This window comes from Microcoleus sp. Pol17C6, from assembly GCF_036701145.1.
Taxonomy (GTDB): Bacteria; Cyanobacteriota; Cyanobacteriia; order Cyanobacteriales; family Microcoleaceae; genus Microcoleus.
On sequence record NZ_JAUBQH010000006.1, the window covers coordinates 1 to 57,671 of the forward strand.

The window sequence follows — 57,671 nt, forward strand, 5'->3', positions numbered from 1 at the left end:
TGGACGAGTAGACAGAACCGAAATTAGCTCACCCAGTATCTGTCTCAATTGTGGTAGTAAAGAATTAAGTCAAGTAATTAACATCCACTCTCAGCAAGTAGCAAGTCTAGTAGCAAAACCAATCGAAGTCGTTGAATATCAGACACAATCGTGTAAATGCCTCGAATGTGGTGCAGTAGTTAGAGGAGAACCACCCCGCTTGAATAGTTCCAGGACAAGACTTAAGTGTTAATCTGCAAGCACTATTAGTCTGGCTAGGTAATTATGGGCATCTTTCCTACGAAAAGCTGACTGAATTGTTGTGGGAACTCGGCAGGATAGAAGTGGGAGTAGGAACACTCCAAAAAACAAATCAACGAGTAGCAGCAGCAGTCAAGCCAGCGATTAAAGCACTGTGGGAATGGGCACCTCTTCAATCAAACGTTCATGTAGATGAAACACCCCCGGTGTGTCATGGGAGTTAAAGAATGGTTATGGACAGCTAGTGGAGAGGGATTCTGTTTATTCCATGCCGCAGATACCAGGGGACGCGTGGAATTGGAAACAATGCTGGGTACAGAATTTGCTGGAGTCTTAAGCTCAGATGATTTCAGTGTTTATAATGGTGGCACAATCACAGCCCAACAGAAATGTCTCGCCCATTTACGACGGCATTTTAAGAAAGTGCTGGGACTTCCTGGCAATAATAATGCAGCAGTCGCTCAAATATTTCTGTCATTAATAGATGAAGCTTTTATCGCCCATGACTCCTGGCGAAAGACTAAGGATAAACTCACCTACGACTCGTGGGCAACTGATTTCAAAATACGATTGAATCTTGCTTTGGCGACTTGGTTGAACCAAGTTGGTTATGCCGCAGGTCTGTTACTAAAATCCTTACGGGATAAGGCAGAACAATGGTGGTATTTTCTCAATGACCCCTCGGTTCCTCCTGATAATAATAAAGCCGAACGTTCTCTACGGCTAGCTGTAACGAAACGGAAAGTGTCTGGTGGCTCTCGTTCGATGAAGCGATTTGAGGAAACGGCTGATCTACTTAGTGTGATTCAAACCTGTCGTTTTCAAGCTCGCTCAGTAATGACTTTTTTCCGTGAGGCTATTTCTGCCCATTCTTGTGACTTTCCTCGGCCTGAGCTTATTCCCCTTTTTTAGACCTGAATCCTTACGTAGCTCTACTAACGGAAAATCCGAGTTTTCCATAAAGTAAATAACGGAGTTCTTCAAGAGTTGCATCATTATTTTCTTCAATCAATTGGGCACTCGATGAGTAGTTGCTCCGCATTGAGTTTGCCTTTGACTCCACATCGGTCAGTTCTCGGAGTAATGTTTTTTGTTTCACGATATTGTTTAAGCAATTTTTGTACAAAACTCAGGGCTACAGAAAAACGCTTAGCTATTGCTTTTTGTGAAATGGGTTCAGCATGATAAGTATCAAGGATTTTTTGCCTAAAATCAATCGAATAAGCTTTCATTTTTAACAATGTATGAAGTTGGGTACAAGTAAACGTGTTGTTAATCAACCATCGCGTGCTGTCAAAAAAATGCTATTATGTGTGGTATGGCTTTCGCGTGGCTTTACTGAACCATGTAATTATAGTTCATTTGAGCTGATCTTCTCTGTTTGACCCTCACGAGTGAGTGTCAGTAACATGATACCTCATCTTTCTGAGAAAGGCTATAAATACTTTCACCAGTCGCTCTAACCTCACTTGTTTCTCGCTCTTGTATCAAGTTCAACAAGATTGTCCGTAAAAGAAACTGGGCTGGTGTCAGTAGTTTTTGTAAGTGAGTCTGATAAAATATTGATAACATTTATTTTGGGCATAAGCGACCGTGTAACGATTTGACTCCCTATCTTTTTTTACTATAATTCGGCTGCATTTTTACCCACTCTGGGTTTGGGGCGGCTTGTTACACCTCCAGATGTGGAACATCTAATGAAACACGCCCAAAAATAATGAAAAACCCGGTTTCTGTAAGAAGCCGGGTTTTTGCGTATTCTATTGTTTATTTAAGCTACTTAACTTCAGCCGATCGCCGACTGTTAGGTGATTCGTAGTAAACTCCAGAACCTGTATCCGAGACAAAATGACAATCCCAGTAAGAGCGAATAAAGCTCTTCCAAATTGGCTCGGTTGACTTGCGATAATAATCGCCCAACACTGGCTTGATGGCTTCCGTTGCTTCCTTCAAGTGATAGTGCGGCATGGTCGAGAAAATGTGGTGGGCTACGTGGGTGCCGATATCGTGATGGATGGAATTGATGATTCCGTAGTCGCGATCGATCGTAGACAATGCACCTTTCAAGAAAGACCAATCTTTACCGCGATACCAAGGAATATCGGCTTCTGTGTGGTGCAGGAATGTTACCAAATCCAGCCACATCACGAACACTACATAGGGAACTAAGTAGAACTTGAGTAAAAACAGCCAACCAAACTGATATGTTAGCGCGCCTAAAAAGCCTACCATCAGTACCAAGGATGCGGAACTCGTCAACACATCCCATTTTTCGGAGGGACGGAAAATCGGGCTACCGGGCATGAAGTGAGAACCTACCCGATCGGGCGATCGGCGAAATAGATAAATTGGATAGGCAAATAACAGCAAATAAAAGCGTCCCAGCTTTTCGTACCAAGGCATTTGATTGTATTTGCTCTCCGATACCGGATACCAGCTTTCATCGTTATCTAAGCTGCCTGTATTTGCGTGGTGGGTTCTGTGACTAATCCGCCAACCGTGGAAGGGCACGAGAATTGGAGCGTGGGAGAGGTGTCCGATCAGGTTGTTGAGCCATTTGCTCTTAGAAAATGAACCGTGTCCGCAGTCGTGGCCCACTACAAATAATGCCCAAAACATGGTTCCCTGCATCAACCAAAAGATTGGGTAAAAGAGCCAGGAATCTACGGTGTAGGCGATCGCATACAAACCTGCGATAATTCCAAGATCTAAAAAGAAATAAGCCAGAGATTTCCATGCCGAGGGCTCAAAACAGTGGGCTGGAATGGCTGCCTTGATATCTTGAAGAGTAAAAGGTAACTCTGTTGTACGAGAGAACGAGTCTTGATTGCTCGGGGGATTGAGAACAGTATTTGATTGCACGAAGTTTCCGATTTAAGCTGACTTGAGAAACCGCATTCCGCCTTGTAACAGTCAATCGATTTTAGATTTTAGATTTTAGATTTTAGATTCACTCCACAGATGAATCTGGGGGCTTAACTAAGATCTAAATTTTTTGGCTCTTCCCGACATTAGTCGGGGGGTTGTATCCCTATGCAGGTGAGGTAACATTCAACCTGCAAGGAGCCATATTTTTACTCTGCAAGGGTTTCTAAAGTTCTTTAGTTCGCAGGATTAGCCCGTCCGCGATTCTCAAGCAAGTTGGCTTGTGGAATACTTGTGTGGGAAAAATTAGTGCGATCGACCCTGTTATCTGAAAAAATCTCATGTGCCCGTTGTTGGTGCGAAATGCGACTTCCATCTGAGAGTGGACATCTGGAGGAACTACCTCCAGTCTGCAGGTAGCATACAGCCTTTCGAGCAGGAATTGTGAGCGAGAGTGTAGGGAAAAACCATCGATTTTAGATTGGCGATTTTAGATTCAAGCACAAATCTCAAATCTCCAATCTCCAATCCTCCAATCTTCAATCTCCAATTCGAGGGTTGGGTTTCACACAAGTTGTACCCAAGCGAATGTTCACTACAGTTCACAAATTCTGCAATAATTGCTAAAGCTAAGTTAATGTAACATTTCTACACACATTCTGGCAATGACTTACCAGAAAAACTTGAAAATCTCTAAATTGGGGAAAGTGACTGGCGATCGCTTTCCCACTTTTTGATTTTCTAGGTTCCAGCTTTTTCTAATATGAGCTTAGACCGTTTTACCACTTCTGGAACGTCGATCGGATAATCACCAGTGAAGCAGGCAGAACAAAAACTCATCGGGTCTTCGTTCGTCGCCTTCAGCATTCCATCCCAACTCAAGAAAGCCAAAGAATCTACCCCAATTTGGACGCCGATTTCTGCGACTGACTTAGTAGCAGCAATCAACTGATCTTGATTGTCGGTGTCGATCCCGTAGAAACAAGGATGTGTCACCGGCGGCGAAGAAATTCTCATGTGAACTGCCGTTGCGCCCGCATCCCGCAAGGCTTTGACTATTTTGCGACTGGTAGTGCCGCGCACGATCGAATCATCGATAATAATTACTCGCTTTCCTTCCAACACATCTTTGAGAGGGTTGAGTTTCATGCGAATTCCTGACTCCCGCATTGTCTGAGTCGGCTGAATAAAAGTGCGCCCGACGTAGCGGTTTTTAATCAATCCTTCGGCGTAAGGAATGCCGGAAGCTTGAGAAAAGCCGATCGCTGCCGGGATTCCAGAATCGGGAACGCCGATAACTATATCCGCATCAGCCGGAGATTCTGCTGCCAACAAACGCCCGATCCGCAGGCGGTAGCTGTATAAACTTTCACCTTCCATTTGGCTATCGGGGCGAGCAAAATAGATCATTTCAAAGATGCAAAGTTTGCGCTTTTGCTGCTGACTCCAGTGGAAGGAAGCCATACCTTCCTCTGTAATCCAAACTAATTCTCCCGGTTCTACGTCCCGCAAAAATTCAGCACCGATAATATCCAAGCCACAAGTTTCCGATGCTAAAACGTATCGTACCGGAGTTGTGGGGAGGATGCCAATTACCAAGGGGCGGACGCCCTGGGGGTCGCGGACTCCCATCACGCCTTTGGGGGTAGCGATCGTCAAACTAAAGGCTCCTTGGCACATAGCAAAGGCGCTGATCGCTGCTTCCAGCCAGTCTTTGCCCTTGTCTACCTCGGAACCGATCGCCACTGCGATCGCCTCTGAATCCGTCGTGCTGACAAATTCGCACTTCCGAGACAGCAATTCTTCCCGCAATTCTTTGGTATTGACAAGATTCCCGTTATGTGCCAATGCGAGACTTCCCAAACGGGTTTCGACGACAACAGGTTGAGCGTTGACAACCCGCGACGAGCCGGTAGTAGAGTAGCGAGTGTGGCCTACTGCTAAGTTACCGGGCAAGTGACCTAAACTCGATTCGTTAAAGACTTGGGAAACCAGTCCCATATCTTTGTGCAGGTGGACTTTTTCACCTTCAAAGGTGGCAATTCCTGCTGATTCCTGACCGCGGTGCTGCAAAGCATACAAACCGAAGTAGGTCAACTTGGCGACATCTTCACCCGGTGCGTAGATACCGAAAACGCCACAAGCTTCCTCGGGCTTGTCGGGTTTGCTAGAATGCTCGTCAGCCGCGAAGGAATGGTTGGGAATCATAGATGGGTGGGTTCCTAATGGGGAAGGTGGGTTAGGGGGACAGTTTCAGCGGGAAATCTTGTTTGCGAAAGCGTCGCATAACTTAACATTCCCTTAATCTTGCCACGGATCTGTCATTATTTCCAACTCGTGTAGCATTTCAGACAGAAGCGATGCGGCGTTTAATGGCATTGTAGTATCGATCGCCGCCAAATCCTATACTAACCTTGATTAACGGCAGGCGAGGGATTCGGTGATAGAAAAATACTGTTGGCGAATTCGCCAAGGGTGTTACCCCTCACATCTGGAATGCAGCATTTTGGTTCGATCTGGCTAGTTAATAGCTATATGGTTAATTAAATATTTAGTCCAGAGCCACTATTTTTAGGGGTGAGGGGTAAAACCATTTTTAAATTCGCCAACAGTCTCTTGAAATCGCTTAAGAGTCAAACTCTCGTCCCAGCAGAGGGGAACGAAGAAATAGGCGATCGTGCAATGGAAAATAAATTATAAACTTGCTTGACGGGCTTTTTCAAATATTAGGATTTAAGGGCGATCGAGCTTGACTTATTCATAAAATTGACCTACTATATCATCATGGGAATCTGTGCGGCCATGTAAAGTCTATTTTGGCGCGGCAAGTTATGGCAATAGCACGGAGCAGATAAGTTTTTCAGTTTAATTTGTAGGGTGCGTCGCTGCGAGATTCTCGATCGAACTTGCAGATTGTTTCGGGCGACGCACATTACTAATTTGTGGTGGGTCGCTGTGAAATTGTCGATCGAACTTGCAGATTGTTTCGGGCGACGCACATTACGGCTTCAACTCGCTACGCGGAAACCAAAGCCACGCGAAAACCGATGTCTGAGTAACGATCGCCCGCCAAATTGCTAAGACGATACGCACTGCGACAATTCACCGCAGAGTCTTTCCAGGAACCGCCACACCGCACCCGGCGATCGCTTTGATCGTTGTCGAGATGACTGCACCATTCCCAAACATTTCCGTGCATATCATAAAGTCCAAAAGCATTGGGTGAAAAACTTCCGACATCAGTTGTTTGTTTGCGGTAAACTCCCTTTGATGCCCCAGCGTAGGGATTATTGCCATTATAATTAACTAAATCCGGGGTAATTGTTTCACCAAAATAGAAAGGTGTTTTAGTTCCGGCGCGGCAAGCATATTCCCATTCTGCTTCTGAAGGTAAGCGATAAGTCTTGCCTGTTTTTTTAGAAAGCCGCTTGCAGAATTCCACAGCATCATTCCAGCTTACTTTTTCGATAGGAAGTTTCGCACCTTTGAACTCAGAAGGGTTATTTCCCATCACCGCTTGGTATTGTTCTTGAGTTATCTCATATTTACCCATAAAAAAAGCAGGGATATTCACGGTACGCTGCGGCCCTTCATAACTACTTCGTCCGGCTTCCGTATCGGGGGAACCCATCACGAAACTGCCGCCAGGAATTGCTACCATGTCTAGAGTAATACCATTCCCCATATTTTCTATAAAAGCCTGTACTTTTCCTTGACGGCGGTTGGCGATTTCCCCCGTTGAGTTGACGGTCACAGTTTCAAAAGTAAAGCTTTTTAAAGCATTAGAAGATGGTTTAGGTGTTTGAGTTTCTGGTGTGGGTTTTGGAGATGGTTTTGGCGATGGACTTTCTGCTACAGATTGTGGAGATGGTTTTGGCGATGAACTTGTGGCTGTAGTTTTTGGAGATGATTTTTGAGCTGATGATTTAGGAGATGGAGCCCCCTTGTTGGATGAAGGTGGAAGATTGGGTGAAGATGAAGAAGATTTGTTGTTCAACAAACTTTGACTCAGCACAGCTAATGCAAATCCTCCCCCAGCAAAACCAGCTAATTGCAATAAACCTCGCCTTGTTGTCTTAGTTGGTAACGGCAAAGAGTGCTGTGGAATCACAGGAATTGTGGGAGGTGGTATCGGTGCGGGAGTTTGTCTTGACTGACGTTGAAAATCTATTAAAACTTCCTCTGCTGATTGATAGCGCTGTTGGATATCTTTTGCCAACAACTTAGATAAAATCAATTCCAATTCCTTGTCTATGGGACTCTTCAAATGTTGCTGCCAATTTGCAGTCCAACTATAACCGTGTTCCGTCCACAAACCATAAGGATGTACCGCCGTCAGTAGATGAAAAGCCGTCGCCCCCAAGCTAAACAAATCGCTGGCTGCATAAGCTTCACCCCCTTGCATTTGTTCAAGCGGTGCATAACCATGCGAACCAATTTGCGTTCCCTGTCGCGATATCACTGTTCCCGACAACTGTTTGGAAACTCCGAAATCAATTAGCATTAACAAACCGTCGCTGCGACGGCGCATAATATTCTCAGGCTTGATATCTCGGTGAATAATTTTTTGTTCGTGAATAAACTTGAGAACAGGTAGAAGTTCGAGTAATAGTTGCTTAACTTGGCTTTCTTGCCAAATTCCCTGATTTTGGAAAAGCGTCAACAAATTATCCCCATCAACAAACTGCTGTACGAGATACAAATATTTGTTGTCTTCAAAGTAGGCATCTAGTGATGGAATTTGGGGATGTTGTCCTAGCTGTTGCAGTTGTCTAGCTTCTTGCTGAAATAATTCTACCGCTTTGCTTATCGCCCAAGTTCCCTGGACATCGGGTGCTAATTGTTTAACGACACAGGGTTGATTTAGTCTATCAATATCTTCTGCTAAATAGGTTCGACCGAAGCCACCTTGACCGAGGAGTTTGATCATGCGGAAACGATTTCGCAGGATGGGTACGAGTTCAAGGCCACAACTGATGCAATATGTTTGCCCGTCGGGGTTTTGAGGATTGGGGCAGTCGGGATTGATACAGCAAATCATTTATTTGAGGAATGATATTGTTTATATTGTATAGTGTCTCAGAACCCCGACTTCTGTTATAGGTTTTTCTAAGAATCGTGAATTTTGTAAGAAGTTGGGGCTCTAGGGTGTGTTTTAAACCCGGAGATCCCCCCTAGCCCCCCTTAAGAAGGGGGGGACAAGAGTATTCAAAGTCAGCCCCTACTCCCCTTTTTAAGGGGGATTTAGGAGGATCGAAACTTCATGTTGTCAAACAGATGCAATCCGACGCTCGATCGCATTATAGAATCGATCGCCCATATCACCCATCGAAACCTCAATTAACGCTTGATTGTCAGCAATCACAACCCGCAAAGGTGATTCAGCACAGCAAACTAAACCAATTTTCTGCCACATTTTTGTCAAATGTTCTTGCAGGTAAGACTCCCAAACTTCTTGATTTTTTGGTGCGACTGAAACTACAATGCAGTTGCCCATTTCACCAAACAAAATTTCATCCCAGCGACCGACATTTGCTGAATTACAACTGAGATGAATTTCCGCACCCATTTTAGCAGAGATACAGCATTCCGCGAGGGCGATCGCAATTCCACCTTCCGCACAATCATGGGCAGAACATACCCAACCTTGCCGAATTCCATCGCGACAAACCGATTGCACTTTTCTTTCTAACTCAAAATCTATCCTTGGCGGCTTCCCAGCTACAATTCCGTGAATTGCCGCTAAATATTCCGAACCTCCGAGAGTAGGAGAAGTTTCGATTTTTGAGCTTTCCGATGGAAGTTCTGGATTTGGAGATGATTCCCCCATTCCCAGCACATAAATTAAATCACCTTTCTTTAGCCAAGCTTGGCCGGAAATCTTCTTCAAATCGGGAATTAACCCCACCATTCCGATTACCGGAGTCGGATAAATTGGTTGAGGATTCCCCTCAGTATCAACCGTTTCATTGTAAAGAGAAACATTGCCTCCAGTCACAGGCGTTCCCAACTCCCGACAAGCATCAGCAATTCCGCGACAAGCTGAGGCTAACTGCCAATATCCGATCGGCTTTTCAGGACTGCCAAAATTCAAATTATCAGTAACTGCGAGAGGTTCAGCACCCACACAACTTAAATTTCTCGCTGCTTCCGCTACGACTGCTTTGGCACCTTCATAAGGATCGAGATAAACATAACGAGAATTGCAATCAACCGTTGCAGCAACTCCAGGAATCATCCCCAGGGGCGCTTCCTCCTTGCTAAGGGGGGGAGAAACTTTTGGAGTTTCCCTACCTTGTGCCTTTGTAAATAGAGGAATTACTTCTTCTTCCTGTTTGCTTTCAGAAGCTAGAGAAACAGCATTTTCTCTCAGTAAATCCCCCTTAGCAAGGGGGTGTACTTCTAGCCCGTTACCGAAAGAAGATTGGCAAGGTTCTAGCGGACGCAATCTGACAACCGCAGCATCAGCGCCTCCCGGTAAAACAACAGTATTGTTTTGCACTTGATGATCGTATTGGCGATAAACCCAGCGTTTAGAAGCGATGGTGGGAGTATCTAAAAGCGTCAGCAGAATCTGATTCCAAGTTTGGAAATTGCCGTTAATTTCGATACCTTTAACTGTGGATTGTGGCAGCGAATCCGCCGTCCATTCCCATGCTTTTTTAGCATATTCTGGCGGCTCTGTCAACAGTTCTCGGTGATAAATAGGCGTGTTATCTGCCAAAGCAGTTGCGGTAATTTCGGCAGCGATTTCGCCTTTAAATAGAATTCGGACGATCGGCTTTTCGATAACTGTCCCCGCTACAACCGCGTGCAATCCCCATCTGTGGAAAATATCGATTAATTCCTGTTCCCGTCCTTTTTGGGCCACAAACAACATCCGTTCTTGGGATTCCGAAAGCAGGTATTCGTAAGGAATCATGCCGCTTTCTCGAACGGGAACTTTGTCTAAATCGAATTCAATGCCGACCCCGCCTTTTGCTGCCATTTCTGATGTGGAACAGGTGATTCCGGCAGCGCCCATGTCTTGGGCGGCGACGACTGCACCTGTTTTGAATGCTTCTAAACAAGCTTCAATTAAGGATTTTTCTAAAAATGGATCTCCTACTTGGACTGCGGGGCGATCGTCCATTGATTTGTCTGTCAATTCGGCACTGGCAAAACTTGCTCCTCCCATGCCATCTCGCCCGGTAGTTGAACCGACGTAAAGCACTGGATTTCCGATACCGGATGCCCCGGATTTGACGATTTCTTGAGTTTCCATTAAACCCAAGGCCATGACGTTAACTAATGGGTTGCCGGAATAAGCAGGATCGAAGTAAACTTCCCCGCCAACTGTGGGAACGCCGATGCAATTTCCATAGTGGGAAATTCCCGATACTACGCCTTTGAACAATCTCTGAGTTTTAGCGTCGTCTAAGTTGCCGAAACGCAGGGAATTTAAAAGTGCGATCGGACGAGCTCCCATTGTGAAGATATCGCGGAGAATCCCCCCGACACCGGTTGCTGCACCTTGGAAAGGTTCGACTGCTGACGGGTGGTTGTGCGATTCAATTTTGAAGGCGAGTTGCAAGCCTTCTCCCAAGTCTACGACGCCGGCATTTTCTCCGGGCCCGACTAGAATTCGATCGCCCTCTGTGGGAAACTGTTTTAATAGCGGCCGCGAATTTTTGTAACAGCAGTGTTCGCTCCACATAACGCCGAACATTCCCAATTCAGCTTTATTAGGATGGCGACCTAGACGCTGAACGATTTCTTCATATTCTTCAGGTGTGAGTCTTTCACCGGCAATTTGTTCGGGGGAAAAAGGGGATTCGGAGATGGGAGACATGGAAACTCGTTATAAACCACAGGCTTTATTCTAAATGCCCTGTGCTTGGTTAATCTAAAATCTATAATCTAAAATCTATAATCCTAGGTCTTTGGGTTGCTAACCTAAAATCTAAAATCTAAAATCTAAAATCTAAAATCGAATGACTCAACCTCGAAATCTCAATTTTGCTAACCAAAACTTGCGGAACCGTTCTTTTAAAGGGCTTGACTTGTCAGGGGCGAATTTCAGCGGTTGCGACATTCGAGGCTGCAATTTCACCGGGGCGATTTTGAGGGGGGCAAATTTTCAGGGTGTCAGAACCGGACAAAGCCGCAGGCGGGTGAGAAATTTGATTGCTAGGGCTGGGGTAACGGCGGTGACAGTGACGGCGGCTGGGGCTTTGACTGGACTGATAGCCGGGGCGGATGCGGGGGCTGTGGCGGTGGCCGGAACGGCTGCTACGGCGATTGCTGCGACTCGGGGCGAGGCGGGAATTGTGGCGGGGGCTGTGGCTGGGGCTGCTGCTGCGATCGGGGCTAGCGGTATTGTGACATTTTTGGGCGGAGATACTATCAGGGGAATTGTCTTATTTTTGGTTTCTGGGGTAATTCTTGGGTTAACTGCGATCGGCTTTTTTATTGCTGTTGAAGAAATAGAAAAATTGTCGGTAACGTCGTTTAGAAAAGCTGATTTAACTGATGCTGTATTCGATCCGGGGGCGGTTCTAGATGCAGATTTTTCCGATGCGCGAGGAGTGCCGTGGTAGATTCTGCACAATTACTGATTGTTTACCCATTCCCGGAATTCTCGCACTGCGGTGGTTGCACCTGTAGTTTGACAGCGATCAATAAATTCGTCAACTTTTGCAGTCGGTAGCATCGGGAAAGCCCGGGAAAAATTGCACTCGGCATATTCGCCATTTTGCAATTGATAAAACTTGATGCTTCGTCCGTCGTACCGCCAAATTTCTGGTACGCCTAAATCTGCATATAAATCAAATTGATTTAAGGAACTGCTGGTAATATCAATTTCTAGTGCTAAATCTGGCGGCGGATCTTGAGCAAAGTCTAATTCTGTTCTCCCTCTGACCAGTGCTTCATTCTGGATATAATAACATGAATCGGGTTCTTTTCCGGCTGCTTTTTTGCGTTTCTTAATAGTCATCGATCCAAAGGGGTTGTACTCCAGATTGAGTTCTTCTATGAGAGTTACAATTAATCGATCGATCAGCCTGTTGCGATTTTCATGTTCCGGTAGCGGCACCATAATTTCTAATTGACCTTGATGATAAGCAATTCTGGTGGAACGTTTGTTGCCCAGTTCCGCTAGCAGGCTTTCATATAAATGCCAACTGATATTTGGCAGTAAAACTCGCTGTTCGGCGGGCGTTGATATTGTTAGCATTTTACTGGGATTTTATAGTTTGAGAATATTTTAGTTTATCCTTTTTTTTTGCGAACACCACAAAAAGTATCTGCCGACAGCTACGGTCATGCGCTACTCTAGTTAATAATAGACTGTGGTCATTAGTCCTTGTTGTATGAAGCTGCGATCGTTCTTTTCTTTCCTCATTGCTGGCGTCTTGGCACTCTTAGGCTTGAGTGCCGGTGGTTTTTACTGGCTGACAACTCAAACTCCCCTGAATTTGCTCGCTGGCGGGCCGACAACTACTCCGGCTGCGGCTGTGTTTGTCTCGAAACAAGCACCTTTGTTAGCATCAATGCTGGTAAATCCCGATCGCCTCGAAGCATTGCGACAAGTTTTTGCCACTCCCGAAGAAAGAAGTCGATCGCACGCAGAATTTGAGCAAATCAAAAATAGTTTCCTCGCCAATACGGGCCTGGATTACAGTCGAGATATCCAACCTTGGATAGGTGACGAAATTACCCTCGCCCTCACAAAGCCAGATTTCGATGGCGACAGCAGCAACGGCCAACAAGCCGGGTTTTTGCTGGCCGTTTCCTCCCAAAATGTCGATCGCAGCCAACAATTTCTCGACTCCTACTGGCGCCAACAATCTCGTGGCGATAAAACAGTGCAGTCGGAAATATATAAAGGCGTGAGAATTAATTATAAACAAGCACCAAGAACCCAGAAAAAATCTGCTTCACTTTCGCCTTTTAACCCGTTTTCTCTGCCGACTTCAAAGTTGCCATCCAGCTTCGCAACAGCAGCCATCGTCGGTAATTTAAATTCTGGGAATAACCAAAGTTTTGTTTTATTTTCCAATACCCCGATTGTGATTCGAGATGCAATTAATAACGTTGAATCAGCAAACCTAAATCTCAACACTACCCCGGAATATCAAAAAGCTTTGCAGCAGCTAACTAAAGGCAGAATCGCTTTAGCATTTGTCAATATCCCGCAATCAGCAACCGAGCAAAATCCCCAAGTTTCTCTTAATTCCCTCGCAGTTGCTGTCGGAGTCAACCGACGGGGATTGCTGGCTCAAACTGCTTTAGTGACATCGCGAGAAAACACAGCTTCTCCAACCCTCTCCGAACCTGTGCAAGCCTTGCAATACATTCCCTCAGCCAGTCCTTTCGCGGTCGCCAGCACCGATTTAAGGAATTTTTGGGCTGATTTGTCATCTGCGGTTTCCACTAATGCAGAAGTCTCAAATTTAGTCGATCGCACTCTCGCAGATATTCAGCAAGTTTGGGGCGTCAACCTGCCCCAGGATATATTTGACTGGGTACAAGGAGAATACGCTTTAGCAGTGCTTCCGAATTCGTCAAATAGTGCCGATTGGATTTTTGCCGCCGAAACATCTCCCGATTCCAAAAAGGCGATCGACAAACTCGATGAAATTGCCCGCAGCAAAGAATACAGCATCGGCAGCTTCACTCTCAGAAACCAGAAAATTACCGCTTGGACGCAGTTGACAACGAACCCAAATTATGGAATAGAAAATAAGAGAAAAAGTGCGATCGAAACTGAGGCAAAAGGAGTCCGAGCCACCGTCGGCAAATACGAAATTTTCACCACCTCAGTAGAAGCAATGGACGCAGCACTAGAGGCAGCAGAAACAGGCTCTTTAGTTGCCAATCAAGATTTTCAAACCAGCATTGAACCGCTACCGCCATCTAACGACGGCTATTTTTATTTAGACTGGCCCTCCAGCAGGGCAATTTGGGAAAAACAAATCCCGCTGTTGAGGTTAATTGAACTTTCGGCAAGACCATTGTTCGACCACTTGCGATCGCTCACTGTCACCAGTACGGGAGAAATAACAGGAATTCGCAAAGCTACTATATTTATGCGGCTGAATTAGTCAGAAGGAAGTTCGGCAACGAGCAATGTACGGGATGTAACGGATGTAAAGGATAGAAGGAAGAAGGAAGAAGGAAGAAGGAAGAAACTATCCCCAATTCCCCATTCCTCATGCCCAATGCCCAATAACTAAGGACTAATAACTACTGGCTCATTCACCTTTTTCGGTTTCCCAAAATAAGCTTGAAACACCTCTTTGGCGATCGGGGCTGCGGCAACAGAACCATAACCGCCATTTTCCACAACCACGGCGATCGCAATTTCCGGCTTGGAGGCAGGCCCGAACGCCACATACAAAGAGTGATCGTTCTGTCCGATGACCTCCGAAGTCCCTGTTTTGCCCGCCGTCAGCGGAATCGTACCGTCATTCATCCCCTGTCCCGTACCCTCGGCAACCACCGCGATCAGTCCTTCCTTAACCACCTGAATTGTTGAAGGTTTCATTCCCGTATGTACCCGTTGAGTCTCCGGCGTGCCGGTCATAGAAGTCAAAAGATGAGGCTTCACCCGATAGCCGCCGTTAGCGATCGAACTCACCATCACCGCCGCCTCCAAAGGAGTCACCAACACCAACCCCTGACCGATCGACATCGTTACCGTATCACCCGCATACCAAGGTTCTTTATAAAGTTTCTCCTTCTCCTCCGGCGTCGGGATTTGACCGTGATCGCCGCCGCCTAGCCCCAAAAGATTCAAATCCGTATCCTTGCCAATTCCCAAGCGGTGTCCCCACTTAGAAATTTGCTCCGGCCCGGTACTAATCCCCACTTGATAAAAAAATGTATTGCTGCTGAAAGCCAAAGCATCCCGAAAGCCGATGTCGCCGTAACCGCCACTGTGTTCGTTAAAATCAATTCCCCCTACAGTAATGTAAGACGAAGTACCGAGAATTGAGTCCGGCGAAAATTTGCCCGACTCCAGGCCCGCGACGGAAGTCACAATTTTAAAGGTGCTGCCGGGGGGATAGCCTTGCATGGCCCGATTCAAAAATGGATTTTCCGGATCTTGAAGAGTTTCCCACTCATCCTTAGTGATTTTTCGCGTAAACAGATTGGGATCAAAAGTCGGGTGGCTGGCCATAACTAATACCGCCCCGGTTTTGACATCCATCGCCACTACTGCTCCCCGGCGGTGCCCCAAGGCTTTTTCGGCTGCTTTTTGCATTTCCAAGTCTATGGTTAGCTGCACCGCCTCACCGGGTTTGGGCGGTGTCTCTCCCATCAGCCGCAATTCTTGATTTTGGGCATTTACCTCGATCAGCCGATCGCCCCAAACTCCGGCAATCTTCTTGTTAGAGCTCGCTTCTATGCCCATTTGACCGACAATCATCCCCATCGGGTATTCGGGATGATCTTCCAAGTCTGCTGCGGTAGCTTCGCCAATATATCCGATAACGTGAGCCGCCAAACTGCCTTCGGGATAGTAGCGATTCGCTTCGGGCCGCACTTCCACTCCCCGCATTTGTCCCACCTGTTCTGCTAGTGGCACAAACACCTCTGGCGGCATTGCTTGCTTGAGCCGCACCGGTCTGTAGGATAGAGGATCGACCTCTTTTAATTTTTTTAAAATTTCTGGTGCTGGGATTTTAACCAGCGGACTCAACTTTTCTGCAGTCGCTTTCCACTCTTCCGGCGTTTGTTCTTTCGGCCACAAATATACCGATCGAGCTAAATTGTTTGCCGCTAGCAACTTGCCTTTGCGATCTATAATATGTCCGCGATTCGCCGGCATTGGCACTAGGCGAACGCGATTGTTTTCGGCTCGTTCCCGGTGTTGCTTCCCTTGTATCAGTTGCAATTCCACCAGCCGACTAGCGTGCAGGCCCAGCAAACCTGTTGCCACCAGCATTAACACGATCGCCCGGTGTATCGGACGCTCCTGTTTCTTAGGAGTTTCCCCCAGGGTTTTGTCAGAAGAGTGAAATGCTGAGATCGAATAAACTTGTCGTTGCATCATTCTATAGGTAGATGTCAAATCCTAGATTTTAGATTCCTGATTGTCAATTGTGAAGTATACATCATCAAACCGGGGCCGATCGGGCCTTGACCATTGGGGGAAGCGGCATGATTGAGAATTAACTTTTGACTAATAACTAATAACTCCTCACTCATGACTGCTGACTGTTGACTAATCCCCCAAGCACCAAGAAATAGCCAGAAAAATCAAGGCCAGGCTCACCCAATTAGGGATGTGGAGCCAGCCAGATAGACCTATAGGTAACAATACCAAGGCCTGTGTCAATAGGGAACCGATCGCCAACAGCAAGGCTAGGAGTATCAAATTTATCATCTTGACACCGTACCATTTCGGATATGAGTCGAGCGCCTGTGGCAGAAATCCGAGTGGCACAAGCGAGCGCGATCGTACAGGGATTGTCCTGATAGACATAAGGAAGAGAAGCCAGGAGGTTTTGAACTAATTTAAAAATAATTCTTCCTCCAGAGTTTGTATTCGAGGGACTGCGATGGGTAAATTCTGAGTTGTGATTTTAAGTTGTGACCGAGGAGTATTGCCATGTTGTTTAATCAGCGAGCCAATTTCAAAAACGGTGCGCTCTTGGCGGCGATCGCCGCGATCGCCGCCCTACCAGTTTTAGCAGAAACAGCCAATTTCGGCACTTTAACTTTATCGCGAGGTTTTGCAGCCCCAACAGCAGTTTTGAGAGGTTCCACAGGCGGATCGTACTCTCTATCTGTCATAGCCAACGCCGATCGCCACAAAAACAAATGTTTGGGTTTTGCCACCCCAACTCCAGACCACATCATAGTCTTGCAACAAAAATTTTCAAAACTCACACTCCAAGTCAACAGCGGAGGCAAGGACACAACCTTACTCGTACAAGGCCCCGGTAATGCGGTGCGCTGCGGAGACGATATAGGTCAGAATAAAGATGCTGGCATACTTGATTCTGACTGGCAAGCAGGCTCTTACAGGATTTGGGTAGGTACTGTCGAACCCGGAGTCAAGTCTAACTATACAATCTCAGTACAGGAATAGAACGCAGCGACGCGGTGGACTAACCACAATAAAATGTCGTCAAATTCTACCCCACTCTCCCCCCTCCCGATCGACCGCTCACTTCCCCCATCCAGTAAAATGTAAAATCGAAAGTGGCGTGTTTAACCAAAATAGGTAACTCCGAAAGTGCTAAAGACTCTTAGAGCTGACTTCAGTATAATTTTCGATCGCGACCCTGCCGCTCGCAACTGGCTGGAAGTTTTGTTTTGCTACCCCGGTCTTCAGGCCCTAGTGCTGCACCGCCTCGCACACTGGCTTTATGTGTTGGGGCTTCCCTTCATCCCCCGCTTGATTTCCCACATTGCTCGCTTTTTGACCGGAATTGAAATCCACCCAGGGGCAACCATCGGCAAAAGCGTATTCATCGACCACGGTATGGGGGTTGTGATCGGCGAAACAGCGATTATCGGCGATTTTGCCCTAATTTACCAAGGTGTCACCCTTGGCGGTACTGGCAAACAAAGCGGCAAGCGTCACCCTACCGTCGGCGAAAACGTAGTTGTCGGTGCCGGCGCCAAGGTACTCGGCAATCTGCAAATTGGCAATAACGTCCGCATCGGCGCGGGTTCCGTCGTGCTCCGCGACGTACCATCTGACTGTACAGTGGTAGGGATTCCCGGCCGCATCGTCTATCGATCGGGAGTGCGCGTCAATCCCCTAGAACACGGCAGTTTGCCGGATTCGGAAGCTGCGGTAATTCGCTCTTTGCTTGATCGTATCGAATCCCTCGAACAGCAAGTAAAAAGTTTGCTTCCTCAAGCATCTGTCTCCTTAACTTCTGTTCCCAATTCCCACAATTTCCAGTCAGTATCAGAAGCTTTAAACCAAGCCAGCAATGTAGCCTTAGCCGAAAAAACCCAACTAGCTGCAACCCCTAGCTGCAAGTTAAAAGATAAAGCCATTCAAGAATTTTTCGACGGCAGCGGCATCTAAAATTTGAATTGGGCATTGGGCATTGGGCATTGGGCATTGGGCATTGGGCATTGGGAAGAAGGCCCGCGCAGGGCATTGGGCATTGGGCATTGGGCATTGGGCATTGGGCATTGGAACTGACAACAAATAACCAATAACCAATAACTAATAACTAATAACCAATAACTAATAACTAATAACCAATAACTAATGACTACTGACTACTGACTACTGACTTCTTTTTCAAGGATTAACCGATCGCACAGACCAATTTCCCTCCCCATCGCGCCGATAAAGCGACCGGTTCTGCGGTTCCCCCCGCAACTCCAAAAAATCCACCGTTTCCGGTTCCAACAACAGCAAGCAAAAATTAGGCAGCGGGTCGATCGCATTTGGGGAAGCAGAATCAAAAGCACTAGCCTCGGCTTTGTCATCCCCCGGATGCGGCCAAGCAAACTGTGCTCTAGCCGCCTCAGAAAGCTCCTGCCAAGTTGTGCGCCGGGATAAACAAAACTCTGCCTCTGGATAATCTGCCCCTACCAAAACTAGCTTTCCAGCAATCCGAAATTGTTCGCGAGTTTTCGGGAAATACCAGCAAATTTCCCCCCAAGGATAGAGGTTAATCTCCTCTGCCTTTTGACTGCGAATATCTGTAATAAACTTTAACTGATTAGTATCTGCTAAAAAGCCTCGAAACACCACAGTGCGGTTGGCAGGACGCCCGGTAGCCCGAACAGTCGCTAGTTGCAAGTAGCGAGCAAAAGCAAGACTGCGGTTGCGGTGGAGCGCGCGAGCTAAGGGCGATCGCCAAAGTGCTAAAGACATAATTAATAACCTATCATATTGGTAATGGGTAATTGGTAATGGGTAATTAGTGCATTTTCCCTTCTGCCTCCTGCTTCTATCCCCTAAACTCACAATTTACAAGTTTTAAAATCTGGCTATTGGTAATTTTATGTCAAATTCACTCTCAAAACTCAAAATTATTGAAACTCCCCACAGTGGCTACCACTGGGACGGCAGTTCCCGCCGCTTTTTTGAAGGCTGGTACTACCGAATAACATTACCGATTCACGGACAATCCTTTGCATTCATGTATTCAATAGAAGACCCCAGAGGCGGTCAACCTTACAGTGGCGGTGCAGCTCAAATTCTCGGTCCGAAAGATAGCTATTTGTGTCGCACCTTTCCCGATGTAAATAAGTTTTGGGCACACCGAGAAAGCTTAGGTTTCGGACATTGGGGCAAAACAGATTTACAAATTAAACCCGGATATTTAGAACCGCAAGTATTCGACAGCAGCGTCGAAGAAGGCTATCAAGCTACTGCTACTTTGAATCAAGGTTATCTGCACGAGCCGGGAAGCGGCAGTCACTGTTTTTGGCAGTACGAAATTCAACCTATTTATGGCTGGGGAAACTCAGAGGAAATCCAGAGATCTACAGCCGGAATGCTATCTTTTCTGCCTGTATTTGAGCCTGGATGGCAAATTTTAATGGCTCACGGTTTAGCCACGGGCTGGATCGATTGGAATGACCAACGCTACGAATTTAAAGATGCTCCCGCTTACAGCGAAAAAAACTGGGGCGGTGCTTTTCCCCAAAAGTGGTTTTGGATTAATTGCAATTGTTTTCAAGGGGAAAAGGATTTAGCTTTAACTGCTGGCGGCGGGAAGCGGGGCGTGCTGTGGTGGATGGAATCGGTAGCAATGATTTGTCTGCATTACCGAGGAAAATTTTACGAATTTGTGCCTTGGAATTCGCAAGTTAGTTGGACTATTGAGCCTTGGGGAAGCTGGAAAATGCAGGCTAGAAACAGTCAGTTTGAAATAGAGTTAATTGGCACTACAAACAGTTCTGGTACTTATCTGCGAGCTCCTACAGAAAAAGGCATGGCTTTTTGCTGCCGGGATACCACGCACGGCGAATTGCGCTTGCAACTGCGAGAGTTGTTGGGGGGGAATGTCGAAAAAAATGGCAAGCAGCGTTCTAGAATTATCTTAGAGGCTCAAAGTTCTTTATCGGGTTTGGAAGTTGGGGGCGGCCCTTGGGATGAAGTTTGGCGATCGAATTAAACCATTAGTCATTAGTGATTAGTCAGTTAATAGTAGTGAGAACAGCCATGATCCATTTACTCGGTTGGCAATTAGCCAAATTCTACCCCAGCCAGCGGTTAGAAAAAACTTTCAAGGTGATTTTGGGAGTAATTTTATGTTTGAGCACAATCTTGATGCCCGCGGCAATTGCTAGTGCTGCCGGTGATTTGTCTCGGCAACCTGTCACCGAAATTACTGTTAGTTTGGGTAACGAAGCTGGCGAACTCAAATTTTTCCCCAATCTGCTAGAATTTGAATCGGGCAAGCGCTATAAATTACTGCTAAAAAATCCCAGTTCGCAGAAACATTATTTTACTGCTAAAAACTTTGCTGATGCGAGTTGGACTCAAAAAGTTGAAGCTGGGAAAGTGGAAATTAAAGGAGCGATTCACGAATTGGAACTTAAACCGGGCGCTATGGCAGAATGGGTGTTTGTGCCGATGAAATCGGGAACGTATAACCTGCGATGTACGGTAGCCGGACATACGGAAGCGGGGATGATTGGCAAAATTACGATCGCCTCTTAAGTCCGAGTTAATACATTAACAGATTGACTAATTTTTGTGTAATCGGAAAACCAGTCTGACGCTCAAAATGTCTGAACATCGGACTAGGATTAGCCTCTAAAAATACATACTCACCGGTTGGCTTAAGACGCCAATCAATAGCAGTCCAATCGAGCATAAATGCCTTTAATATTGCTAAACATTGTTTGTGAACTGATTCGGGCAAATCTACCGGAATTAACTCGGACTCTAAATCTTCCCGAAAGTCCAAAGCTTGACTGCGAATTTCCGCAGAATAAACTGATTCACCAATCACATAACTGCGAATATTTGTCCCAGGAATATACTCTTGTATTGTGATTGGAGAAATACTCAAAGCCAAGTCCAGCCGATTAGGTTCTAAATGTGCCTCTGTCACCAACTTGGTATGAGCGCCACCATAAACGGGCTTAAAAATTACTTTTTTCTGAGATTGGAAAAATTCCCTAACTTGCTCTGGATTGTTACTGATTAAAGTTGCAGGAATTGTCACTCCTATTTGCTTTGCCCGACTTAGTTGTAGGGGTTTTTCTTTATGAAATTGGTATGCCTGCCAGGAATTAATCCAGCGAGCCGGACAAGCTTGCATTAGTGATCGCACTGTACTCATGGAATCGTTCAATGCAACTTGCTGTTGATTGGCATCTTTTAAATGTGCAACGCCAACACCGGAAAAATTGCGCCAAAATACACTGTGAATATCTTGAAAATTCAACTGGCGACCTCCGGGTAGCGTCAAGCACCCTACCAGGGTATCAGGTTGCCAAGACAGACGTAACTGTCTTGGAAACAGATAGGTATCTAAATAATCTACTTCTGCACCGGCTTGGGTGAGAGCATCTTTTATATGAGTAGCATGAGCATCTGAATCGTTACCCAGAATTAAAATGTTCATGGGAAATTTGAAAATTAAAAATGTGCTAAAATCAAGTACAAATATGAAAAGTCGCATCACTTGTTTTGAGAGTGTTGCAACTTTTTATATATTGAAAAAAACTTTGAAAAAAAACACTCGAATGAGGCTGAATCTTTGAAAGTCTTATTACAGAAATAAGTGGAAGATTTCAGGAATTAGGCAGAATCTCTACCATTGTCGCCAGGAATGAGATTACCAATAAATAGGGCCTCCACCGCCTTCAAACCAAGCTTTTGTGTAAGGTCCTCCACCCTCTTCACCTATAGCCAGAGTGGTCATCGGAGGGTCAATGGGAATAGGCTTGGGAGGAAATCCTCCTCCTCCTTCACTTCCCGGACAGGGAGCTGAGATACACTGTATCGGACCACCCCCACCTTCTTCACCTAGAGCCAGAGTCGTGAAACGAATTCCACCTCCGATGTGGGCGGCCTGTTCATCAGTTAACGTCTCTTCAAAATCCAAATCAATTGCTTCGAGATCAGCAATATCTAGATCAAAAGGATGATTCATAAAATTCTCCTACTTGAGTAAAAGATTAGGTGTATTGACACATAATCTAAATCAAGAGGATGAAGTGATGTTGCCATTTTGGCAAATTTGAAAGTAAGTATTGTAACTGTTAATTAAAAAATGTTAAGCTGACTCTAGCGGAGCCATTGTCAGTCCGGCACGGCTCAATTGCATATGATAAAGTTCTGCTTGCTCTTGCGGGCCAACCCAGACTGTGGCCTGGCCTTCGTGGTGGATTTGGTTGGCGAGTTTCCAAGCTCGATCGCTCGTCATCCCCGGAATGTATTTCGTCAAACATTCCACAACGTGCTGGAATGTGTTGAAATCGTCGTTAAGAACTATTACCCGATAGTTGGGATAAGGTTTGCGGGTAACTTGACTCGATCGAACGGGTGCTATGGTTGGTGAAGAGGTCATCGCGCGAACAGCCACTAAAACTACAAAATTCGTAAAATAGTTACCTCTAAAATTATAACACAATTTCAAAATATTTCAACCCCTACTTGGTATTTTGATCCGCTTCGGGGTTTATTTTCACAGCCAGGCCCTGGGTTAGATTTCTCCAGAAACTGTGGGGATTAGGGGTTAGGCATCCTGCCCCCCCATTGACAGGCTTTTCTGGAGAAATCTATTGCACCGCGCCGATTAAACTAAAGTTAACTGTCGATTGAGTTCAGAAGTGTCGCCGCCAGAATACGCTTGCAGCAGAAGTTGCTTTAAATCTTCAATCAGCGGATAGCGGGGGTTCGCTCCGGTACACTGATCGTCAAAAGCGCGATCGGCCATTTCCTCAACGCGAGCAAAAAAGAAATCATCACTCATTCCCTGACTGGCAAGAGCCTCCTGAATCGTGCTAGGAAGATCTACCTCACGCTTGAGAGCTTCCACCGCTGCGATCAACTTCTCAACTTTTTCATCTTCTGTATCGCCGCCCAAATTCAGATAGTCCGCAATTCGAGCATAACGCCACTTGCTGTTAGGATACTTGTTTTGAGAAAAAATCGCTTGTTTGAACGGAACATCCGTGGCATTGTAGCGAATTACGTGGGAAATCATCAGCGCATTCGCTAAACCGTGAGGGACATGGCAAGTTGCACCTAATTGGTGAGCCATTGAGTGACAAACCCCCAGAAAAGAGTTAGCAAATGCCATCCCGGCGATCGTAGCAGCATAATGTACTTTCTCCCGCGCTTTCGGATCGTTAGCACCATTTTTGTAAGCGCTGGGCAGGTATTTAAACAGCAAACGAATCGCTTCTAAAGCCAAACCATTTGTATACTCAGAAGCCAACACAGAAACATAAGCTTCTAAAGCGTGGGTTAGCGCATCAATGCCGCCGTAAGCAGTCAGTTTCCGGGGCATATTCAGTGTAAGTTCTGGATCGACGATCGCCATACTCGGAGTCAAAGCATAATCTGCAAGCGGATACTTAATCCCCGATCGTTCATCCGTAACAACCGCAAAAGGCGTGACTTCCGAACCCGTTCCCGAAGTAGTGGGAATTGCCACCATAATTGCCTTCGATCCCAAAGGCGGCAGTTCGTATACCCGCTTGCGAATATCCATAAACCGCATCGCCAATCCTTCAAACTCAATTTCTGGATGCTCGTACATCAGCCACATTACTTTAGCAGCATCCATCGGCGAGCCACCACCAAAGGCAATAATCACATCTGGATGGAAACTATTGCAGATTTCTAAACCTTTGCGAACAGTAGCGAGCGAAGGATCGGGTTCCACATCGTAAAATGTGTAGTGATCGATGCCGATTTCTTCCAAACTATCTGTGACTTCCTTAGTCAATCCCAATTCAAACAAAGGTTTATCCGTCACGATCAAAGCACGTTTCTTACCTGCAAGATCCCTCAAAGCTACAGGAAGACAACCCGACTTAAAATAAATCTTGGGAGGAATGCGGAACCAGAGCATATTCTCGCGCCGTTCTGCTACGGTTTTGATATTCAGCAGGTGATGGGGTGTGACGTTGACAGAAATGGAATTATCGCCCCAGCTACCGCAACCGAGGGTAAGGGAGGGATCGAGGCGGAAATTGTACAAATCGCCGATCGCACCTTGAGAAGAAGGCGTATTAATCAGCACCCGCGAAGTCTCTAGTTTGCTTTCAAAATAACGAATGTGGTTCTGATTGTGCGGAGCCGTGTAGAGTACAGAAGTATGTCCGTGTCCGCCAAAAATTATCAGCGCTTCGGCTTTGTCTACTGCTTCAGTAAAGTCCTTGGCGCGATACATGGCGAGAATCGGCGAAAGTTTTTCACAAGCAAAGGGTTCTTCTTTACCAACCGCCTCCACTTCTCCAATCAAAACCCTGATGTTTGACGGCACTACAAAACCCGCTATCTGCGCCACCTTTTGCACCGATTGTCCGACTATTTCGGCATTCAATCGACCATCAATTAAGATTACCTGCCGCACTTTTTCTCGTTCTTCAGCATTGAGGAAATAAGCACCGCGCTTGATAAATTCCAGTTGCACTGCATCGTACACCTCATCCACAACAACCACCGATTGTTCCGAAGCACAAATCGTGCCGTTGTCGAAAGTTTTGCTGAGCAAAATTGAGCTGACAGCCATTTGGATGTGGGCGGTTTCATCGATGATGGCGGGAGTATTTCCCGCGCCGACACCGAGGGAGGGATGCCCTGAAGAGTAGGCAGCTTTTACCATTCCCGGCCCGCCAGTTGCCAAAATTAGTTTGATATCGGGGTGCTGCATCAAAGCTTGGGAAAGTGGCACAGTTGGCTCATCAATCCACCCAATAATATCCGGTGGTGCTCCGGCAGCTACAGCAGCATCGAGGAGGATTTTTGCCGCCGCAGCCGTGCAGGATTTTGCGCGGGGATGGGGCGAAAATATAATGCCATTTCTCGTCTTGAGCACTATTAAAGACTTGAAGATGGTGGTGGAAGTCGGGTTAGTTACAGGAACGATTCCCGCCAGCACTCCCACGGGTTCGGCAATGCGTTCGTAGCCAAAATGCCGATCGGACTCGATGATACCGCAAGTCTTGTCGTTTTTGTATTTGTTGTAAATCATTTCCGAGGCAAAATGATTTTTGATTGCCTTATCTTCGATGACTCCCATTCCCGATTCTTTGACTGCTGCCTTGGCTAAGGGAATGCGGGCGGCATTAGCGGCTAAAGCTGCTTGCTTGAATATGCGATCGACCTGTTCTTGAGTGTAGGTGGCAAATTCAGCTTGGGCTGCTTTTACTTTTTGAATTAAGACTTCTAATTCTTCTAAATTGGTAACTTTCATGTTGTTTTTCCTGATGTTTATTTCGGGAAAATTATTGCCTCAATCTTTTATTGGTAGGGAACCCGCAGATCGACGCAGATAATTTCAAGATTGTTGGTGAGTTGTGAACGCGGTCTTTTAATTATTATTATATACCGCTAGCTCCGATCGCATTGACGCCGCGACTGCGAAAAATATCAACTGTTTGTTGCACGAGTTCCGGTGAAGCTGGAGGTGTATCCTTGAGTTCGTAATCCAGTTTTAATTGTTCCCATTTGTATTCTCCCATTTTATGAAATGGTAATACTTCGACTTTTTCCACATTGTTCAGATTGGCAATAAAATTCGCTAGTTTTTCTACGTTTTCGATGGCATCTGTGAGGTGAGGAACTAGAACGAACCGAATCCACGTCGGTTTGCCAATTTCGCTGAGATATTTAGCCATTGCTAAAGTTGGTTCGATGGAAACGTTGGTGACTTTGTAATACAGTTCTGGAATGTAGGATTTGATGTCCAATAAAACCAGATCGGTCATTTCCAGAACCGGTTTAGCCACTTCTAAAAGACAGAATCCTGATGTGTCTAGGGCTGTATGCAATCCCATTTGATGACAGCGACTAAAGATTTCTCTGACAAAATCCGGCTGCATCAACGGTTCGCCGCCGCTGACTGTAACGCCTCCTTTCCGCAGGTAGGATTTACATTTTGTAATTTGATCGATTAAATAATCAACGGTTACTTCTTTACCATCGTGGGAATTGTGGCAGTCGGGATTGTGACAGTAAAGACAGCGTAAAGGACAGCCTTGGGTGAAGACGATAAACCGGATTCCGGGGCCGTCTACGGTACCAAATGTTTCGATTGAATGAATGCGACCAATTCCAGACATTGATTTGGTTTTGAATTTTGCTTGGCTTCAACTCCGCTTAGTCAGCCGTCAAGTTAAAGTTTTAGTTTGGCCTTCGATTCCGCTCAGCCAGCGGTTAAATCGTTAACGGAGCGAAGTCGAAGTTTGAGTTTGGGCTTTGCTCAGACAGCGTTTAGGTTGGTAGCTGAGCGAAGTCAGAAGCTATACCCGTTCGTGGAACGTGCGTTTAATCACATCTAATTGCTGTTCGCGGGTAAGTTTGATGAAATTAACCGCATAACCGGAGACGCGAATTGTTAGCTGGGGATAGTTTTCTGGATGTTCCATCGCATCTAGTAATGTTTGCCGATCGAGCGCGTTAACATTAATGTGATGGCCGCCATCGTGGAAGTAACCGTCTATAAGACTAACTAGGTTATTAGTCCGATCGTCCTCCATTCTGCCCAAGGCCTGCGGTAGAATCGAAAAAGTATTCGATATGCCATCTTGACAATCACTGTAAGGCAGTTTTGCTACAGAAGATAAGGATGCGATCGCCCCACAGGAATCTCGGCCGTGCATCGGGTTAGCACCGGGAGCAAAGGGTTCGCCTGCTTTACGTCCGTCGGGAGTGCTACCAGTTTTTTTGCCGTACACTACGTTAGAAGTAATCGTGAGTACCGATTGAGTCGCTACAGCGCCGCGGTAGGTTTTGTGCTGGCGAATTTCGTTCATGAAGCTTTGCACGAGTTCGATGGCTAGACTGTCTACGCGATCGTCATTATTGCCGTATTGTGGATATTCTCCTTCGATCGAGTAATCTACGGCTAAACCTTGCTCGTTGCGAAGCACTTTAACTTTAGCGTGTTTAATCGCCGAGAGCGAGTCCGCCACCACGGACAATCCGGCAATTCCGCAGGCCATTGTCCGGTAAACATCGCGATCGTGCAATGCCATTTCCAGCCGTTCGTAGCAGTATTTGTCGTGCATATAGTGAATGACATTCAACGTATTGATATACGTTTTTGCCAACCACGCCATCATGTCATGGAACCGCGCTCTTACCTCGTCATAATCGAGATATTCGGTAGTAATCGCTGGGAACTGCGGCGCGATTTGGTCGCCGGACTTCTCATCTTTACCGCCGTTAATCGCATAGAGCAAAGTCTTGGCCAAGTTAACTCGCGCGCCGAAAAACTGCATTTGCTTGCCAATTCGCATCGCGGAGACACAACAGGCGATCGCGTAATCATCGCCGTATTGAGGACGCATCAAATCGTCGTTTTCGTACTGAATCGAACTTGTGTCGCTGGATACCTTCGCACAGAATTCTTTGAAGTTTTCCGGCAAGTTTTCCGACCACAACACGGTGAGATTTGGTTCGGGTGCAGTACCGAGGTTTGAGAGAGTGTGCAAGAATCGGAAACTGTTACGAGTTACCAATGTTCTACCGTCATCGCTGATACCGCCGATCGCCTCTGTTACCCATGTTGGATCGCCAGAAAACAGAGCGTTATAGTCGGGAGTTCGCAAAAACCGCACCATGCGGAGTTTCATTACAAAATGGTCGATCAGTTCTTGCAATTCCACTTCGGAACTCGCGCCACTTTGCAAATCGCGCTCGAAATAAATGTCTAAGAACGTCGATACGCGGCCGAGAGACATCGCTGCCCCGTTTTGTTCTTTCACTGCTCCCAAGTAGCCAAAATACACCCACTGGACAGCTTCTCGTGCGTTTGCCGCCGGACGGCCAATATCAAAGCCGTAGCTAGCAGCCATTTCTTTTAACTCAAACAATGCCCGAATTTGCTCGGATAACTCTTCGCGCAAACGAATTGTTGCCTCGTCCATCGCGTCTAGTTCGAGCGATTCTTGCTGTGTTTTTTTATCATCAATTAGGCGATCGACACCGTACAAAGCCACGCGCCGATAGTCACCGATAATCCGCCCGCGTCCATAGGCATCTGGCAAACCTGTGATGATACCAGAACGTCTCGCCAGACGCATCGAGCGCGTGTAAACATCGAATACACCATCGTTATGAGTTTTGCGATATTTCGTAAATATTTCTTCTGTTTGCTGATCGAGCTGATAGCCGTAAGCTTCTAAACCAGCCTTGACCACGCGAATTCCGCCAAAGGGCATAATCGCGCGTTTCAAAGGTCGATCTGTTTGCAAACCTACTATTTGTTCTAAGTCGCGATCGATGTATCCTGCTGCATGAGCCGTGATAGATGTGGGAACTTTTGTATCAACATCCAATACACCTTTTTCGCGCTCTTGCTTCATTAATTCCAGAACTTTTTGCCAAAGCTGCTGGGTTTTTTCGGTTGGTGCTGTGAGAAATTCTGCATTCCCTTCATAGGGGGTGTAATTCTTTTGGATGAAGTCTCTGACGTTGACTTCGTTTGTCCAGTTGCCTTCAGTAAAGCCGTGCCATTCTGCAAACATAGCTTGCTTTCACCTCAATTTTTTGTTAGCGATCGATCTTTTTTTCTTCGACCACTACATCTACTATATATTTAATTTCAATATTTTAACTACCCGGTTCGCTACTTGTTACAAAAGTTGACTTGTTAATTCCGTGGAAAGAATTAAGATAGGTAGTAGGCAGAACATCCTCTTGAATTGTTAAGGAAGCTCTGACCAAATTGGTTCCCGAACTAACACTTTGACAACGGAAATGTTGTTTAAGGGCGGGTGGGTCGGAAACGCGCAATGAGATTTTTTTTTCAGAAACCGCGAACAGCCGAATAAGCTGAATAAAAAGCAGAAAACAAGTAGAAAAAGAGTTCGGATTGGATGCGGTAAGTGTAAGAGAAAGCAGAGCAATATTAATTGCTGATTAATTGAAGTAGGGTATTATGCAGATAAATTCAAGAAATCAAAGCACTGCGAGCGATCCGGCTCACGATATTTGGAAAGAACAGCGTCATCCGCTCGATCGGATTTTTAGGCCTCGGTCCGTGGCTGTAATCGGCGCAACAGAGAGAGAAGGAAGCGTCGGACGTACTCTGCTGTGGAACTTGATTCGGAGTCCTTTTGGCGGAACAGTTTTTCCGGTGAATCCGCAGCGCCGCAGTGTCTTGGGGCTCAAGTCTTATCCTGACATTGCTAGCGTCCCGGAAGTAGTGGATCTGGCGGTGATTGCTACGCCTGCTGCTGGGGTGCCGCAAGTGATCCGCGAATGTATCGCTGCTGGGGTGAAAGGAGCAATTATTGTTTCTGCTGGCTTTAAAGAGATTGGTGCGGCTGGGGAGGCTTTAGAACAGCAAGTTATGGCCGAGGCGCGTCGGGGCGGAATGCGGATTATCGGCCCAAATTGCCTCGGCGTGATGAATCCCGTGCTTGGGCTCAATGCTACTTTTGCAGGTACGATCGCCCGTCCGGGTAATGTTGCCTTCATCAGTCAAAGCGGCGCCCTCTGTACTTCAATTCTCGACTGGAGTTTGGGGGAAAATGTCGGTTTTAGCGCCTTTGTGTCGATCGGCTCTATGCTCGATGTCGGTTGGGGCGATCTGATCGAGTATTTCGGGGACGATCCCCATACTCACAGTATCGTTTTGTACATGGAATCTATGGGTGATGCTCGTTCGTTCCTGTCCGCCGCCCGCCCAGTGGCGATCGACAAACCGATCATCATTCTCAAGGTAGGACGTACCGCCGCCGCCGCGCAAGCCGCCGCTTCTCATACGGGAGCTTTGACCGGCAGCGATGACGTGCTTAACGCTGCTTTCCGCCGCTGTGGCGCGTTGCGCGTACATACAATTTCCGATTTGTTCGACATGGCAGAAATTCTGGCCAAGCAACCGCGACCGCAGGGCAACCGCCTGTCGATCGTCACCAATGCCGGAGGCCCAGGGGCGATCGCCACTGATGCCTTAATTAGCGACGGCGGAGCCCTGGCAGATCTGGCACCGGAGACGGTGCAGCAGCTTGATGAGTTTTTGCCGCCTCAGTGGAGTCATCACAACCCGATCGATATTTTGGGCGATGCTAGTAGCGATCGTTACGCCAAAACTCTAGAAGTGGTCGCTCCCGATCCCAATAGTGACGGATTGCTGGTCATCCTGACGCCGCAAGCGATGACAAATCCCACCCAAACCGCAGAAAAACTCAAGTCTTACAGCCAACTCGGAAAGCCCTTATTAGCAAGCTGGATGGGGGGCGTGGAAGTGTCAGCGGGAACGCAAATTCTCAATCAGGCAAATATTCCGACTTTCCCCTATCCCGATACCGCCGTCAGGTTATTCAACTATATGTGGCGGTACACATACAACCTGCGCGCTATCTACGAAACGCCATCTCTCCCCGCTGATTGCGAAATCGAGACTTCCGGGTGTGCTACTGCTGCGAAGATTTTGACTGCCGCCCGCCAAAACAATCGCACTCTATTAACCGAGTACGAATCAAAACAGTTGCTGGCAGCTTACGGGATTCCCACCATCGCCACATCCATCGCCACCAGCGAGCGCGAAGCTGTAGAAATTGCCGAGATCCTCGGTTATCCAGTGGTGCTAAAACTGCATTCTGAGACGATTACTCACAAAACCGATGTGGGGGGCGTAAAACTAAATTTAGGCGATGCTAAGGCTGTAATTAGTGCCTTTGAGGCGATCGCCCAGCGGGTAAGGGCGATCGATCCTGCAGCGTTTCTCGGCGTAACCGTGCAGCCGATGGTGCATTTGGAAGGCTATGAACTAATTTTGGGTAGCAGTATCGACCCACAATTTGGACCGGTGATGCTGTTTGGTTCCGGCGGGCAATTAGTGGAAGTATTTCAAGATCGATCGCTGGCACTTCCGCCTTTAAATACCACCCTAGCGCGGCGGATGATGGAGCAAACGCGCATCTATAAAGCTTTGCAAGGAGTGCGCGGTCGATCGGCAATTGACATGGTACAACTCGAACAGTTATTAGTTCGTTTCAGTCAACTGATTGTAGAGCAACCTCAAATTGCCGAGATTGATATTAATCCGCTGTTGGTTTCTCCTGAAGGTGCGATCGCTCTTGATGCCCGCGTTGTTCTCCAGACAACAGAAAACCCCATTTCTCCCGCGATTCGCCCCTATCCTACGCAATACGTTCAAACATGGTCAACTAACGGCGATCGTCCCATCACTATCCGTCCGATTCGCCCAGAAGATGAGCCGCTGATGGTGCTGTTCCACGAAGAACTTTCGGAAGAGAGCGTGTATTTGCGCTACGCTCACATGGTAAAGTTAAAGCACCGCATCGCTCACGAACGTTTGACCCGGATTTGTTTTATTGACTACGATCGCGAAATGCTGTTAGTAGCCGATCGTCAAGACCCGGAAACCTCAGAACACCGGATTTTGGCAGTAGCGCGTCTGAGCAAACTCCACGGCAAAAACGAAGCCGAATTTGCCCTGATCGTTAGCGATAGCTATCAGCAGCGCGGTTTGGGAACAGAATTATTGAGGCGGCTGCTGCAAATTGGTCAGGAAGAGAAATTAGAGGCGATCGTCGGCTACATTCTCAATAGCAACTACAAGATGCAGAGTCTCTGTAAAAAACTAGGATTTGAACTGCAACCAGACCGAAGCGAAGGAATGTTGAAAGCTGTTTTTGTCTGCTAATAGCAAGGTGAGTTAAATAATTCTCATTTAAAATTCCTCACTACAAACTTTATAGGTTTGTAGTGAGGACTTTAATCCTGAAACTCAGATGCTACTACGCCGCAGCCAAATTTGCTGCTGCAAAATCCCAGTTAGCCAAATTATCCAAGAAATTAGTAATGTAGTCGGGACGGCGGTTTTGGAAATCCAAATAATAAGCGTGTTCCCACACATCCAAAGTCAGCAACGGAGTTTGGCCGTGTGCTAGCGGGGTGTCAGCGTTAGCAGTTTTGGTAACTTTCAAAGTGCCGTTGTCTACAACCAGCCAAGCCCAGCCGCTACCGAACTGAGTTGTCGCAGCAGTCTTGAATTCTTCTTTGAATTTGTCGAAGCTGCCGAAGTCAGCGTTGATTTTCTCAGCTAAAGCTCCTGTCGGAGTGCCGCCGCCGCCCGGTTTAAGGGAATTCCAGAAAAAATTGTGGTTCCAAACTTGACCTGCATTGTTGAAAATGCCTGCTTTCGATGGGTCTTTAGCAGATTCCTTGACAATTTCTTCAAGGGATTTGCTCGCCATTTCCGTTCCTTCAATCAGTTTATTCAGATTGGTCACGTAAGCAGCGTGGTGCTTGTCGTGGTGGAACGAAAACGTGTTGGCCGACATATGAGCTGGTTCTAGGGCGTCAGCGGCGAAGGGTAATGGTGCGAGTTCAAATGCCATGGTGTTCAATCCTCTCTGGATTACTTTGGGTTTTTCGGTTGACTTGGTGGCTTTTTTATGATTAAAGCCGAGAGTCACTAGCTTGAGTTTATCAAGCTGTGGTAAATAATTCTTTACAATTTTCCTATTTTATAGCAGTTGCAGCATTTTAGGATTCAGACTTCTATTTTTTAGATATCAAAGCTACTTATTGCAGGCATCATCTAGCATAAACTATCACTAAATGTCAAGCCACCCTGGAGGCAAATAAAACTGTGTGTGAAATTGTCAACCCATCGAAATTTTATGAGACTGATAAATAGATTAAACCTGTAAATTGTCAAAGATTAACCTAAGTTCAATTAAGCTGTAAAAAAGTCAAACAAGTTGCAGGATATGTCAATGGAAAAGCGTTTAAACAACTCGTCTAGTCACCCCCCTCAATGGTTGAATCTGCAATTAATAGTCACCGCTCTGGAAACAGTCCAAGACTTAATTGTCATTTCCCTATGTATCGGTTTGTTTTGTTTCATGGTGCTAGAACTGCGAGAAATGTTTTTCTCCCTGCTGCCTCCTTTGAATTTCCAGCAAGTGACGGCAGACATTCTATTTTTATTAGTTTTAGTGGAATTATTTCGGCTGCTAATTATTTACTTGCAAGAGCAGCGGGTTTCGATAGGTGTGGCTGTGGAAGTCTGTATAGTATCTGTTTTGCGAGAAGTTATCGTGCGGGGAGTGCTGGAAACTCCCTGGGTTCAAATATTATCAACAGGCGCTTTTTTGCTGGTTTTGGGAGTGTTGTTGGTAGTCCGAGTTTGGTTGCCGCCAACCTTCGAGGGAATTGACCCGGAACGCCGCCTTGCTAGCAGAAATAGAAAATTTTCCGAGCAGGAATTTTCTTCCGATTCTGTTGCAATCAAGAACCAGTTTAATTCTCACTGAGTATGGTGGCACAGCCGATTTTAGATTTTAGATTTACAACGTTTGTAGTGAGGACTAAAATCCTCTGAAAATACAGAGGACTTTAGTCCTCACTACAAATACAAGCTTCATCAGCCATGCCCAATTATTAAAATCTAAAATCTAAAATCTAAAATCTAAAATTTAAAATGGTATTACCCGTTAGCCTGCAATTCCCCCAAACGAGCCAACACTTCTTTCGAGTGAATCGCCGGATTAATCTTCACAAAAGTTTCCCGTAAAACGCCTTCAGGGTCAATAATAAAACTGTGGCGCGCCGAGATAAAACTCATCCAAGAACCGTAAGCTTTGCTCACTTTACCATCCATATCAGCTAACAGCGGAAACTTCAAACCTTCGGAATCGCAAAATTCCGCATGGGAATCGACATCATCAGCGCTAATACCGATAATTTGAGTATTCTTTGCCAAGTATTTGGGCAAGTCTTCCTGAAATCTCCGCGCTTCGATCGTACATCCCGATGTAAAGTCTTTCGGATAAAAATAGACTACCAGCCACTTACCGCGATAATCCGACAGGGACACTTGTCCGTCGCCGCTGTTTGTCGGCAAACTAAAATCTGGCGCTGGTTGATTTACCGTCGGAAGCTTGCCACCGAGGGCCAATGCAGGTGCGGCAAAATTGAAACTTAGAACAACTAGACAAATGGCCAATAAAGTGCTAAAAAATTTGCGACGGGACATCATAAATTTAGAAGTAGAACTGTACTTAAGACAAGTTTACAGTTTTCTGATTAAATGGGTAGGGGCAATTCGCGGATTGCTTCTAAAACCCAAAGATCACTCACTCAAATAGCAATTTACCCATGAGCGCTGCACTCCCGTTAACAGGCAAAGCTATAGTAGTCCAGGTAATTAACGGTCAACCCATTACGATCGAAGTAGACGGCACTAATGCCCCGATTACTGGGGGAAATTTTGTTGACTTAGTTGAACGAGGCATTTACGACGGGGTGATGTTTCACCGAGTTGTGCGCCAGCCAGATCCTTTTGTGGTGCAAGGAGGCGATCCGCGCAGCAGAGATACTACAATTCCCGCCAGTCAATTGGGAACGGGTAGTTTTATTGACCCGGATACCAATCAGCCGCGTTTTATTCCTTTGGAAATCAAGCCGCAAGGGGCCGCGCAACCTGTTTACAACCAAGTTGTAACCCAGACGCCGCAGTTGCGGCACACTCGCGGGGCTGTGGCCATGGCTCGTTCTAATGCTTTGGATTCGGCTTCTTCGCAGTTTTATTTTGCTTTGGATGAGTTGCCATTTTTGGACGGTAATTATGCTGTTTTTGGCAACGTTATTCAAGGTTTTGAAACGGTGAATGCGGTGCAGCAGGGCGATCGCATTTCGACTGCAAAAGTCGTTGACGGCATAGTCCCCAGTCGGGTTTCTAGCATCATTACCGATGTTGATTTCCTTAACGATTCCATTAACATTAGCAATTTGGCAAATCTGCCTTTGCGACCCCTCAGATTGGCCAACACCCCGAACAACTATCAAGTCACTCCCCAAGACTATGAGCAAAATCTCGGCGGTGTAGTGGGAGGTAGCGCAAACGATCGCATCCTCGGTGAAGCCACGTATGGTGATGGAATTAACGGCAGCCAAGGCAACGATACCCTCACGGGCGAAGAAGGCGACGACTTTCTCAGAGGCGGCAAAGGTAACGACTCCATTAGCGGCGGTGTTGACGACGATATTATCAACGGAAATCTCGGTGACGATAATCTCAATGGCGATGCTGATAACGACGTTTTGCGAGGTGGCAGAGGAAACGATGTTTTAATCGGCGGCGATGGTAACGATGTTTTAATCGGCGATAGTGACAGCGATACTCTCACCGGCGGTGGCGGTAGTGATACGTTTGTTCGGGTTACGGGTGAAATTCTGGAGTTGGATGGGACGAGCGATATAATTCTTGATTTTAGGCCGGGAGATGGCGATCGTATTGGCTTGACCAGCCCTTTATCCAACACCTCATTCACCCAATCAGGCAGCAACACACTCATTCAATTTGGAGGAGCTACTTTGGCTGTGGTTCAAAATGCCACTCCTGCAGCAGTTCAAAATGCTGCTTTTGAAATTAACTTTTCTTCTGCTTACCTTGCCGATAACTTGCCCCCCGGAGACGCGGCCTTGAGAATTGGCTAACTTTAACAAGACTCACGCAATAAATATAAGGGTAGGGTGCTCTTCGGTGCACCCTACCTGATTATCAATAGCCAATTCCCTATTCCCTATTCCCTATTGCCAAATTCAACTAACACCATAGCTTTGTAATTTGAGAAACTGCATCTTGATAAGAATCCATTCTCCCCTGCAGCTTAAAAAGCTCGGCAGCTTTCTGAAAATCCTCAAATGCTCCCTGAACCTCTCTCAATTTGTATCTAGTTACTCCTCGGTTAAAATAAGCTTTAGCAAAATCGCGATCGAGGCGAATTGCTGACTCAAAATCAGCTAGTGCTGCCAGGGAATTTTCCATTTGCAGGTGGATAGCACCTCGGTTAAAGTAAGCTTGGGTTAAATTGGGGTTGAGCAGCAGTGCTGAGTTGTAATCTGCGATCGCCGCAGTATAATCTTTTAGACCAGTCAGCATAAACCCCCGATTGCTGTAATACTTGGCTCGGTAAGGATTGAGTTCGATGGCTGTAGTTAAATCTTCGATCGCCGATTGCTTGTAGCCTAATTTGTAGCGGGCCACACCGCGATCGTTGTAAGCTGACGCGAATTGCGGATTAATGTTAATTGTGGCAGTAAAATTTTTAATAGCGCCGTGCAAGTCTTGTTGTTCGAGATTTTTTAAACCCTGAGTGTAAAACTTTTTTGTACTAACTTTTAAATTTGCCTCTTGTCGGGATTCAGCTTGCTCCCCCGAAAATACGCCTGCAATATTAGTGAATCCCAAAGATTCGATCGAATTGAAAATAGTTGTGACAACTAATTGGGTTGGGAAAAGGGGGATAGTAGGCATGGGAGAAGTGCTGTTGAACTGTATGCTCTTATTTTCCTCCATAGCTGAGCTATTGACAGTGATATCCGCAGTCTCAGGAACGTGATAAGTTTGATGAGATTGGGTGATGCTGGGGCTTGAGTTGTGTGAGGAAGGTTAGCCTTAGTTAGTGATGCCGATCGCAATTAACAACAATTGCGCCTATAACCCTTTAAATATAAGGCTTGTAGGCTAGAGGAGCGGTTTCTTGATTCCCATATTGAGCAGTTTATACCAGGATGGTTTGCAGGTATGCCCCTGGGAAAGCGATCGCAACTGCCTGCAGCAAGTATTACTTTGTAGCGATATTGCACTGGCAAACCTCGATCGAACTTGCGGTTATCTTATACCAGGTTTTTAGGAAAAATATTAGTTTGGCAGCGAGGCATTTGTGAAGCAACCGGGTTTCTACCTCAAAGCGCGTCTAAGACTGACTAAGTTGAGTTTGTACCTGCGTCAGCCCTGATTAACCTTTCACTACACTAATATTTTTGAGTAATCTTGCTGAGGAAAGTTGCAGATTATTTGCTATGCTTGGATTAAACATCAATAATTTATGGCGCAAATTAGTGTCAATGAAAAGAGTTATGAGGTTGAAAACTTTCTTCGCTGCCGTGTTGGCGATCGTCCTGTTCACTCTCTACTTAACTCCTCCTGTGATGGCGGCGAATGGGGATGATGTGAGTCACCTATTAAAGGATAATTGGTGCGTCAGTTTTTTGTGGAAACAGTGCGATTTGAGCGCCGTCGATTTGCGGGGAGCCAATCTCCAAGAAGCCAATTTGAGCGGCGCTAATTTGTCCGGCGCTAATTTGTCCGGTGCTAACTTAAAAAATGCTGATCTTTCGGACGCAGACCTCACCGGCGCTAATTTAGCAAATGCTGATATTTTAGGCACGGATCTCAGTCGAGCCAATTTGACCGAAGCTAATTTCAACTGCACGAAGTTGTGGGATGCGAATCTGACTTTGGCAAATCTGAGCCGCGCCAATTTAGAAGATGCTAATGTCTTAGATTCTCGACTTTGGGGAAGCAATCTTACCGAAGCTAATTTAACGGATGCGACGCTGCACGGTGCTGACTTGCAATATGCTAATTTGGCCGACACTAATTTAACAGGTGCTGACTTGCACAGCTTCTTTTTCCGAGGTTCCAAACAAGTCACGAATTTGAGCAATGCTAATTTAGAAGGCGCTATTTTAACGGGAGCAAATCTCAGAGGTGCGGTGCTGGCAGGGGCAATAATGCCGGACGGGTCTATTAATGAAGAAAGTGGCTTTAATTTAAAGTAGAGTAAAATTAAGGTCTGCTTGAAGAATTTCCACAACAGGCTTTAGGGCCGATTTCGCAGTCAATGAATTATCTGGGGTAGCGGCACCCGTTGCCAACAGCTTGTTGAGGATGCTGTCAAGATATCAATTTAAACCAGGGTGCGATCGACCTTTTAACTCCCAAGCTGCGCCCGTTGCCAACAGCTTGTTGAGGATGCTGTCAAGATATTAATTTAAACCAGGGTGCGATCGACCTTTTAACTCCGAACCAGTAAATCTCGCTGAAATCTTAAATCTCAAACCGAACCTGCGCGCATCTGTTACAATTTTCAACAAAGCCAGAACAGCCCCGAACCTGAAGTCACCTGCCTAGGGATACCAGCCCCCGACAGGAGTCGTGAAGAGCAAAAATATTAGATATTTAGTTTAAACTCCCAGATTCATCTGTAGAGTAAATCTAAAATCTAAAATCGATCGGCTGTGGAGTCAATCTAAAATCTAAAATCTAAAATTTAAAATCTAAAATCGATCGGCTGTGGAGTCAATCTAAAATCTAGAATCTAAAATCTAAAATCGACTGATGGAAACCCTGCAAACTCAACTTTACGAACTCGCACAATTTGCTAATAATTTAGTAAATACTCAACTGACAAACCTCAGTCTAGTCAGCGTCGGAGTCATCTTTCTGGCAGGGTTGCTAACGAGCTTAACGCCCTGTATGCTTTCAATGTTGCCGATCACGATCGGCTACATCGGCGGATACGAAGCAAAAAGCCGCCTGCAAGCCGCCGCCCAGTCTGCGTGGTTTTCCCTGGGATTAGCCACCACCCTGGCGGGTTTGGGTATTGTAGCATCATTTGCCGGACAAGTTTATGGGAAAATTGGCCTGGGTTTACCGATTCTTGTCAGCATTATTGCTATTCTAATGGGGCTGAATTTACTCGAAGCTTTACCCTTACAAATGCCGTCTTTCGACGCTGTGGGGTGGGTGCCGAAAGATTTACCGGCGGGCGTGCGATCGTACTTATTGGGCTTAACTTTTGGTTTAGTAGCGTCTCCCTGCAGCACGCCGGTTTTAGCTACACTCTTAGCTTGGGTTTCCAAAACGGGAGATACAGTTTTAGGTGGTGTGTTGCTGCTGTTTTATGCTGCTGGCTACGTCGCTCCGCTGATTATAGCAGGTACTTTTACTGCCAGCATTAAAAAGTTGTTAGAATTACGTCGGTGGTCGAGTTGGATTACGCCTGTTAGCGGCGTTTTGCTAGTAGGATTTGGCGTTTTCTCTCTGCTTTCCCGAATCCTTCCCGCGTAATGCTTGTAGTAAGGACTTCAGTCCTTATTTAGAGATATAGCAATCACTACGGAATGCGTGAATTAAGTTTTTATTTAACGAACCGCGCAGACGGGAAGAACACGAAGGAAGAAATAAAAGAGAAAGACTTCAAAATTGATTGAGACTTTCTCAATAAAAATAATAATATTTTTTATCTGTTGTTTTTCCCTCCTTTTTCTTCCTTCTCCCTTCTTCCATCCGTTACATTCGTTACACAATCCGTTGCCGAACTTCCTTCCATCCGTTACAAAATCCGTTGCCGAACTTCCTTCATAATTACCAATGACATCAAAAGAAGTATTTCTATCTAAACTATCAAACTGGGCGACTGCCCCTCAAAGGTTTTTCAAGCGAGAAATCTTGCCGGTGCTAGCAGATTTGCGGCTAGCAATTATCTTGCTGCTGACGATCGCATTTTTCAGCATTTCCGGCACCGTCATCGAACAAGGTCAATCAGTACCCTTTTACCAATCTAACTATCCAGAACACCCCGCTTTGTTCGGCTTCCTAACTTGGAAAGTTGTGCTAATTGCAGGACTTGACCACGTATACCGCACTTGGTGGTTTTTGTCAATCTTAATTTTGTTCGGCAGCAGCTTAACAGCTTGTACATTTACCCGACAATTTCCCGCATTAAAAGCCGCCCGCCGCTGGAAATTTTATGAAGAACCAAAGCAGTTTGAAAAATTAGCTCTGAGTGCGGAATTAGAAACAGTTGCTTTAACTTCATTAGAACCACTCTTGCAGCAAAAAAACTACCGCATATTTCGAGAAGGCGAAAAAGTTTATGCTCGCAAGGGAATAATTGGCAAAGTCGGCCCGATTATTGTTCACGCCAGTATGCTAATTATTTTAGCTGGGTCGATATGGGGCGCAATGACGGGATTTCTCGGTCAAGAAATTGTTCCCAGCGGCGAAACATTTCAGGTGCAGAATATCTTGGATGCGGGGCCTTGGGCCGGGCCGCAAATACCGAAGGATTGGTCGATGCGAGTTAATCGGTTCTGGATTGATTATACTCCCGAGGGCGGGATCGATCAATTTTACTCTGACCTGTCAGTTTTGGACAAAACAGGCCAAGAAGTCGATCGCAAAACCATTCACGTTAACGAGCCCCTCAGATACCGGGGAGTCACATTTTATCAAGCAGATTGGGCAATAGCGGCGGTGCGAGTTCGCCTCAACAAAAGCCCGGTTTTACAATTGCCAATGGCTCAGCTAGATACTCAAGGTAAAGGCCGAATTTGGGGTGCTTGGATTCCCACAAAACCCGATTTGAGTGCGGGAGTTTCTCTGCTAGCAAAAGACTTGCAAGGAACGATGTTAGTGTACGGTACGGATGGCAAATTGTTAACTACTGTTCGCGCCGGCACAGCCGTAGAAGTTAACGGAGTGATGCTGACAATTGACGAAGTTGTAGGCAGTACGGGATTGCAAATTAAAGCCGATCCAGGAATTCCGATCGTTTATACTGGCTTCGGGTTGTTGATGCTTAGCGTGCTGATGAGCTATCTGTCTCACTCGCAGATTTGGGCTTTGGAAAAAAACGGCAAACTATACGTCGGCGGGCGCACTAATCGCGCTCAGGTGACTTTTGAAAGAGAAGTTGTGGAGATTTTAGACAAGTTGGCCGAATCGAAAACAGCAGAGGAAAAAAGTGCGTTAAGCGAAGCTATCCCGTAGGGAATCGCCCCGACTTCTGTTGCAAGTCAAAGCTAACCGTAGGGTGCGCTAGGCGCACCTTACAAATTATGCTACTGAGAAAGGCTATATAGTGAAATTATGACACACAGCTCGCCGATGCGTAGCTTTGTGTTATGCATCCTACAAGGCTAATTTATTTTTTCAAACTCGAAATCGAATTTCTGTAACTCTTTATGATAATCCCTCAAATACATCTGCACTAAGTTTTTTCTCGCTGCTTGGTCCCAAGTTTTTAAGCCACGATCGGAAAATGGTAAAACAAGGTTATGGGTAATTGCTGCCAAATTTTGAAATTGCTGACTCAGATCTCTACATTCTATAGGTGCTGAACCTATATTAGTTGCCTCAAAATAAAGTTTTGTGACTTTTGACTCAAAATTTGACATCAAACTCATGTATCTTGCCTCATCTATTTCTCCTGAGTTATATTGATTGATTACATTTTCGATCTGAGTGACAATCTCCATAATTGGATCTGCAAGTTTCATCATTAAATCTAAGAATTTTTCCTTCGGTAACTCATACAATCTGCTTATCCTAGATATTTCTTGACAGTTTTCATTCCATTTTACAACTATATCTCCATCAATTGTTTCTCCATCTAGCTGTAGGGGTACAAATTCAGGAGACAATTTTTTACTAATCCATTGAGTCATGCAAATCCAATTTGCTCTGTTGTGGTAATCTTCTGGCGACAAATACAAATAAAGCCAAATTACGTGAGCTTCTTTGTTTTGCCATCGTTTTTCAAGTTGTTTGTTTCTATAATATGCTCTATTTTTTAATCTATTAGTAACGTCTTTGATGACTAGAATAATATCATCCTTCGTGAATTCTCGGTTCAAAAGTATCTTCGCAGAATATCTTTTTGCCTGGGAATGACTCACATCTTGTAAAGATAATTCCGTATATTCACGGGCAGAAATTATTTTTTGGCTCAACTTTTTGAGTTGTTCGAGAGCATGAGAGTCAACTTTTCGTTCGAGCGACATTAATAATTTCCACCCTTTTTGGGTTCTTTGAATAGTATTATTGTTGACTGCCTGCCAATAGGCACTATTTTCGCTGTCTTTATACAAAACAACAATGACAGGTAGGGAGTGATTTTGCCAATATTCTAAATGCTCGTTATTGCCGCGAAAAATGATATTATTCCCATTTTTTTCTTTAAACCAGCTATCTCCTGATTTGATTTGCACGGCAATTAACTTTCCTGTTGCTTGACCATTTTCAATAAATTCAACATGGGCATCGATCCCATAATCTTCTATCGGTTGTTCGCGAAAAATACAGCCTAATCTTTCAAAAATTAGTTGTGTGCCAGCTATACCAATTCTTCCTGTTCTAGAGCTTGGATGAGATTGCATTGTTCTAACTTTAAATCGTTTCTACAAGACTTATTTTAGCCCGCTCGGATGATAGGGTGGGCAAGTGACACGCTCTAGCTCAACTTAATCCTCTCAAAGCTAACGCTGCCCACCCTACGATAACGAACAAAAAACCCGGTTTCTGTGAGTGAGGTTAAAAATTCTAATTTGATTGGGCTATACCTGCTATTTCTGGTGCCGCACCTCAATCACGGTGTGGACGTTCCCCCGCGGCGAAAAATCGCCCTTAATCGTCGCTTCCAGCGGCGCGCAAGCTGCCACAAAATCGTCTAAAATTTGATTGATCGATTCTTCGTGAGAAATGTAGCGATCGCGATAACTGTTAACGTAAAGTTTCAGCGCCTTTAACTCTACTACCCGCTCGTCTGGCACGTAAGTAACGTGAATTGTCGCAAAATCTGGATAGCCAGAAAATGGGCACTTGCAAGTAAACTCCGGCAACGTAATGTTAATCGAGTAGCGCCGCCCGACTCGCGGATTCGGGAAAGTAATTAACTCCCCTTCCAAAATCTGGCGTTCGCCGTATTTCATTTCCTCGGTGCTTGACTTTTGCGACATAGTTTGTTCCGGTGCGTAGTTGTTCATAGCCATTGACTAAAAACTTGTAACATTAAATTAAATTTACCTTCAATATCTGTAACAAATATCTTGACGAATTGTGTTGCGATCGATCTAATTGCAAATACTCTCAGGCTAAACTAAAACAAGTTCACCCTCGCCATCTACAATTATGCAAAATACTACCTTATCTGACAATACTTCCCCTGAAAACTCAAATAGTTACTCTCCATCAGTACCAATTTCCCTCTATCGAGAAGTCACGGCAGAGCTGCAAGCAGCCCAAGCGATGGTGGACTCCCTCAAAACCCACAATCAGCAATTAGTCCAACAAAATCAACAACTACGGCGAGAAGTAGAAACAGTAGTTCAAGTATCCCAACAGTTACAGCAAGTAGTCAACTCGGCTCAGAGCGTCACCCAGACAGGGATGCCTCAAATGCCGTCAGTCAAATTCAATTTCAGCGTTCAACCTCCGCCCCCACCACCTGTAACCTCGCAGACTAACTCTGCCATACCTCAACCACCTCAGACAGTGGCTTTCCCCTTCCCACTACCGGAACCGGAGTCAACACCCGCCTCGATACCGCAGCCACTTCCCCAAAAATTATTTACAGAGGTGCAGGAAACTCCTTACCGTGTCCGACCTCAACTCAAAAAAACCTCAGATTTAAGTGGATTGTGGTTGGCGATCGCAATTTTTCTGATTGTGATTGCAGCTTTCGGTGCAGGTTATTTAGTTGTCCGCCCTTTATTAATGAAAAAGTAAATTCCAACAAGAATCCCACGACTCCAGCCGTGGGATTTTAAACAAAACCTAGCATAAATTGTTCAAAGTTACGCTAATTGGCCATCATCCTCTGGCAGCAATCGTTTCTACTGAACGAGGGGCATACTGCTCTTCACAAGCAGAACCTACGATTCCCACCCCAGGCTCGAAACCGCGCGTGAACTCAGTGAGTTTTACCTGTTTAGCTTCCAAAGCTGTCTGTAGCACCTTCATGGCTCGGTGAGGGTCGCCGGCTCCGCAGAAAAATAAGTCTGCAGCAAAATAACCGTGTTCAGGCCAAGTATGGATCGCTATATGAGACTCTGCCAAAGTAGCAGTAGCTGTCACTCCGTGAGGACTAAACTGGTGTACGCACAAATCGATGAGAGTAGCTCCTCCGGCTTCGATCGCATCGAGAATAGCGCGGCGGATACGTTCAGGATCGTTGAGCAGGTCTCCAGGAGACTGCCAAGCATCAGCGACCAGATGGGTTCCCAATTGTTTCATTCTGCGGGGTTTTACCTCTATTGATGTTAAGTCTCAAACCTTTTAACGTTAGCACGATGTCAAAAATTTTGCAAGTATCTTTCACAAAGAAAGATGAAGATTAGGAGAAGTACGCATCACCAACCGCTGACGGTATGCTGGGGCAAAACTGGGGAGGATCTCAACTTTTGCAGCCAAGCTATAAATTGAAGTTGGGAGTCAGGAGCCAGGAGCCAGTAGGAAAGAGTCAGAAAGAAGGAGGGAGGAGGAAGAACGAAGGAGCCAGAAGAAGTGTTTTTACAAATATTGAGATGCTCCCTCAAACTGTCTCACAGGCACAGGCTACTAATCGAATTCTGGTTATTTCAGCGCTGCCTTGTTCTGAATCAAACAACCTTCTTTGATTAAAGCGATCTCTTGTTTTCCTTGGTGGCTAAAAAACCAAAGCTCGATCGTTCTGGCCGCGGCGGAATTGATATGATATCGAAATGCCACAGATGGACGGCTATGCTCGTAAATTTAGGGGTTTGGGATTGGGGCTGGCGATCGCGCGTCAAATTGTGGAACAGCACGGCTATCGCCCAGACTGCTTATGCTGGAGACTTTAATCAGAAACAAGCTCTTGCTGCTGGGTTTCAACATCTTGTTGCAAAACGTGTCGAAGCGAATGAGTTAGTCAAAGCAATGCTGAAATTACCTCTGAGACTGCATAGCTGAGTCCGAATTTTAATAGATTGTCGATCGCAGACAATGTATTAAACCCGCCACCCACAAACGATAACTGAATTCTGACTCCTGAGTCCTGAATTCTTTATTGTCAAAAGTTTTGAGTTTTAAATTAAAGATTATTTAACTTAAAACTCAAAATTATTTTCCCTTAATCAACTTATCAATCCCGGCTGTGAGTAGCTCCATTCGGCAAAATCGCCCCGCCCAAAGCTGCTTCATTCAAATTATCAACATTCAAGCTCGCCCCAATCAAATTAGCCTCGGACAAATTAGTTCCTGTCAAATTCGCCCCTGTCAGAGAACTTAGCAGCAAACCCGCTCCCGACAAATTGGCGTGACTCAAATTCGCCCCCCGCAAATCCGCTTCCAGCAAGCTAGCACCTGCCAAATTCGCACCGCTCAAGTTAGCTCCCCGCAAAGAAGCTTTGTTCAAATTCGCAGCCCTCAAATCCGCATTGTGCAGAATCAAACCATTTAAATTAGCTTTACTCAAATTAGCTCCCTGCAAGTCGGCACCGCTCAAATTAGAGCCATTTAGATTGGCCGATTGCAAGTCAGCACCGCTCAAGTCAGCACCGCTCAAATTAGCAGCGCTAATAGAAGCCTCCCGCAGACTTGCTTCGCTCAAAGAGGCCCCAACCAAATTGACGCCGCTGAGATTTCCGCGATTGAGATAAGCCCGAGTTAAAGTTGCTCCGCTCAGGTTCGCTCCGGTCAAATCTACCTCGCTGAGAATCGCTCTCGTCAGATTTGCTCTACTTAAGTCAACCCCGCTCATAATTGCTCGGCTCAGCGTCGCCCCGCTCAAATTAGCCTCAGTTAGTTTTGAGCCACTTAGCAAACAAGCTCCTACTAAACTCGCTCCCGTCATCACAGCTTTGCTCAAGTCAGCCTGAGACAATATTGCTCCGCTGAGATTTGCCCCGCTAAAATCTGCGGAGATCGCCACAGTTCCAGTTAAACTAGAACTCCCGAGGTTAGCTTCAATTAATTTCGCCTTAGACAAATTAGCCCCGCTCAAGTCGGCGGCGTTTAAATTAGCTCCAATCAGTTTGCTTCTAATTAAGTTGGCACCTTTCAAATTAGCGTTGCTCAAATTTGTTCGACTGAGATTAGCTTCACTCAAATGAGCTGCAATGAGGTTAGCCCCTCGAAAATCTCGTTCCCCGTTTCTATGTCTAATTAAAAGTTCATCGGCACTTAAAAGTTCAGTGAAATTCATAAAAAAATTGAGTGAGTTTCCTTAATTTCTCGATGTTCTATGTTGTGTGAAAGTTTGTACTATCGTGTTTGCCAGTCAGTTTTTTAAACTAATACTGCCACATTAACAATTGTCGAAACTGCTGGATTCTTACCATCACCCTACTCTCGTAGTTATAATTTACCAAAATAAACCTGGTTCTGGTATGATCTGAGGTTTGCTAGCGCGGAAGTTATGAAAAAAACCGCGTTTCTCGCCACATGTAAGTCCTGTAAGTATTATTTTGCTAGTAATTAGTTGGCGGTTGATATTAGTTGTTAATGGTTAGTGGGATTTATACTAACTGCTAACCACTAAATATTACCTGCTAACTCTTTACCAAAATACCGAGAAGTTGTCGATCGATCTTGTCAAAGTCGATCGAATATTTGGGGTATTGCGGGTGGCATCCGCGTCGCCTTCTCACCCGAAAATTTGCCAGTACAGGCGATCGAATTTATGAGTGCAATCAAGAAAGAAGATATCGGAGCTTCAACCCCTAATGCCTTCTAAATAAGTGCTTTCTACCTTCGAGTAACCCGGACGGCAGCCCCAGGCCAGCTCAGCTAGTGTCATCTCCCCCCACTGTGCTCCGTGCCAGTGAAAACCAACAGGAAGGCTGTTTCCCTCGGAGTGCTAAGCGAGTCGTCGGCGAAGCAAGCAATACGCTGTGCTGAGCCTGAGATGGCGCGAAAAAATGGATCGCGAGTCGTTCCCGTATTCTCGCGCTGCTGTGCTTGCTGTTAATGTTTTCTCGATCCATGAGCGCTTGCGGTTCTAATTTACAGAACACTCGACACCAGACGCGCTCCCGGACATAAAAGCTGTTCCTGGGCTTCTCAAATGCTTCCCTGAGACATTCCCAGAAAAACTGTATTTATGCCGCAGGTCTTGCCAACAGCAATTGAGCTGCTACAGCCAAGCAATGACCAGCCTAAGTCTTGCGGGAAGGCGACGACAATATTATTCTAATAGTTGCCGACCACTGCAGGCCATACTCGGCGCGCGGGACTGGCTACTTCACGTGTATAAGTTGCTCAAATTAGCTACCCATAATTAAAGATAGTCGCTCTTTGACTAACTGGGCAATATCTGTGGTAATTTAGGTCATTAAATTTGATAATACTGCGAGGTTTAAAATCTAGCAGTAGTGAGTGTTACAGACTAAAAAACCGCTGCGAATTTCTGCTGTAAAATTTCAGGGAGCCGATCGATCCTCGGGCGCAAAGCCCAGCTCACTGATTGAACCCCTAATCAAAATTAAACTTTTGACAGGTAGCTTTTTTAAGTTTCCAGAACAAAACAAAAGCCGGCTTTCAGAGAAAAAGCCGACTTTTGAGATAATTTTACCGACGAAGCGTAAAACCGCTAGCTCGCCTCTGTGGGTTGGATCACTTTCCACAATCCGAGTGCGCGAGTGCGACTACTTTGCAGGAAGTAGAAACCATCCCCAAACAAAGTCTGAAGTATTAAACCCGAGGGTGGTGGGTAACGCCCTGATTGGGGTCGTAAATATCAGCGGTAGTATCAACGCCCGGAGCCCCAGGAGCGCCGTAATCAGCCCGAGCACTATCGACGCTGGGATTATAGTCGTAGGTGTTCCAATGCTGAATGCCTCCCCGGCTCAGGATGGTTTCAGCTCTAGCGACTTCTGCTTCGCTGCCGTCAACCAGTACCAAGTAATCTCCTCTCGCCACGCGATCGTTGTATGCTCTAGCTTCCTCTTCGGGAATTCCCATACCGACTAAAGCTCCGATCAAGCCGCCTGCTGCCGCACCCAAAGCCGTACCGGCGAGTGTAGTGGCGATCGCCGTAGCTGAGGCTCCTGCCAGCATAATCGGCCCGATTCCCGGAATTGCCACTAGGCCCAGACCTACCAACAAGCCTGTCAAACCGCCCAAAGTACCACCTGTGAGTGCGCCCTTTGTGGCTCCTTCATCAGATTTATTGTCCGCGCTGTCGTGCACGTCAATGCCTGCGATGTCGCCTTTAGACTCCGCATCCTTAGCGATGACTGAAACCCGATTCATGTCGAAACCGGCAGTTCTCAGTTCTCCCAGTGCGTGTTCCGTCTCGCGGCGGGTTGAAAACACTCCCACGGCGCGCTTCTGGCGACCCGAAGCTCTGCGGCCGGTGTCTGCAGGCACATCGTAAATGCCCCAATCCTGAATGCCCCGCACGTTCATAATTCCTTCGGCTGTGGCAAGTTCGGCATCTGTTCCTTCGACGAATACCAAATATTCTCCGCGCGAGACGCGATCGTTATAAGCTTTAGCTTTTGCTTCGGGAACTCCCAAGCCGACCAAACCGCCAACCAACCCGCCTGCTGCTGCCCCAATCGCGCCACCGACTACAGTATCTGCCAGCAGAGTTGCGATCGCACCCCCCGCCATCACCGGGCCAACTCCCGGAATCGCCAGCGCTCCAATGCTTCCGAGTAACCCAATCAAACCGCCCGTCACGACTCCCGCTGTCGCGCCTGCTTTTGCGCCGCCGCCCACTTTGTCGTCCGTACCCTTACCAGTACCAGTGCTAGCGCCCGCAATTTCGCTGCGATCGAGATTTTCCCCAACTACCGAAACTTTATTCATCGGAAACCCGGTACTTTGCAGCTCCATCAGGGCTAGTTCCGTATCTCGGTAATTAGAAAATGCTCCTACAGCTCGCTTGTGTTGACCTAAAGCCATTTTTTTTCTCCTCGAAAATATACTACTTTTACACAACCACAGAATTTATGCTCTGCCATCAATCACATTTAGTCATTTTTTCCAACAATTTTCATCGGTCGCTGGGAATAACTTTCCGCTCTATCTTCAGGTTGGTTTCCCACTAATTATCCGGGCTGAAAAATCTGAAATTGGGAAGGGGAAGTTGCAGGTATTACGCGAGTTTTGAGTGCGTTAATTTTAAATTCAATTTACACTCTTTAACTTAAAACCCCGCTCTCCCAAGAGAGTCACCTCAGCGTTGCGATCCGCTCCCAAAGCAATCTTACAATGCCAAACTTTACCCTCTTCCCTCAGACTTCTCTCCTAGATAACTACATCCTTTTCCCTTCTTTGCCTCGGACTTCTTCCTGCTAATTTATTGATTGCTGCTAGGCGATGCGGGTGCAGCGGGGGCGACAACAGCAGTAACATTCACCTGTTTGACACCCTTAATCTCTTTAGCTAGTGGCTCAATTTTAGCTAAATCAGTTTGATTTGGAACTGTGCCACCTACGGTGACAAGCCCATCTTTTGCGTCAACAGTTAGCTGACCTTTCGTGATGTTTACTTCTAACTTGGAGCGCACTTCACTTTGGAGGTCCCCATCAGCTCTTATGGCATCGCCACCCGTCACATTGTTGCGCTGTTCTCTGGCCCTGATATCAGAATTTGCTTGGTTTTTGCGAATATCGCTCGTTGCGTCACCCTGAGTTTTTTGAACTGTGTCCGCTGGGGGGGGGCTGGTGGTATTTTCTGTGGTAGAATTAGGAGCATCAGCGCTAGTTTTAGCCCCCTCGCTGCAAGCAGCTCCAAATAATAGGATGCCGCTGAGGAGAATGGGTGTTAGTTTGTTCATAATATGTTAATACCCTCCGGGTAAGCTTTCGATGAGCCTGACTTCCCTGACTTCGTTGAGCCAGAGGGGAGCCAGATGGAGCAAGAGAGCATCTTTACTTGTGCTTTCTGCGATTTAAAAATCCTTATATCAAATATATAAACTTGAGGAAGTATCTACATCGCTCCACGGGTGTAAAATTTATCTATGCCGTTAGATAGAGTACAAAAAACAAAATAAGGTATTAAGTCACATTTAACTTAATGAGTTCTGACCGCATTATTCCTCAGAAACCCGGTAGATGGAGCCATTTTTCGTTGCCAAAGCCAATATTTTCCTATAAACCCAGTTTAAAAGGGTAAGCTTTATTAATAAATTCAATGCCACTCCCAACTAATTTTTCCCTTGCTCCTCGAACCTGGGACTTCTTCCCTCAACATCCATCCATTAAATCCGTTAATCCCATACACTGCTCGTTGCCGAACCTCCGGCTTCAAAACAAACGAAAAGAGTCGAGAAATTTTTGAGCATTTTCTGCTTCAGGGGTAGTGGCAACCAGCCCGTAAACGCGCGTTTCCACCAAAAAAACTTGGCCCACACCTACAGGTTCTGTGGGGGAAAGCGGCTGAAACTCAAACTCTTTTCCCGGATAGCCTCCGAGGGAAATATCCCGCACTTGCAAGACTTTAGCATTCGCTGCCACGACGAAAAAATCTACGGCATTATTTAAAGTTATTCTGATATTATTGATATTATTGTTAGTCAGACGAAAATCTAGGTCAAAGTATTGAAGCAAATAAGTTTCTTTGTTTTTTAAGTTCGATCTGTATGTATGAGCAATAATTTGATTGGAAAAAATTTCGGAATTAATTTTGGGATTTCCCGGCATATCGATCGCAAACTGACCCATCGCTGAGCAAAATGGCTGCCACTCTGGCGTCTGAATTTCTGCCCGCAGCGGGGCTGGTTGAGATGCAGCGGGACGGGCAAACTTGACCGGGTATGAAAGTAATGTAGCAGTAACTAGAAGTAAATACAGAAATTTCATTTGGGTAAAAATTATATATGCCCGATCGATCTGCGCTAGCCTAGAAATATATCCGCAAAGGGGGGATTTATGCTCAATATTATATTTACTCAACGGCGAGGCAACTCTCAAGGACGATCTAAAACCAATAAAACCAATAAAACCAATATACTCGCTACTGTAAATACTTGGCTGGCTGTGTGTCTGCTTGCTGCTGTCACAGGTTGTGCAAACAGCCCCAACAGCAAGGCACTCGAAGAATCTTTAGCCGCCGATCCGAAATTAAAACAAAATCCAGTAGTTTTCTCTTCCCCCCCACCAGCGACAGCAATTGAGACAAACTCTAGCGCCAAACTTCCTCCCGATTTCCCGACAGAGATTCCACTCTATCCTAATGCTGAGTTAATCGAAGTTGGTGGGCAAACCGATCCGTCGCAAAAAAATGTGAGGCTGCGCTGGGAAAGCACTGATCCTGTTAATTCGATTCAGAACTTTTACTCCACAGAGTTTGGGCGTCGCAACTGGGAAATAGTCAGCCGCCCCACCGCCGAGGGACAAGGTTCTTTGGTAGCAACGCGAGATAATTTACGGGTAACAGTGTCGCTTTCTCCTACTCAGAAAGTAGGAGGTTCTACAGAATTTGCGATCGACTACAGCAAAGAAAGCCCCGAAATTGCCACCAGTCCCCAACCTAACAATTCCGAGTCTAGCGCATCTCCAACCGCTTCACCAACTCCATCTAATTCAGAGGGAACTACTCCAACGCCCTCCGCCTCGCCAAAATCAGCACAAGTTAGCCAACTAGACACCCAAATTCCTCAACAGTTGCGGCAGTATGTAGCTGATTTAAGTCAGTTGGAAGTGCTGAAAGTGCGATCGACAGAAGGTGCTAATTTAGAAACAGCCAGCACTTTGCCCAAACCCAACAAAATTATCACTCGCCGCGAATACGCGCGCTGGTTAGTAGCAGCTAACAATCAGATTTATGCTAGCCGTCAAGCCAAACAAATTAGATTAGCTGTAGACTCTAGCGAACCAGCCTTTTCTGACGTACCCAAAACAGACCCGGATTTTTCAGCAATTCAAGGTTTAGCAGAAGCCGGTGTAATTCCGAGTTCGCTTTCGGGTGAAAGTAAAGATGTGAAATTTCGCCCGGATGCACCTTTAACTCGCGAAACAATGATTCTCTGGAAAGTACCTTTAGATAGTCGTCAAGTTTTACCGACAGCTAACATTGACGGAGTGAAAGAAAAGTGGGGTTTTCAAGATGCTTCTAAGATTGATTCCCAGGCGTCGCGGGCAGTTTTAGCTGATTTTAACAATGGAGACTTGGCGAATATTCGCCGCGTTTTTGGTTTTACTACTCTGTTTCAGCCGAAGAAATCGGTGACTCGCGCCGAAGCTGCTGCTAGTTTGTGGTATTTTGGCGTTCAAGATCAGGGATTGTCTGCTAAAGATGCCCTGGAAGCAAAGTCTCAACCTGCTGAGTAGAGTTTTTTTGGGGTGGTTAAAAGTTTTGAACACACCATCTACTTACCAATACCCAGGAAACCGGGTTTTTTCTCTGTAAGCAAACCCGGTTTCTGCGTCCAAGACTGCCGAAATTTTACCAATTTTTGATTAATCGGCGTGCGATCGCCCGCCACAAAAATTGCAGCTTAAGTTTCTAGGAGTTCGGTGAATATGGCTTACCCAGAAACCGACTTTTATCTACGAAAATGCCCTGTAAAACGCGAGGCATATCCGGTGAAAAACTCCGTTTCTTTAATTTCTTTGGGAGAGTGGTCATTAAAAATCTTTTTAAGAATCCTACATCGGCTTTTCTGTCCTTGTCGCCTACCCTAGGAAATAGATTTTTTTTGCTTTAATCTTAATTTCTGTATCCTGCCCTACAAGCGCTGCATTTGGCGGGCTAATTTTCTACATATTTTCACTAACACTTTGTTCAAAACTCTCAGTAGGATTCCGGATGCCGTAGCGGCCTTAACGATAAATGAACAAGAGTGTTTGAGCTCTTGGAGAGCATTTTTTAATGTACGATATTACCTTATTTACCCCGCAAGATATGGCTAAATGCAGCTTAGTCCTGCGCCACTTAGGTAGAAATACTGCTAGTATGGAAGCCACCAGCCAGAAGATTGTTAACTATATTTACCAACATTTTTGCGATTCGCAAACAGGAGAAAATACCTGTGCCTTAGTGCGTTTGTTCAAAACTCATCCCTACGGGGAATTAGAAGACTCATTGCAACAATCCGCCCGCCGCTTGATGAAGGGCAATTCCCCAGCCGCCGACATGAAATGTTGGACTCTGCTAGCAGCCGCAGGCACAGAACCGCAGTGGAATTCTCGGCACACAGCAGCACAAAATACAGCTATTCCATTAGTTTGCACAAAATTAGTGGCTCAAATGCCGGCGATTTCGGAAATAATCCGGCAGTTTGGTTTAGACATTCCTACATTCCTCGGAATTGAGCCAGAAAGGTTCCTGCAATTAGAGCCGGCAATATTAAATATTTTTTATGTATCAGAGGCAAAAGGCAGCCCCTTTATTCCTGAGCAAAATTCTTTAATTATCCCCTACCAGGTCAAGTCTGTCTTGGGATTTGGGGGACTTCTGCCGTCAGGAAGTTTGTTTGCGGTAATGATGTTCCTGAAAGTTAAAATTCCCCAAAGCAGGGCTGAAATGTTTAAAAATTTGGCACTTAGTGTCAAAACAGCATTGTCCCTCCCCGACGAAAAGAGTGTTTTTGAATATTCAGAAAAGCCTACCACCTTTGTTACAAATAACAATAATTGCGAAACCCAATTACTGGAATATCAAGTGGCTACTCTGATGCAATTGCTGGACTTTTCCGAACAAGAAATGCTGAGACAATCTGCCCGGTTTCAACAGATTATTGACAATTTACAGCGCGAACTTGCCGAACACAAAAATAAGGAAAAAGCTTTGAAAGTAAGCCAAAATTCATTTACAGGCATCCTCAATATTCCCAATGATGCTATTTTGCAAGTCGAGGAAAATCACGGAATTCAGCGTTTTAATCAAGGGGAAGAACAGATTTAAACTAAGGTCTGTATTTAGCAACCCGGTTGATCCATGAAACCGAGTTGTTGCGGTGTTTGCGGATACGAATTTACGATCGCACATTTTCCCGATCGAGTTTTTCGCTATCAGCAAATTTACAAATGGCTAGCGGGGCAGTTTGCTGCGGGAAATTGGTCGCACTGGCGAGAAGGGCTAAACGCTTTGAGCGTAACTTTTGTAGTATTTGTTATGTATGTTTTTAAGTGTTAGTTAGTTTTTGCTTCCTGCTCCCTATGGAAGCGCCAGATTAGATTCTTATTTATTAAGAAAAAGTCTATTTTGGTTGAGGCTAAGTATCATGGCAACAATATTTTTTATTGGATAGGCTTACCCGTACAAATATGGCTGTAAAATTCAACATCCAAAAAGCCTGATTAGTAAGTTTTTGGCAGGGGAGAATTGATGGGGCTCTACACAAAAGCGCAGTTACAATAGGAAAAGAAAATAACTGCTGGGACTAGCGTGCGGCGCGATGGGCATACTGAGTGGACGAAGGCTACAAATCGGGGAGATTTGTAGCCTTATATTTGTCAATAGGAATTTTTGACAGCAACAACGCGAATTCGGCGATAATCTGCAATCCAATTACCATCGCGGTACAGCGTCGGCCGCAAACGCTCTGCAACTTGGTTAATTACGTGCGATCGCACATCATCAGACAACCCCGACAAAAACTCGCCAGCAAACATTTCAATCCAATTTACCATACCCGCGCTGCCGTCTTCTAGGGAAGTCGGGCGATCGAACAAAACGGCATAACTAACCTCAAATCCCTGCTTTTCCAAAAGCCCAGCATACTCGCCAATACTCGGAAAATACCAAGGATTAAGCGCTTCAGGCTCCTGGCAGCCAATTTCTGACAAAACACTCAAAAGTGCGCGGACGATCGCCCCCACGTTCCCCTTACCGCCAAACTCAGCAACAAAACGCCCTCCCGGCTTCAGCGCTTTTTCCACACAATTAATCCCAGCATCCGGCTGTTTAATCCAATGCAAAACCGCATTAGAAAACACAGCATCTAACGGCTCTTCTACTTTAAAATTCCTCGCATCCGCTGTATCGAACTTGATGTGAGGATAGTTAACTTTTGCCGTGGAAATCATCGACAAAGATGAATCAATACCTTGCACCAAAGCACCACTTTGAGCAATCTTTTCAGTTAACTGTCCCGTACCGCAGCCCAAATCTAGAATACGTTCTCCAGATTGAGGAACGAGTAACTCCAAAAGCGATTCGCCGTACTGCCACACAAAAGCGTGCTGTTGTTCGTAAAGACTTGTATTCCAAGAATCTTGTGCCATGATAACTACCCTGAACCTTTCTTCTCTTTCTCTGTGTTCTCTGCGTCTCTGCGGTTAATTAAAAAAAATCCTTCTTCACAAAACCAACCAACTTATTTCTTGGCTAGTTGGGCTATCGCACTTCCCTCGATTCGGCAAACCATAATATTTTCCAAAATGCGCGCTCCCTGCTTTTCATAAAAAGCAATTCCCGGCGCATTGCCAGTATTAACAGTCCATTCCATACGCCCGCAATTTGTAGACTCAGCAATTTGTGCCAAATATTTTAACAGCGCTGTACCGATTCCCATACCGCGCATAGGAGCTTGCACAAATAAATCATCAAGCCAAAGGCACGGCTGCGTCAATAAACTTGAATAAGAAGCATAAAACATAGCAAACCCTACCGCTTCTCCCGCAACTTCCGCCAACAAAACCCGCACTAGCGGAGGCTGGCAAAACAACGTTTGCTGCAATTTATCGGCTGTTGCTGTCAACAGGTTTTTAGAGCCATCGAAGTCGCTTTTTTGGGAAATAAAATCCACGATTAATTCCAAATCTGCCAGCTCTGCTTCTCTAATTTTGATATTCAAATTAGCCATTGTTTAATTCTCAATTTCGCCTATTAATCACTGTATTAAATGCCATCATAAATGTCCAATATATGTTTAACTAACCACTTATACTTTTAAAATATCAATGATTGGGGAGCTATGGAACTTCGGCATTTGCGTTATTTCATTGCAGTTGCAGAGGAACTGAATTTCACTCGTGCAGCCGAAAAACTGCATATTGCCCAACCACCGCTGAGCCAACAAATCCAGCATTTAGAGGCAGAGTTGGGGTTTCAACTGTTTCAGCGCACCAAGCGGACGGTGCATTTAACGGCAGCGGGACAGGTGTTTTTCGAGGAGGCTGGGAAAATTCTGCAGCAAGTCGATCGAGCAATTCAACTCGGCCGACAAACCAGTCGGGGCGAACTCGGCCAACTGACGATCGGCTTTGTGAGTTCTGCAGCACACAACGTGGTTCCAGCGATTTTGCAGGCGTTTCGCACTCGGTGTCCCGCCGTTAAGCTGGAACTGCACGAACTGACGACAAACGAACAGTTGCAGCGGCTGCGGTTCGGGCAAATTGATATCGGCTTCGTGCGCCCTCCGGTTGAGGAAGATGGGATAAATTCTGAAATCGTTTTTCGAGAACCCCTGATCGTGGCACTTCCAAAAACGCATCCGGCGGCCGATCGCACGCATCTTGAATTACGCGAACTTTCCACGGAACCGTTCATTTTATTTCCGCGTTCCCAGGCTCCGGGATTGTACGATGCGATCGTCAGTCTTTGTCAACAAGCAGGTTTTAGCCCGATCGCAGCTCAAGAAGCAATTCAAATGCAAACCATTGTGAGTCTGGTAGCCGCCGAGATGGGAGTGGCGATAGTCCCGGCGTCGATGCAAAATTTCCAGCGCAGCGGGGTTGTTTACAAAGCGTTACCAGAATCAACCTCCATTGTGGCGATCGCTCTGATTTGGCGCAGCGAGCCAACGGCGGCGGTGCAGCAGTTTTTGGAAATTGCCAGACACATTAGCGGATTTGAGATTTGAGATTGTAAATTTTAGATTGACTGGTAATTTGACAAAGTTATCAAAACTCAAAGATTTTCTGTGCAACAACACCCGTAGAATGATTAATTGATGCTCGGAGTCCGAGCAACTACCGCCGTAAAAGTCGGCACGATGCGACCTGAACGGCTCACAATATCCCACGTAACTATTCAGTACAAGAGAGCAAGGGATGGTATTGGCAACAGAAATGGGTTCGTCCCAACCGGAATCCTCTTTCGATTTATCTACTTATCTAGTCAAGCGAAAAGAGGCGATCGAGGTAGCTCTCGACAGTGCACTCCCGGTCATCTACCCAGAGAAAATTTACGAAGCAATGCGCTACTCGCTGCTAGCGGGGGGCAAGCGCCTGCGTCCGATCCTGTGTCTGGCTAGCTGCGAACTGGCCGGTGGCACTACATCTATGGCAATTCCCACAGCTTGCGCTTTGGAAATGATCCACACGATGTCGCTGATTCACGACGATTTGCCAGCAATGGACAATGACGACTACCGGCGTGGCAAACTGACGAACCACAAAGTCTACGGCGAGGATATCGCCATTTTGGCTGGCGATGGTTTGTTGACCTATGCTTTTGAATTTATCGCCACTAAAACTCAGAACGTACCCCCCCAGCAGGTGTTGCAGACGATCGCCCATTTAGCGCGGGCATCGGGTGCTGCTGGACTCGTAGGCGGTCAAGTGGTTGATTTGGAATCGGAAGGAAAGACAGATGTTTCGCTGGAAACTTTGAATTACATTCACGCTCACAAAACAGGGGCGCTGTTAGAGGCTTGCGTAGTTTGTGGGGCAATTCTGGCTGGGGCCTCGGCTGCAGATTTGCAGCGGCTGTCTCGTTTCGCTCAAAATATTGGGCTGGCTTTCCAGATCATTGACGACATTCTGGATATTACTGCTACCCAAGAAGAACTGGGCAAAACTGCTGGCAAAGATGTTCAAGCAGGAAAAGTCACTTATCCGAGTTTGTGGGGAATTGAGGAGTCTCGGCGCCAAGCTTCGCAGCTTGTTGCTGATGCTAAGGCTCAATTGGCAGTGTTTGGGAGCAAAGCTCTACCGCTGCTGGCGATCGCCGATTTTATTACCAGCCGCAGTAACTAGAAATACC

At 46.0% G+C, this 57,671-nt stretch carries 46 protein-coding genes and 1 pseudogene; 20 read left to right on the forward strand and 27 right to left on the reverse strand.

Features of this window, described 5'->3' with window-relative positions:
* The first annotated feature begins 453 nt into the window (after positions 1 to 453).
* A complete protein-coding gene (locus tag QUA25_RS04700; protein WP_333035977.1) occupies positions 454 to 1,152 on the forward strand; it encodes an IS66 family transposase in 699 nt (232 codons plus the stop codon).
* A 92-nt stretch (positions 1,153 to 1,244) separates the two neighbouring features.
* On the opposite strand, the gene QUA25_RS04705 is transcribed toward QUA25_RS04700, so the two are convergent.
* The 6 genes from QUA25_RS04705 to purL form a co-directional block, all read right to left on the reverse strand.
* On the reverse strand, positions 1,245 to 1,472 hold the full coding sequence (locus tag QUA25_RS04705; RefSeq protein ID WP_333035978.1) for a hypothetical protein: 228 nt from the start codon (positions 1,470 to 1,472) through the stop codon (positions 1,245 to 1,247).
* A gap of 544 nt (positions 1,473 to 2,016) precedes the next feature.
* Positions 2,017 to 3,102 carry a DUF3474 domain-containing protein gene (locus QUA25_RS04710; protein ID WP_333035980.1) on the reverse strand — a complete coding sequence of 362 codons (1,086 nt, stop codon included), beginning with the start codon at positions 3,100 to 3,102 and terminating at the stop codon, positions 2,017 to 2,019.
* 744 nt (positions 3,103 to 3,846) lie between these two features.
* Positions 3,847 to 5,313 carry an amidophosphoribosyltransferase gene (gene purF / locus QUA25_RS04715; protein WP_333035981.1) on the reverse strand — a complete coding sequence of 489 codons (1,467 nt, stop codon included), beginning with the start codon at positions 5,311 to 5,313 and terminating at the stop codon, positions 3,847 to 3,849.
* Positions 5,314 to 5,879: 566 nt separating this feature from the next.
* Positions 5,880 to 6,104, reverse strand: a complete 225-nt coding sequence (locus QUA25_RS04720) for a hypothetical protein (protein WP_333035982.1) — start codon at positions 6,102 to 6,104, stop codon at positions 5,880 to 5,882.
* 17 nt (positions 6,105 to 6,121) lie between these two features.
* Complete coding sequence (locus QUA25_RS04725) at positions 6,122 to 8,146, reverse strand: bifunctional serine/threonine-protein kinase/formylglycine-generating enzyme family protein (protein ID WP_333035983.1); 2,025 nt, start codon at positions 8,144 to 8,146, stop codon at positions 6,122 to 6,124.
* 228 nt (positions 8,147 to 8,374) lie between these two features.
* Positions 8,375 to 10,936: a phosphoribosylformylglycinamidine synthase subunit PurL gene (gene purL, locus QUA25_RS04730; RefSeq protein ID WP_333035985.1), complete on the reverse strand. Its 2,562-nt coding sequence runs from the start codon at positions 10,934 to 10,936 to the stop codon at positions 8,375 to 8,377.
* Between the two features lie 142 nt (positions 10,937 to 11,078).
* Here purL and QUA25_RS04735 point away from each other — a divergent pair, with 142 nt between their 5' ends.
* Positions 11,079 to 11,684 (forward strand): pentapeptide repeat-containing protein, encoded by a 606-nt coding sequence (locus QUA25_RS04735; RefSeq protein ID WP_333035987.1) that lies wholly within the window; start codon positions 11,079 to 11,081, stop codon positions 11,682 to 11,684.
* Between the two features lie 11 nt (positions 11,685 to 11,695).
* Here QUA25_RS04735 and QUA25_RS04740 read toward each other — a convergent pair whose 3' ends face one another.
* A complete protein-coding gene (locus QUA25_RS04740; RefSeq protein ID WP_333035988.1) occupies positions 11,696 to 12,322 on the reverse strand; it encodes a Uma2 family endonuclease in 627 nt (208 codons plus the stop codon).
* 115 nt (positions 12,323 to 12,437) lie between these two features.
* Here QUA25_RS04740 and QUA25_RS04745 point away from each other — a divergent pair, with 115 nt between their 5' ends.
* Positions 12,438 to 14,192 (forward strand): DUF3352 domain-containing protein, encoded by a 1,755-nt coding sequence (locus QUA25_RS04745; protein ID WP_333035989.1) that lies wholly within the window; start codon positions 12,438 to 12,440, stop codon positions 14,190 to 14,192.
* Positions 14,193 to 14,320: 128 nt separating this feature from the next.
* On the opposite strand, the gene mrdA is transcribed toward QUA25_RS04745, so the two are convergent.
* Positions 14,321 to 16,147 (reverse strand): penicillin-binding protein 2, encoded by a 1,827-nt coding sequence (gene mrdA / locus QUA25_RS04750; protein WP_333035990.1) that lies wholly within the window; start codon positions 16,145 to 16,147, stop codon positions 14,321 to 14,323.
* Between the two features lie 558 nt (positions 16,148 to 16,705).
* Between mrdA and QUA25_RS04755 the strand changes: the two genes are divergently transcribed.
* Together QUA25_RS04755 and cysE are read left to right on the forward strand one after the other, a co-directional pair.
* Entirely contained in the window at positions 16,706 to 17,188 is a 483-nt protein-coding gene (locus tag QUA25_RS04755; protein WP_333035992.1) for a hypothetical protein, read from the forward strand.
* A 147-nt stretch (positions 17,189 to 17,335) separates the two neighbouring features.
* Positions 17,336 to 18,142, forward strand: a complete 807-nt coding sequence (cysE, locus tag QUA25_RS04760) for a serine O-acetyltransferase (protein WP_333035994.1) — start codon at positions 17,336 to 17,338, stop codon at positions 18,140 to 18,142.
* 222 nt (positions 18,143 to 18,364) lie between these two features.
* Here the strand turns inward: cysE and QUA25_RS04765 are convergent, their stop codons facing one another.
* On the reverse strand, positions 18,365 to 18,946 hold the full coding sequence (locus QUA25_RS04765; protein ID WP_333035995.1) for an Npun_F5749 family FMN-dependent PPOX-type flavoprotein: 582 nt from the start codon (positions 18,944 to 18,946) through the stop codon (positions 18,365 to 18,367).
* Between the two features lie 130 nt (positions 18,947 to 19,076).
* Between QUA25_RS04765 and QUA25_RS04770 the strand changes: the two genes are divergently transcribed.
* Both QUA25_RS04770 and QUA25_RS04775 read left to right on the forward strand, forming a co-directional pair.
* Positions 19,077 to 20,195 carry a tocopherol cyclase family protein gene (locus QUA25_RS04770; RefSeq protein WP_333035997.1) on the forward strand — a complete coding sequence of 373 codons (1,119 nt, stop codon included), beginning with the start codon at positions 19,077 to 19,079 and terminating at the stop codon, positions 20,193 to 20,195.
* 47 nt (positions 20,196 to 20,242) lie between these two features.
* On the forward strand, positions 20,243 to 20,743 hold the full coding sequence (locus QUA25_RS04775; RefSeq protein ID WP_333035998.1) for a plastocyanin/azurin family copper-binding protein: 501 nt from the start codon (positions 20,243 to 20,245) through the stop codon (positions 20,741 to 20,743).
* A gap of 7 nt (positions 20,744 to 20,750) precedes the next feature.
* Here QUA25_RS04775 and QUA25_RS04780 read toward each other — a convergent pair whose 3' ends face one another.
* From QUA25_RS04780 to pflB, 6 genes are all read right to left on the reverse strand, one after another.
* Positions 20,751 to 21,656: an MvdC/MvdD family ATP grasp protein gene (locus QUA25_RS04780; protein WP_333036000.1), complete on the reverse strand. Its 906-nt coding sequence runs from the start codon at positions 21,654 to 21,656 to the stop codon at positions 20,751 to 20,753.
* Positions 21,657 to 21,869: 213 nt separating this feature from the next.
* Entirely contained in the window at positions 21,870 to 22,187 is a 318-nt protein-coding gene (locus QUA25_RS04785) for a hypothetical protein (RefSeq protein WP_333036002.1), read from the reverse strand.
* A 123-nt stretch (positions 22,188 to 22,310) separates the two neighbouring features.
* The gene (gene clpS / locus QUA25_RS04790; protein WP_015178834.1) at positions 22,311 to 22,604 is read right to left on the reverse strand and encodes an ATP-dependent Clp protease adapter ClpS; all 294 of its coding nucleotides are present in this window, start codon (positions 22,602 to 22,604) and stop codon (positions 22,311 to 22,313) included.
* A 228-nt stretch (positions 22,605 to 22,832) separates the two neighbouring features.
* Positions 22,833 to 25,463 carry a bifunctional acetaldehyde-CoA/alcohol dehydrogenase gene (gene adhE / locus QUA25_RS04795; protein WP_333036005.1) on the reverse strand — a complete coding sequence of 877 codons (2,631 nt, stop codon included), beginning with the start codon at positions 25,461 to 25,463 and terminating at the stop codon, positions 22,833 to 22,835.
* Positions 25,464 to 25,590: 127 nt separating this feature from the next.
* Positions 25,591 to 26,331, reverse strand: coding sequence for a pyruvate formate-lyase-activating protein (pflA, locus tag QUA25_RS04800; RefSeq protein WP_333036008.1), 741 nt, complete (start codon positions 26,329 to 26,331; stop codon positions 25,591 to 25,593).
* A 180-nt stretch (positions 26,332 to 26,511) separates the two neighbouring features.
* Positions 26,512 to 28,740 carry a formate C-acetyltransferase gene (pflB, locus tag QUA25_RS04805; protein WP_333036010.1) on the reverse strand — a complete coding sequence of 743 codons (2,229 nt, stop codon included), beginning with the start codon at positions 28,738 to 28,740 and terminating at the stop codon, positions 26,512 to 26,514.
* Positions 28,741 to 29,153: 413 nt separating this feature from the next.
* On the opposite strand from pflB, the gene QUA25_RS04810 reads away from it, so the two are divergent.
* Entirely contained in the window at positions 29,154 to 31,889 is a 2,736-nt protein-coding gene (locus QUA25_RS04810; RefSeq protein WP_333036012.1) for a bifunctional acetate--CoA ligase family protein/GNAT family N-acetyltransferase, read from the forward strand.
* 94 nt (positions 31,890 to 31,983) lie between these two features.
* On the opposite strand, the gene QUA25_RS04815 is transcribed toward QUA25_RS04810, so the two are convergent.
* Positions 31,984 to 32,586, reverse strand: coding sequence for a superoxide dismutase (locus tag QUA25_RS04815; protein ID WP_333036013.1), 603 nt, complete (start codon positions 32,584 to 32,586; stop codon positions 31,984 to 31,986).
* 381 nt (positions 32,587 to 32,967) lie between these two features.
* Here QUA25_RS04815 and QUA25_RS04820 point away from each other — a divergent pair, with 381 nt between their 5' ends.
* Positions 32,968 to 33,507: a phosphate-starvation-inducible PsiE family protein gene (locus QUA25_RS04820; RefSeq protein WP_333036015.1), complete on the forward strand. Its 540-nt coding sequence runs from the start codon at positions 32,968 to 32,970 to the stop codon at positions 33,505 to 33,507.
* Positions 33,508 to 33,680: 173 nt separating this feature from the next.
* Here the strand turns inward: QUA25_RS04820 and QUA25_RS04825 are convergent, their stop codons facing one another.
* Complete coding sequence (locus tag QUA25_RS04825; protein WP_333036017.1) at positions 33,681 to 34,232, reverse strand: peroxiredoxin; 552 nt, start codon at positions 34,230 to 34,232, stop codon at positions 33,681 to 33,683.
* Positions 34,233 to 34,351: 119 nt separating this feature from the next.
* Here QUA25_RS04825 and QUA25_RS04830 point away from each other — a divergent pair, with 119 nt between their 5' ends.
* Complete coding sequence (locus QUA25_RS04830; protein WP_333036019.1) at positions 34,352 to 35,692, forward strand: peptidylprolyl isomerase; 1,341 nt, start codon at positions 34,352 to 34,354, stop codon at positions 35,690 to 35,692.
* Between the two features lie 109 nt (positions 35,693 to 35,801).
* On the opposite strand, the gene QUA25_RS04835 is transcribed toward QUA25_RS04830, so the two are convergent.
* Positions 35,802 to 36,512 (reverse strand): tetratricopeptide repeat protein, encoded by a 711-nt coding sequence (locus QUA25_RS04835; RefSeq protein WP_333036021.1) that lies wholly within the window; start codon positions 36,510 to 36,512, stop codon positions 35,802 to 35,804.
* 593 nt (positions 36,513 to 37,105) lie between these two features.
* Here QUA25_RS04835 and QUA25_RS04840 point away from each other — a divergent pair.
* The 3 genes from QUA25_RS04840 (at position 37,106) to QUA25_RS04850 (ending at position 40,817) form a co-directional block, all read left to right on the forward strand.
* Entirely contained in the window at positions 37,106 to 37,822 is a 717-nt protein-coding gene (locus QUA25_RS04840; RefSeq protein ID WP_333036023.1) for a pentapeptide repeat-containing protein, read from the forward strand.
* A 559-nt stretch (positions 37,823 to 38,381) separates the two neighbouring features.
* Positions 38,382 to 39,113: a cytochrome c biogenesis protein CcdA gene (locus tag QUA25_RS04845; RefSeq protein WP_333233091.1), complete on the forward strand. Its 732-nt coding sequence runs from the start codon at positions 38,382 to 38,384 to the stop codon at positions 39,111 to 39,113.
* Positions 39,114 to 39,416: 303 nt separating this feature from the next.
* Positions 39,417 to 40,817 carry a cytochrome c biogenesis protein gene (locus QUA25_RS04850; protein WP_333036025.1) on the forward strand — a complete coding sequence of 467 codons (1,401 nt, stop codon included), beginning with the start codon at positions 39,417 to 39,419 and terminating at the stop codon, positions 40,815 to 40,817.
* A 149-nt stretch (positions 40,818 to 40,966) separates the two neighbouring features.
* On the opposite strand, the gene QUA25_RS04855 is transcribed toward QUA25_RS04850, so the two are convergent.
* Positions 40,967 to 42,205 carry a DUF4365 domain-containing protein gene (locus QUA25_RS04855; RefSeq protein ID WP_333036026.1) on the reverse strand — a complete coding sequence of 413 codons (1,239 nt, stop codon included), beginning with the start codon at positions 42,203 to 42,205 and terminating at the stop codon, positions 40,967 to 40,969.
* A 186-nt stretch (positions 42,206 to 42,391) separates the two neighbouring features.
* Complete coding sequence (gene queF / locus QUA25_RS04860) at positions 42,392 to 42,811, reverse strand: preQ(1) synthase (RefSeq protein ID WP_333036027.1); 420 nt, start codon at positions 42,809 to 42,811, stop codon at positions 42,392 to 42,394.
* 145 nt (positions 42,812 to 42,956) lie between these two features.
* On the opposite strand from queF, the gene QUA25_RS04865 reads away from it, so the two are divergent.
* Positions 42,957 to 43,553 (forward strand): hypothetical protein, encoded by a 597-nt coding sequence (locus QUA25_RS04865; protein ID WP_333036028.1) that lies wholly within the window; start codon positions 42,957 to 42,959, stop codon positions 43,551 to 43,553.
* Positions 43,554 to 43,637: 84 nt separating this feature from the next.
* On the opposite strand, the gene speD is transcribed toward QUA25_RS04865, so the two are convergent.
* The gene (gene speD, locus QUA25_RS04870) at positions 43,638 to 44,060 is read right to left on the reverse strand and encodes an adenosylmethionine decarboxylase (RefSeq protein WP_190743421.1); all 423 of its coding nucleotides are present in this window, start codon (positions 44,058 to 44,060) and stop codon (positions 43,638 to 43,640) included.
* Between the two features lie 486 nt (positions 44,061 to 44,546).
* Between speD and QUA25_RS04875 the strand changes: the two genes are divergently transcribed.
* Positions 44,547 to 44,756, forward strand: coding sequence for a hypothetical protein (locus tag QUA25_RS04875; RefSeq protein WP_333036029.1), 210 nt, complete (start codon positions 44,547 to 44,549; stop codon positions 44,754 to 44,756).
* A gap of 172 nt (positions 44,757 to 44,928) precedes the next feature.
* Here QUA25_RS04875 and QUA25_RS04880 read toward each other — a convergent pair whose 3' ends face one another.
* From QUA25_RS04880 to QUA25_RS04895, 4 genes are all read right to left on the reverse strand, one after another.
* Positions 44,929 to 45,990, reverse strand: coding sequence for a pentapeptide repeat-containing protein (locus QUA25_RS04880; protein ID WP_333036031.1), 1,062 nt, complete (start codon positions 45,988 to 45,990; stop codon positions 44,929 to 44,931).
* A 1,487-nt stretch (positions 45,991 to 47,477) separates the two neighbouring features.
* Positions 47,478 to 48,695 (reverse strand): histidine kinase, encoded by a 1,218-nt coding sequence (locus tag QUA25_RS04885; protein WP_333036032.1) that lies wholly within the window; start codon positions 48,693 to 48,695, stop codon positions 47,478 to 47,480.
* Positions 48,696 to 49,092: 397 nt separating this feature from the next.
* The gene (locus QUA25_RS04890; RefSeq protein ID WP_333036035.1) at positions 49,093 to 49,572 is read right to left on the reverse strand and encodes a BON domain-containing protein; all 480 of its coding nucleotides are present in this window, start codon (positions 49,570 to 49,572) and stop codon (positions 49,093 to 49,095) included.
* Positions 49,573 to 50,044: 472 nt separating this feature from the next.
* Complete coding sequence (locus tag QUA25_RS04895) at positions 50,045 to 50,599, reverse strand: hypothetical protein (RefSeq protein WP_333036036.1); 555 nt, start codon at positions 50,597 to 50,599, stop codon at positions 50,045 to 50,047.
* Positions 50,600 to 50,668: 69 nt separating this feature from the next.
* Between QUA25_RS04895 and QUA25_RS04900 the strand changes: the two genes are divergently transcribed.
* The 3 genes from QUA25_RS04900 (at position 50,669) to QUA25_RS04910 (ending at position 53,876) form a co-directional block, all read left to right on the forward strand.
* The gene (locus tag QUA25_RS04900; protein ID WP_333036038.1) at positions 50,669 to 52,069 is read left to right on the forward strand and encodes an S-layer homology domain-containing protein; all 1,401 of its coding nucleotides are present in this window, start codon (positions 50,669 to 50,671) and stop codon (positions 52,067 to 52,069) included.
* A 541-nt stretch (positions 52,070 to 52,610) separates the two neighbouring features.
* The gene (locus QUA25_RS04905) at positions 52,611 to 53,645 is read left to right on the forward strand and encodes a histidine kinase (protein WP_333036039.1); all 1,035 of its coding nucleotides are present in this window, start codon (positions 52,611 to 52,613) and stop codon (positions 53,643 to 53,645) included.
* A gap of 33 nt (positions 53,646 to 53,678) precedes the next feature.
* Entirely contained in the window at positions 53,679 to 53,876 is a 198-nt protein-coding gene (locus QUA25_RS04910; RefSeq protein WP_333036041.1) for a hypothetical protein, read from the forward strand.
* A gap of 320 nt (positions 53,877 to 54,196) precedes the next feature.
* Here the strand turns inward: QUA25_RS04910 and QUA25_RS04915 are convergent.
* A pseudogene (locus QUA25_RS04915) lies at positions 54,197 to 54,976 on the reverse strand (class I SAM-dependent methyltransferase); the annotation flags it as partial.
* A gap of 83 nt (positions 54,977 to 55,059) precedes the next feature.
* On the reverse strand, positions 55,060 to 55,548 hold the full coding sequence (locus tag QUA25_RS04920; RefSeq protein ID WP_333036043.1) for a GNAT family N-acetyltransferase: 489 nt from the start codon (positions 55,546 to 55,548) through the stop codon (positions 55,060 to 55,062).
* A gap of 111 nt (positions 55,549 to 55,659) precedes the next feature.
* Between QUA25_RS04920 and QUA25_RS04925 the strand changes: the two genes are divergently transcribed.
* The gene (locus tag QUA25_RS04925) at positions 55,660 to 56,547 is read left to right on the forward strand and encodes a LysR family transcriptional regulator (RefSeq protein ID WP_333036044.1); all 888 of its coding nucleotides are present in this window, start codon (positions 55,660 to 55,662) and stop codon (positions 56,545 to 56,547) included.
* Positions 56,548 to 56,737: 190 nt separating this feature from the next.
* Complete coding sequence (gene crtE, locus QUA25_RS04930; protein WP_333036045.1) at positions 56,738 to 57,664, forward strand: geranylgeranyl diphosphate synthase CrtE; 927 nt, start codon at positions 56,738 to 56,740, stop codon at positions 57,662 to 57,664.
* The last annotated feature ends 7 nt before the right edge of the window (positions 57,665 to 57,671 follow it).

What these genes read in the sequence shown, in the direction of transcription:
- QUA25_RS04765 (WP_333035995.1), bottom strand. Translation starts at nt 18,946, where the DNA reads ATGTCTTTAGCACTTTGGCGATCGCCCTTAGCTCGCGCGCTCCACCGC.
- QUA25_RS04820 (WP_333036015.1), top strand. Translation starts at nt 32,968, where the DNA reads ATGGAAAAGCGTTTAAACAACTCGTCTAGTCACCCCCCTCAATGGTTG.
- QUA25_RS04885 (WP_333036032.1), bottom strand. Translation starts at nt 48,695, where the DNA reads ATGGCTTTAGGTCAACACAAGCGAGCTGTAGGAGCATTTTCTAATTAC.
- QUA25_RS04825 (WP_333036017.1), bottom strand. Translation starts at nt 34,232, where the DNA reads ATGATGTCCCGTCGCAAATTTTTTAGCACTTTATTGGCCATTTGTCTA.
- QUA25_RS04875 (WP_333036029.1), top strand. Translation starts at nt 44,547, where the DNA reads ATGCTCGTAAATTTAGGGGTTTGGGATTGGGGCTGGCGATCGCGCGTC.
- purF (WP_333035981.1), bottom strand. Translation starts at nt 5,313, where the DNA reads ATGATTCCCAACCATTCCTTCGCGGCTGACGAGCATTCTAGCAAACCC.
- crtE (WP_333036045.1), top strand. Translation starts at nt 56,738, where the DNA reads ATGGTATTGGCAACAGAAATGGGTTCGTCCCAACCGGAATCCTCTTTC.
- QUA25_RS04925 (WP_333036044.1), top strand. Translation starts at nt 55,660, where the DNA reads ATGGAACTTCGGCATTTGCGTTATTTCATTGCAGTTGCAGAGGAACTG.
- QUA25_RS04735 (WP_333035987.1), top strand. Translation starts at nt 11,079, where the DNA reads ATGACTCAACCTCGAAATCTCAATTTTGCTAACCAAAACTTGCGGAAC.
- speD (WP_190743421.1), bottom strand. Translation starts at nt 44,060, where the DNA reads ATGAAACAATTGGGAACCCATCTGGTCGCTGATGCTTGGCAGTCTCCT.
- QUA25_RS04855 (WP_333036026.1), bottom strand. Translation starts at nt 42,205, where the DNA reads ATGCAATCTCATCCAAGCTCTAGAACAGGAAGAATTGGTATAGCTGGC.
- QUA25_RS04905 (WP_333036039.1), top strand. Translation starts at nt 52,611, where the DNA reads ATGTACGATATTACCTTATTTACCCCGCAAGATATGGCTAAATGCAGC.
- QUA25_RS04845 (WP_333233091.1), top strand. Translation starts at nt 38,382, where the DNA reads ATGGAAACCCTGCAAACTCAACTTTACGAACTCGCACAATTTGCTAAT.
- QUA25_RS04785 (WP_333036002.1), bottom strand. Translation starts at nt 22,187, where the DNA reads ATGAATCATCCTTTTGATCTAGATATTGCTGATCTCGAAGCAATTGAT.
- QUA25_RS04700 (WP_333035977.1), top strand. Translation starts at nt 454, where the DNA reads ATGGGAGTTAAAGAATGGTTATGGACAGCTAGTGGAGAGGGATTCTGT.
- QUA25_RS04705 (WP_333035978.1), bottom strand. Translation starts at nt 1,472, where the DNA reads ATGAAAGCTTATTCGATTGATTTTAGGCAAAAAATCCTTGATACTTAT.
- queF (WP_333036027.1), bottom strand. Translation starts at nt 42,811, where the DNA reads ATGAACAACTACGCACCGGAACAAACTATGTCGCAAAAGTCAAGCACC.
- adhE (WP_333036005.1), bottom strand. Translation starts at nt 25,463, where the DNA reads ATGAAAGTTACCAATTTAGAAGAATTAGAAGTCTTAATTCAAAAAGTA.
- QUA25_RS04880 (WP_333036031.1), bottom strand. Translation starts at nt 45,990, where the DNA reads ATGAATTTCACTGAACTTTTAAGTGCCGATGAACTTTTAATTAGACAT.
- QUA25_RS04775 (WP_333035998.1), top strand. Translation starts at nt 20,243, where the DNA reads ATGATCCATTTACTCGGTTGGCAATTAGCCAAATTCTACCCCAGCCAG.
- QUA25_RS04895 (WP_333036036.1), bottom strand. Translation starts at nt 50,599, where the DNA reads ATGAAATTTCTGTATTTACTTCTAGTTACTGCTACATTACTTTCATAC.
- pflA (WP_333036008.1), bottom strand. Translation starts at nt 26,331, where the DNA reads ATGTCTGGAATTGGTCGCATTCATTCAATCGAAACATTTGGTACCGTA.
- QUA25_RS04835 (WP_333036021.1), bottom strand. Translation starts at nt 36,512, where the DNA reads ATGCCTACTATCCCCCTTTTCCCAACCCAATTAGTTGTCACAACTATT.
- QUA25_RS04815 (WP_333036013.1), bottom strand. Translation starts at nt 32,586, where the DNA reads ATGGCATTTGAACTCGCACCATTACCCTTCGCCGCTGACGCCCTAGAA.
- QUA25_RS04890 (WP_333036035.1), bottom strand. Translation starts at nt 49,572, where the DNA reads ATGAACAAACTAACACCCATTCTCCTCAGCGGCATCCTATTATTTGGA.
- QUA25_RS04910 (WP_333036041.1), top strand. Translation starts at nt 53,679, where the DNA reads ATGAAACCGAGTTGTTGCGGTGTTTGCGGATACGAATTTACGATCGCA.
- QUA25_RS04840 (WP_333036023.1), top strand. Translation starts at nt 37,106, where the DNA reads ATGAAAAGAGTTATGAGGTTGAAAACTTTCTTCGCTGCCGTGTTGGCG.
- mrdA (WP_333035990.1), bottom strand. Translation starts at nt 16,147, where the DNA reads ATGATGCAACGACAAGTTTATTCGATCTCAGCATTTCACTCTTCTGAC.
- QUA25_RS04920 (WP_333036043.1), bottom strand. Translation starts at nt 55,548, where the DNA reads ATGGCTAATTTGAATATCAAAATTAGAGAAGCAGAGCTGGCAGATTTG.
- QUA25_RS04770 (WP_333035997.1), top strand. Translation starts at nt 19,077, where the DNA reads ATGTCAAATTCACTCTCAAAACTCAAAATTATTGAAACTCCCCACAGT.
- QUA25_RS04900 (WP_333036038.1), top strand. Translation starts at nt 50,669, where the DNA reads ATGCTCAATATTATATTTACTCAACGGCGAGGCAACTCTCAAGGACGA.
- clpS (WP_015178834.1), bottom strand. Translation starts at nt 22,604, where the DNA reads ATGACCTCTTCACCAACCATAGCACCCGTTCGATCGAGTCAAGTTACC.
- QUA25_RS04830 (WP_333036019.1), top strand. Translation starts at nt 34,352, where the DNA reads ATGAGCGCTGCACTCCCGTTAACAGGCAAAGCTATAGTAGTCCAGGTA.
- pflB (WP_333036010.1), bottom strand. Translation starts at nt 28,740, where the DNA reads ATGTTTGCAGAATGGCACGGCTTTACTGAAGGCAACTGGACAAACGAA.
- QUA25_RS04865 (WP_333036028.1), top strand. Translation starts at nt 42,957, where the DNA reads ATGCAAAATACTACCTTATCTGACAATACTTCCCCTGAAAACTCAAAT.
- QUA25_RS04850 (WP_333036025.1), top strand. Translation starts at nt 39,417, where the DNA reads ATGACATCAAAAGAAGTATTTCTATCTAAACTATCAAACTGGGCGACT.
- QUA25_RS04810 (WP_333036012.1), top strand. Translation starts at nt 29,154, where the DNA reads ATGCAGATAAATTCAAGAAATCAAAGCACTGCGAGCGATCCGGCTCAC.
- QUA25_RS04780 (WP_333036000.1), bottom strand. Translation starts at nt 21,656, where the DNA reads ATGAACATTTTAATTCTGGGTAACGATTCAGATGCTCATGCTACTCAT.
- QUA25_RS04725 (WP_333035983.1), bottom strand. Translation starts at nt 8,146, where the DNA reads ATGATTTGCTGTATCAATCCCGACTGCCCCAATCCTCAAAACCCCGAC.
- QUA25_RS04740 (WP_333035988.1), bottom strand. Translation starts at nt 12,322, where the DNA reads ATGCTAACAATATCAACGCCCGCCGAACAGCGAGTTTTACTGCCAAAT.
- purL (WP_333035985.1), bottom strand. Translation starts at nt 10,936, where the DNA reads ATGTCTCCCATCTCCGAATCCCCTTTTTCCCCCGAACAAATTGCCGGT.
- QUA25_RS04755 (WP_333035992.1), top strand. Translation starts at nt 16,706, where the DNA reads ATGTTGTTTAATCAGCGAGCCAATTTCAAAAACGGTGCGCTCTTGGCG.